The organism is Mycetocola sp. 2940 (genome assembly GCF_040548835.1).
In the GTDB taxonomy this organism is placed as follows: domain Bacteria; phylum Actinomycetota; class Actinomycetes; order Actinomycetales; family Microbacteriaceae; genus Mycetocola_A.
Map to the genome: position 1 here is coordinate 1 of NZ_JBEPSK010000015.1, position 57,257 is coordinate 57,257.

Consider the following 57,257-nt stretch of genomic DNA (forward strand, 5'->3'; position numbering starts at 1 on the left):
ATGCACCATCGTGGCCGTGTCAACGATGTCTCGATACATGCCGCACGTCCTCGATGTCCCGACACATCTGTCAACGATGTCCTGAAACCAGACACCGCCGTCTCCGCCAGTTCTCGAAATGGTTGCGGATCGCAGTCATGTTCTCGGGATTCCCTTGGTTTGGGCTGCCGCCTTTCGCGGAGCTTCGCTCCTGACCCGGCTGGTGCTCAGCCGGAAGTCGACCGGCGTACCACCAGTTCTGGCTGGAAGACGGTCCGACGCGCGATGCTCTCGGGGTCGGCGGCTTCCTCGAGGAGAATCCGAAGCGCGGTGCGGCCGATCATTCGGCTGGGCTGCCGCATCGACGACAGCGGCACCGCGGCGGCCGCGGCGAAGGGGATGTCATCAAACCCGATGATGGCGATCTCGTCGGGGACCAGCATCCGGCCTTCGACGATGAGTGACTGCAGCAAGCCAAGCGCGAGCAGATCGTTCCCCGCGAACACCGCGTCTGGCCAGTCGCGACGCGGCCTGGCCAGGATCCGGGCACCTGCGGCGGCGCCTTGTTCAACCGTCATCGCCTGGGTGGCGATCACTTCGATCTCGAGCGGCCGACTCGCGTTCTCGGCCGCAACTCGCGCCCCCGCGAGTCGGTCGTTGACCTGACGGATGTCGAACGGGCCGCCCACGAACGCGATCCGCCGTCGACCGATCTCAATGAGGTGCTCAACCGCCATGCGTCCGCCCATGACGTTGTCGACCGAGACGGAGGAGAACCGCCCGTCGCCGCTGAAACGGTCAACGAGCACTGCAGCGATTCCCCGTGCGCGCAGACGCTGCAGTCGGGTCGCGATGTCGCCGTATGGCGCAATGAGCACGCCTCGCACCTGCTGCTCTTCGAACAAGTCCAGGTAGACCCTTTCGCGGGCAGGGTCCTCGTCGGTATTGCCATACAGAATCGCTATGTTGTGGCGCGTTCCTTCGTCCTCCGCCCCACGAACCACATCGGTATAGAAGGGATTCTGGCCGTCAAGCACGACGAAACCGACCGTGGAGCTGATGCCGCCGCGCAGCTTCCGAGCGGCGTCATTGCGCACGTAACCCAGTTCTTCAATCGCGCGGTTGACCCGCTGGACCGATTCGGATGAGACTTCCTCAGGCCGGTTCAGGACATTCGAAACAGTGCCGACAGACACGCCGGCGCGCTGGGCAACGTCACGGATACTCGCCGGCACTGGCGTCCGCCCTTCCTTGGTCACGATTCGATCAAAGTCAGATTTCGGCTTGACCATCCCACTCGATATCCATAGAGTATCTGAAATCGACTGAATCGATTCAAGTTTTTCAAACCCTCAACGAGGAGGATGCTGTGGCACACGTTGACGCCGACGCCGAAACTCAGGCATCCGCGCACGCACTCGAACTGCGACGCGTGGTCAAGTCGTTCGGGCCGGTCGTCGCGCTACGTTCGGGCAGCCTCACCCTGGAGCGTGGTTCCATCCATGCATTGATCGGCGAGAACGGCGCAGGCAAGTCGACACTCGTCAAGGTTGTCGCAGGGCTTTACCGCCGCGACTCCGGCGAGTTCCTGCTCGACGGTGAGTCCGTGGACTTCTCCAGCACAGCTCAGTCGAAGGCCGCGGGCATCGCGGTGATCTACCAGGAGCCGACGCTCTTTCCGGACCTGTCGGTCACTGAGAACATCTTCATGGGGCGTCAGCCGACGAACCGAGCGGGCCGCATCGACCGTCGCGCAATGCGGGAAGAGGCGACGCAGATCTTCACGCGGCTGGGGGTCGCGCTGGATCCGGAGCGGATCACCGAGGGCCTGTCAATCGCCGATCAGCAGATCATCGAGATCGCCAAGGCGATCTCGCTGGACGCCAAAGTCCTCATCATGGACGAGCCGACCGCGGCACTGAGCGGTGTGGAGGTCGAGCGGCTGTTCGCCGTGGCGCGGAGTCTGCGTGACGAGGGTCGAGCGCTGCTTTTCATCTCCCATCGGTTCGACGAGGTCTTCGCGCTCTGCGACACGGTCACAGTCATGCGAGACGGCTCCTACGTCGATACGACCCCCATCTCCGAGACGAGTGTCGACGAGCTGGTTCGGCAGATGGTCGGCCGCGACGTGACGGATTTGTTCCCCAAGCTCCCTTCGGAAGTGGGCGAGGTCGTGCTCGAGGTCGACGGACTCACGCGCGTCGGGGTGTTCCGCGACGTCTCCTTCACCTTGCGCGCCGGCGAGATCGTCGGGCTCGCGGGACTCGTCGGCGCCGGACGGAGCGAGGTGGCCCTGGCGGTATTCGGGGTCGACCCCTACGAGAGCGGTACGGTACGGCTGCACGGTAAGGCGCTCCCGAAGGGGAGTCCACGTGCGGCGACGGCGGGTGGACTCGCGCTCGTTCCTGAGGACCGTCGCAAGCAGGGTCTCGTGCTCGATGACAGCGTGACGCGCAACGTCACGCTCGCGATCCGTCACAAGCTCGCGAAGTGGGGGCTGCTCTGGGGGGCGGCCGAGAACCGCGCGGCTCAGGAGTGGGCAAGCCGTCTGGAGGTCAAGACCGCTGCACTGGATGCTGAGACCGGCACCCTCAGCGGTGGCAACCAGCAGAAGGTCGTGCTCGGCAAATGGCTGGCGACCGAGCCGACCGTGCTCATCGTCGACGAGCCCACCCGCGGCATCGACGTGGGCACCAAGGCAGAAGTCCACCGGCTGCTCAGCGAACTGGCTCAACAGGGACTCGCGATTCTCATGATCTCGTCCGAGTTGCCGGAGGTGTTGGGTATGGCCGATCGCGTTCTCGTCATGCGAGAGGGCCGCCTCACTGGCGAGTTCTCGCGCAGGGAGGCGACTCCAGAAGCGGTGATGTTTGCGGCGACCGCCGATGCGGAGGCGACACGATGACCTCCGTCGACACCCGTCCGGTGCGTCCCGGCTCCAGCGCCGCGACCGCCCTTGTCCGCCGGCTCGCGACCGCTCGGGAGACGGGCATCCTGGTCGCCCTGCTGCTGGTGATCCTCGCGGCGACCATCAGCAACCCCTCCTTCCTGTTCTCGAATGACGGATTCCGCGACCTTCTGCTCACCCCGTCGCTGCTTCTGCTGGTGGCGATCGGCTCGGCGATCGTCATCATCACCCGCAACGTCGATCTGTCGGTCGGTTCGATCGTGGGCCTCACCGCGTATCTGACCGGGCGACTGTTCATCGACATCCCCGGCATCCCGCTCATCGGTGTCTTCGTCGGCGGCGTCCTCCTTGGAGCAATCCTTGGTCTGATCAATGGGGCACTCGTTGCGTTGGCACGTGTCCCTGCTCTGGTGATCACCCTCGGCACGCTCTACATCTACCGAGGCATCAACGTCGCCTGGGCAGGCAGCGATCGCATCAACGCGTCCGACCTCCCCAGGGACTTCCGGGCGCTCGGAACGGACCGCATTCTCGGCATCCCGACCCTCACGATCATCGCCGTCGTCGTCCTGATCGCCGCAGCCTGGTACCTGCGCAACCTGCGATCCGGTCGCGAGCTGTACGCGATCGGATCTGACCCTGCGGCCGCGCACCTCTACGGCCTGCGTGTGACCCGTCGCGTCATCGGCGCGTTCGTGGTCAGCGGGGCCCTGTCCGGGCTCGCCGGCGTACTCTATGCCGCCCGCTACGGCACCGTCAGCTCGGCCGCCGGCTTCGGCTGGGAACTCCAGGCGATCGGTGCTGCCGTCATCGGCGGCGTCGCGATCTCCGGCGGTGTCGGCACGGTCTGGGGCGCTGCGATTGGCGCATACCTCCTGCTCACGATCAACCGGGCGCTGCCCATCCTCGGCATCGACGACTTCTGGCAGCGCGCGGTGGTCGGCGTGCTCATCATCGGCTCGATCGTGCTCGATCGCGTGCTCGCCGTCCGACAGCACCGACGACTGATCGCCCAACGGGAGGTTGACCGATGATCGCCACAACAACCACCGCGTCCGCGCGCGTGTACAAGCTGCATGCCCGCCCCGCTTGGCGCCGACTCCTGCTCACCCGTGAGGCCGCGATCATCGCGCTGCTGATCCTGGTGATCGCTGTCGCCCTGGCCACGGTCCGCAACTTCGACAGCCCGCTCACGGTCACGTACCTCTTGCGGGATGTCGCGCCGATCCTGCTCATCGCGCTGCCGATGACGCTCATCATCATCTCCGAGGAGATCGACCTCTCGGTGGCGAGCATCGTCGGACTCTCGAGCGTGACGACCGGGATCCTGACCAACGCGGGGTGGCCCGTCGCCTTAGCAGCGCTTACCGCGGTGGTCGTCGGCATCGTGTGCGGGGTCGTGAACGGCTTCCTCGTCACCGTCGTCGGGCTGCCGTCACTCGCGGTGACGATTGGCACGCTCGCACTGTTCCGCGGCATCGCGGTTGGTTTGCTCGGCACGACCGCGATCACCGAATTTCCCGAGATCTGGACGGATCTCGCCAAGGCCAACATCCCTGGTACCCCGGTGCCGGCGATCATGATCCCGTTTGTGATCCTGGCGATCGTCTTCGCGGTGCTGCTGCACTTCACACCGTTCGGTCGCTCCCTCTACGCGATCGGCCTCAACAAGGAGACCGCGCAGTTCTCGGGCATCGACGTCGGCCGCACGAAGTTCATCCTCTTCGTGCTCAGCGGGGCGGTCTCCGGATTCGCGGGAGTGTACTTCACGCTCCTCTACAGCAATGCGCGCGGCGACAACGCGATGGGACTGGAGTTGCAGGTCATTGCGGCCGTCCTCCTCGGCGGCGTGTCGATCTTCGGAGGCCGGGGGGCGCTGCACGGTGTGATCGCCGGCGTGCTCCTGATCGGCACGCTCGGCAGCGCGTTGCGCCTGGCCGGGGTCACCAGCGACATCATCAACGTCATCACGGGAGTTCTGCTCATCGCATCCGTGGTCTCGGCAAGCCTTCTCGGCTGGTTGCAGAAACGAAGGACTGCAGCGATCGGCAAGAGGAAGGGTCGAGCCGGTGCGTCTTCGGACGCCGGCTGACCTCGCCAGCACCAACAACCTTCAATCCAACGGCACCACGAAAGGAACAATGATGTTTGGAATGCAGCGCAAGCGGCGCATTGCAACGACCGCCGCGGCTCTGGCCGTGGGGATGACCCTCCTCATGACCGGATGCTCCGGCGCAGGCGGAGGAACTCCTGACGAAAGCGACGGCGGGGATGACGCGAACCTGTCGATCACCATGCTGCCGAAGAACCTCGGCAACGCCTACTTCGACACGTCCACCGGCGGTGCCGAAGAGGCCACCGAGGAGTTCGGCGGAACCTTCGAGGAGGTCGGCCCGAGCGAGGGCACCCCGACGTCGCAGGTGCAGTACATCCAGACCGCCGCGCAGCAGGGCACCGGTGGGCTGATCGTGTCAGCGAACGACCCCGAGGCGATCTGCGACGCTCTCAACGAAGCACGTGATGCCGGCGTCAAGGTCGTCACGTTCGACTCGGACACGAACCCGGAGTGCCGTGACCTGTTCATCAACCAGGCGACCGCGGAGGGCATCGCGAAGGTGCAGGTGGACCTCATCTCGGAGCAGATCGGCGACGCCGGCCAGGTCGCAATTCTCTCGGCGTCGGCGAACGCGACCAACCAGAATGCCTGGATCGAGCTGATGGAGGAGGAGTTCGCCGCAAATCACCCCGACATCGAACTGGTCGAGACCGTCTACGGCGACGACGATGACCAGACCTCGTTCGACAAGACCGCGGCGCTGCTGCAGACGTACCCTGAGCTGAAGGGCATTATTTCGCCCACCACGGTCGGCATCGCTGCGGCCGCCCGTTATCTCTCGACGTCGGAGTACAAGGGCAAGGTCGCGCTGACCGGGCTCGGCACCCCGAATCAGATGCGTGAGTACGTCGAGGACGGCACCGTCGCGGCATTCGCTCTGTGGAACCCGGCCGATCTCGGCTACCTCGCCGCGTTCGCGGCACAGGCCCTGATTACCGGTGAGATCACGGGAGAAGAGGGCGACTCGTTCGAGGCTGGCAAGCTCGGGTCCTTTGAGGTGGACGAGGACGCCTCCGTTCTGCTCGGAGAGCCCTTTGTCTTCGACGCAGAGAACATCGGCGACTTCGACTTCTAAATCGATGTCGCGGCGGCGCGCCCGATCCTCCGAGGGTCGGGCGCGCCGCTGTGCGGAACGTTCTCAAGAATTGGTGAGTACCGCCCAATCGGGGGCTCACCAATCGGCGACAGGGCTACTAGGTTGAGGGTCCGCATGCCACTCAAGGAAGAGCCATGACCAAAGAATTACCGCCGCTGTCGAGCGACGCGACAGACGCCAGGTTAGCCACCACATCACCGAGAACCGGACGCAATCCGTATTTTCGGATGCTCGCACTTCTCGCCGGGTTCCTCCTCGCGCTCGGGGTGGTGATGATGCTCATCGGGGAGTTCTCGACCGGCGGCATCCTGCTCGGCGTGGGCTTCTCGGCACTCGTCGCCGTTCTCGTCACCGGGGCGATCACCTGGCAGATTCGCCAGATTGCGCGCCGACAGGCCTGAAACCGCCGCACATGCCCAGCATCTAGCGCTCTCAGGCAAGCCACGATTCGGTATGCGAGACTGACCGGGTCCGTCCTGGCATCGTCGGAGTTGTCGTTGCCGCAGTCCCGATCACTGTGGAGACAACATCCATGCCTTTGACACCGCGCGCCGGCGCCCTCTTCGCGTCCTCAGCCGACTCAGCATCCGCCGGGGTGGCTGACGGGATTGCCCAGTGGGCGATCCAGGTGATGGAGGCACTCGGCCCGGTCGGTGCCGGCCTCATCGTCTTCCTCGAGAACGTGTTCCCGCCCATCCCGAGCGAAGTGATTCTTCCGCTGGCCGGGTTCACCGCCAGCCAGGGCTCCTTCACCATCGCCGAGGCGATCCTCTGGACCACGATCGGCTCGGTCCTCGGCGCGTTCGTGCTCTACGGCCTCGGCCGCTGGCTCGGCCACGACCGCACCGTCTGGCTCGCCGCCCGCATCCCGTTCGTCGACCCCGACGACATCCTCAAGACCATCGCCTGGTTCGGTCGCCATGGCAAGAAGGCCGTCTTCTTCGGCCGGATGCTGCCCATCTTCCGCAGCCTGATCTCGATTCCCGCCGGCATCGAGAGGATGAACGTGGGCGTCTTCGCCCTGCTCACCGCGGCGGGCTCCCTGATCTGGAACAGCATCTTCGTGCTCGCGGGTTTCCTCCTCGGCGAGAACTGGGGCGCGGTGCTGCAGTACGCCGACGTGCTCAAGTACGTCGTCGTCGCCGGAGTGGCCGTGCTGTTCGGCTGGTGGGTGGTGCGCACGGTACTTCGGCACCGGGCTCGCCGCCGCGAGCTCGACCGCGTTCTCTAGGCGTCACGCCGCCCCGCCGCTCTGCCGCGTAGTCATCCGGAGCGGACGAAAGCACCCGGCCCGCCGGATGCTCTCGTCCGGAACGGATGACCTGGCGATGTCGAAACAGAACCGGCCCGTGACGCGAGAGCGCCACGGGCCGTTCTGTGATCCTGCTACTCCTGCTGTTCGCGCTGTTCCCGCTCCCGCTGCTTCTGCTCCTTGCGGGCCTTCTCTTCTGCGAGCACGCGCAGACCGGCGTCGCGTTCGTTGACGCGGGTGTTCTCGGCACGCACAGCGGCCTGCGTGGCGCGTTCGGTGACGAGCCAGGCGGGTGGAGCCTCGAGGAGGGCGGTGATCTCGGCCGTCGTGAGCGCGGCATCCGTCATCTCAGCGCGGGCGAGGCCTGACACCGAGATGCCGAGCTTGCGGGCGACTTCCTGGCGGGGGTGCGGGCCGTTCTTGCGCAATTCGACGAGCCACTCCGGCGGCGACGCGAGGAGCTCGTTCAGCTGCTCACGCGTCACGGGCTGGTTGCGGAATTCGTCGGGGGTTGCGGGCAGGTAGACGTTGAGCTTTTTCGCTGCCGTCTCCGGCTTCATCGTCTGGGGGGTCTTGTTGGAAGCCATGCCCCAAGCGTAACCGGTGGGCGCTGGGTAACACGCGGGTGGCGGCATCCGTAATACCCTGAGAAACGACCGTTCCCGACCCCGAACGGTTGTAAGGAGGCACCATGGACGCCGAATCGACGCCCGGCCGCCTCTTCCCCGTGGCCTTCGTGCCCGGGGTGACGCTCGCCAAGTGGTCGAAGGTGTGGGCCGAACGCCGCCCCGACCTGCCGATGGGCTTCGTGCCGACGCCGGAGGCCGACCAGGTTCGCGTGCTGCACGACCGCACCGCCGAGGTCAGTTTCGTGCGGCTCCCGGTCGACAACGCCGACCTGAGCGTGATCCCGCTCTACCGCGAGATCCCCGTCGTCGTACTGCCGAAGGACCACGACCTGTCCCAGGCCGAATCGGTGACCGTGGCCGACCTCGCCGCCGAACACCTGCTGCAGGACCCGGATGCCGTGCCCGAGTGGCGCGACGTCGCCGACGAGATCCGGGAGGGAACCCGCCGGCCGCTCCCCGAGATCCGCACCGGCGATGACGCCGCCGAACTCGTCGCCGCCGGAGTGGGCATCGTGATCGTGCCGCAATCGGTGGCCCGGCTGCACAGTCGCAAGGATGTTGTCGCCGTCCCGGTCACGGACGTCGCCGAGTCGCAGATCGCCCTCGCCTGGCTCGAGGAGAACACCACCGGCGACATCGAGGAGTTCATCGGGGTCGTGCGGGGCCGCACGGCCCGCAGCTCCCGCGCCCCCCAGGAGGAGCCTGAGAAGGCCCCGCCCAAGGAACGCAAACCGAAGCCCAAGGAGAAGGCGAAGCCGTTCACCCCGCGGCCGCACCGGGCGCCGAAAAAGCTGGGCAAGGGCCGCAACCGCGGTCGCGGCGGGCGTTCCTAGGGCACACAGGCCCTTCGGTGTGCGCGAATCGACCCGAAATCACGCGTTCAGGTCGATTCGCGCACCCTGAACCGCGCTACGCCACGGTCGTGCCGAAGAGCAGCCCGAGCAGATAGGTGACGGCGGCAGCGCCGTAGCCGATCCCGAGCTGGCGGAGGGCCCGCTTCAGCGGTGACGCACCCGAGAGCACGCCGACGACCGCTCCGGTCATGAGCAGCGCGATTCCGACCAGAACGGATGCCACGGCGACGGCCGCGAGACCGGAGAGCCCGAACAGGTACGGGAGCACCGGCACGATCGCGCCGGACGCGAAGAAGAGGAAGCTCGAGACGGCGGCGCCGCGGGCCGAGCCGATCTGCTCGTGTTCGTTCTGCGCGGCGAGGCTCCCGGTGTTGATGCCGACGTGGACGCAGTCCAGGCCGTTGAGCACCTCGTGGGCGTGCTCCGCGGCCTGCTTCGGCGCCATGCCGCGCACCCGGTAGACCAGCTGGAGCTCGTTGGCGTTGACGTCGAGCTGGGGGAGCACCGTGCGGGCCGACGGGTCGGGGGTGGTCGACTCGAGCAGTTCGCGCTGCGAGCGCACCGAGACGAATTCGCCGGCGCCCATTGAGAGGGCGCCGGCGAGGAGCCCCGCGACGCCGGCGGCGAGCACGACCCCGTTGCCGACGCCGGTGGCGCTCATGCCCAGCACGAGTGCGAGGTTCGAGACCAGCCCGTCGTTCGCGCCGAAGACCGCGGCGCGGAACGTACCGGACATGCTGTTGCGTCCGCGAGCGGCGAGCCCGCGCACGATCTCCTCGTGCAGCCGCTCGTCGGCTGCCATCGCGTCTGTGGCGTCGGCATCCGATTCGTACGGGGACCGGGACTCGGTGCGCTGCATCAGCGCCAGCACGAAGACGGAACCGAACCGCCGGGCGAGGAAAGCGAGCAGCCGCGTGCGGAGGGCGGTGCGGGTGGGATCGTTCGCGTGCGCGCCGAGCAGGCGGATCCAGTGGGCTTCGTGCCGCCGCTCGGCCTCGACGAGACCGAGCAGGATGGCCCGCTCCTCGCCGGTGCGGCGGCTGGCGAGTTCGCTGTAGACGGATGCTTCGGCGCGTTCATCGGCGAGGTACCGGCGCCAGCGTTTCACCTCGGCGGGACTCGGCGTTGGGATGGTGGGGGATTCGGTCACGGAGTGCTCCTGCTTCGGTGGGCCGAAGATCCTCAGGATTCTCGAGACTTCGGCCATCGTTGACATGTGGCCGAAGGTCTCGCTCGCCCGCTTCTGCGGGTGGGCTGCCGGGTCGTGGGACCAGTGTGTCGACAGACCGCGTCGCCGTTTCTGGATTGAAAGCGGCGGTGGGAACTACTCCCCTTCGCTGGCACCATTCTATCGCAGGCGCGGCCGGCTCTGCCCGGACCGTCAGGCGGGCGTGGCCGCGGCAATAACCGCGTGAAGCGTCTCGCGCATTCGTGTGAGCTCGTCGACGGACATGCCGAGTGCTGACACGATTTTCGGCGGGATGCCTTCGGCCTGGTCGCGCAGGCGCCGCCCGGCATCCGTCAGCGTGATGTCGAGGACCCGTTCATCGACCGTGCTGCGCTCACGGCGCACGTACCCGGTGACTTCGAGGCGCTTGAGGAGGGGGGAGAGGGTCGCCGGGTCGAGCTGCAGGGCTGAGCCGATCTCCTTGACCGAGCGGGGGCTGTGCTCCCAGAGCGCAAGCATCACCAGGTATTGAGGGTGCGTGAGGCCCAGCGGTTCGAGGATCGGGCGGTACAGCGCCAGCACGCTGCGGCTGGCCACGGCGAGGGCGAAGCAGACCTGGTTCTCGAGCGCGAGCAGGTTGTCGGCCTCGGTGGTGGATGAGCTCATGTCTGCCTCTCTCATGATCAACCTATACACTAACGGTTATGGCACGAACTAAAAAGTCCCGCGAGAGCGTCGCGGATGCCGGCGGCTTCACCAACTGGTTGAACAACAGGCTGCGTCCGTACATCGGGCCGCCGCCGCTCGGCCCGTACAACGAAGAGGCCCTGCCCCCTGCCTCGGAGTCCGCGTGCCCGCTCTGCGGCCAGGCCATGTCGCTGCATTCCGTCGACCGCAGCGGAGTGAAGACACAGGTGCACTGCCCGGCCAGGCCCACCACCGCGGCTTAGACAGGCTGCCCGCCGGACGCCGGCGGGCGTATGATCGCCGCCATGGAGCATCCGCAGGTGTTCGAACCGGCCGACCAGGTCGTCGACGCCGTCCGCGACATCTGCGCCGACTACCCGGAGTACGCCGAGGTCGAGGCGTGGGGGCGGCCGACCTTCCGTGCCGGTAAGAAGCTCTTCGTCGTGATGGGGTCGTCGATGGACCGCCCGCACTCGATGGTGTTCAAACCCGACCCAGACGAGCGGCCCGCCCTGCTCGATGACGACCGGTTCTTCGTGCCGCCGTACTTCGGCCCTGCCGGCTGGCTCGGAATGGACCTGACGCTCGACGGAACCGACTGGCAGTTCGTCGCCGAGCTCATCGACACCTCGTACCGGCAGGTCGCGCTCAAACGCCAGCTCGTGGCGCTGGAGGAGCGGCACCTGCGCTGACGCGACGGGCGAGAGCAGCCCGCGCGGGTGTTTTTGCGGCGGGCGGGCGCTCTTTCACCCGCGCCTGACCGGAAGACCCGCGCGCGAGAACGGATGCCGCGCCGCTTGCCGCAGGGGAGGCAGCCGTCCTGGGCCCTTCGCAGAAGTAAACCCCGGCCCTGCCGGCCCTGCTCCGCCACCCGGCGCGGGTGTTTTTGCGGGGCGCGGGCGCGAATGCACCCGCGCCGGGGCGGAAGGCCCGCGCGCGAGAACGGATGCCGTGCCGCTTGCCGCAGGGGAGGCAGCCGTCCTGGGCCCTTCGCAGATGTAAACCCCGGCCCTGCCGGCCCTGCTCCGTCGCCCGGCGCGGGTGTTTTTGCGGCGCGCGGGTGCTCTTTCACCCGCGCCTGGGCAGAAGACCCGCGCGCGAGAACGGATGCCGCGCCGCTTGCCGCAGGGGAGGCAGCCGTCCTGGGCCCTTCCCAGAAGTAAACCCCGGCCCTGCCGGCCCTGCTCCGTCGCCCGGCGCGGGTGTTTTCGCGGGGCGCGGGCGCGAATGCACCCGCGCCGGGGCAGAAGACCGGCGCGGGCGGAACGGATGCCGCCCCGCGCCGGGCGAGGCAGCATCCGTCCGGCTACAGGTCGCTGGACTGCGCCCAGAGGTTGACGCCCGCGTCACCCGCGAACTCATCGATGCGGCTGAGTTCGTCGGCGGTGAACGACGTGTTCTCGAGCGCCGCGAGGTTCTCGTCGAGCTGCTCGATGCGCGAGACGCCGATGAGCGCGCTCGTCGCGCCGCCCGGCCGCAGGACCCAGGCCAGCGCGAGCTGGGCGAGGGTCTGGCCACGGGATGCCGCGATGTCGTTGAGGCCGCGCAGGCGTGCGAGGTTGTCCTCGGACAGGAAGCTGTCGTTGAACGATCCGCGCGGTGTCGCGTGGGACGCCTCCGGGTCGTCGAGGAACTTGCCGGTGAGCAGGCCCTGCGCGAGCGGCGTGAAGGCAATCGATCCCAGTCCGCTGTCGCGAAGCGTGTCGAGCAGGCCTTCCTCGACCCAACGGTTGACGAGCGAGTACGACGGCTGGTGGATCACGAGGGGCGTGCCGAGCCCACGCGCGATCTCGACGGCGCGCGCGGTGCGCTCGGCCGAGTACGAGGAGATGCCGGCGTAGAGCGCCTTGCCCTGCCGCACGGCGGTGTCGAGCGCGCCGATGGTCTCTTCAAGCGGGGTGTTCGGGTCGACGCGGTGCGAGTAGAAGATGTCGACGTAGTCGGTGCGCAGGCGCTCGAGCGACTCGTCGAGGCTGTTGAGCAGGTACTTGCGCGACCCGAAGTCGCCGTACGGGCCCGGCCAGTGCGGCCAGCCGGCCTTCGTCGACACAATGAGCTCGCTGCGGTACGGCTTGAAGTCGCGCGACAGCATCCGGCCGAAGTTCTCTTCGGCACTGCCGTTCGGCGGCCCGTAGTTGTTGGCGAGATCGAAGTGGGTGATGCCGCGGTCGAAGGCATGGCGCAGGATCTCGCGCTGGCCGTCGAACGGCCGGTTGTCGCCGAAGTTGTACCAGAGGCCCAGCGAGATCGGCGGCAGCAGCAGCCCGCTGTCGCCGACCCGGCGGTAGCCGAGGTGGGTGTATCGGTCGGATGCCGCCTGGTAGGGCGCATGGATGTCGGGAACGGATGCGTCGAAGCGCACGTCGTCGGTCACGATGATCTCCTCAGGGATGGATTCGTTGTTTCAGCGATCCGGGGTGGCGACGCCGATCTCCCACAGGAACGGAGGCGGCGTCTCGTTGATCGCCCAGTCTCCGACAATCTTGGCCTTGTAGATCCACGGGTTGTGGGAGGCCACGGTCCTGGCGTTGCGCCAGTGGCGGTCGAGGCCCTTCGCCCGGCTGACGGCGGATGCTCCGAGCGTGTCGAACACGCGGGTCACCACCTGCGGCACGAGCGTCGAGAGTACGACCTGCCCCTGTGCCGACGCGATCTCGGCCGCGATGTTGGCGGCGTCGTCCTCGGCAGACCCACGCCGACCTGCCGTCTCGTACGCCCGCTCGATGGTGTCGGCAACGTTCCGCACGGTGGCCTGCGCGACGAAGGCCACGGACGAGATCTCACCGACGATCGCCTGGATCTGCGGGTCGTCGCGCACGAGCGACGCCGAGCCGTGGCTGTACACGCGGGTCCGATCCCGAACCTCCCGGGCCGTGTCGCGCTCGGCCGCACGGGCGACACCGGCGAGCACGGCGAGGAGGACGAGCTGGTAGATCGCGGTCTGGTAGCGGAAGCGGTCGGCGAACGCGAAAACGTTGTCGTCCTCGACCGCCGCCCGGTCGAAGACGGTGGTGCCCGTGCCGGTGAGCTGCTGGCCGAAACCGTCCCAGTCGTCGGTGATGCTCACGCCGGGCTGGGAGGTTCGCACGAGAGCGGTGCCGTCGACGTCGTCGGAGCGCCGGGCTGTGACGTCGATCCAGTCGGCGTAGATGCTTCCGGTCGTGTAGAACTTGCGGCCGTTCAGCGTCCAGCCGTCCGTGTCCCTGTCCAGCGTGGTCGACGACGTGCCGAGGGCGCCCTGTCCCACTTCGCTCCAGGCGTTGCCGACGAACTCGCCGTCGGCGAAGCGGCGCAACCAGCGGTCGCGGTCGGCGCCGGGCGGCGCGGTGAGACGGTCTTCGACGAAAGCGATGTGCCCCCGGAAGATCTGGGGAAGGTTCGAGTCCGCGGCTGCCAGCTCGACCAGAACCTCGGCCAGTTCCGGGATGGTGAGCCCGTCGCCGCCGTCCTCTACCGGCACACGCAGCCCGGCGAAGCCGGCGTCCACGAGTCGGCGGACCTCTGTGTGCGGCAGGGTGTGCTCCTGCTCGCGTCGCACGGCGCCTGCGGCGATGTCGTCGAAGACCGGCCGCAGTCGTTCGAGGACGGAATCGAGCCGGGACACGGTCTCTGGTGCTGTCGTCGTTGGCATCCGGATTCTCCTAGGTGTAGAGCGAAATCGGCTGGAACTCTCCGTTGAGAAAGTGGGCGCCGACCTCGAGCTTCTTGTAGTCGACCGGGTCGTGCAGCGAGTGGGTGCGGATGTTGCGCCAGAACAGGTCGAGTCCCACGCTCGCCTTGGCCGAACTGGAACCGGTCACTTCGAACACGCGGTTCGCGACGTCGATGCCGACCTCGGTCGACACGATCTTGAGCTTGGCGATGTCGACTTCGATCGCCCCGCGGGTCTCGAACGCGACTGCGTCCCCGAGCTCGACGACCGCGTCGAACCGGCGTCCCACCTTGTCGGCAAGCGCTTCGACGGCCTCGACACGCGCCACGAACTCACCGAACACGCGCTGGACGAACGGGTCGTTGCGGTACAGGTCGGCTGAGGAGAGGAACCACGCGTTCTTGCGTGCGCGGGTGAGATCGCGAGCCTGCTCGAGCGCTCCCTGGGCAACGCCGAGGTAGAGGTTCGAGAACGCGAGCTGGATGCCGGGAGTGATGAGGTTCGCGAAGGGTTCCTCCGTGAGCTCACCGAGGAGGTCCGCCTCGGTGACGGCGACATCGGTGTAGCGAACGGAGCCGCTGGCCGACAACCGCTGGCCGAGGGCGTCCCAGTCGCCGAGCGGCTCGACGCCGGCGGCATCCGCGGGGATGACGAAGAGCACGAGCTGACCGTCGCGGTCCCCACCCGTCACGGCGGCGGAGATGAGGATGCGGTCGCCGACCGAGGCGCCCGTCGAGAAGTGTTTCACGCCGTTGAGCCGCCAGCCGCCGGCATCCGGGGTCAGCTGCAGGTCAGGGTCGACCGGGTTGACGCTGTCACCCCAGAACCACTGGCCCTCGATCGTGGCCCGGTACCACTCGGCCTGCTGATCGCGCGGCACGAGGAAGCTGATGTTGCTCTTGTTGATGTAGTGGTAGGCGAGCACCTGGGCGACGGATGCGTCGACCCGGGAGAGGGTGCGGATCACGAGGAACGCGGTCTCCCAGTGGGCGCCGCCCCCACCGAGTTCGGCCGGGTCGAGCAGGTTGACGAGGCCGGAGTCGCGGAGCAGTTGCAGTTCGCGGCGGGGGTCCACATTGGCGCGGTCCCGCTCGAGCACGTCGACGGCGAGCTCGCGGGCGACGCCTTCGGCGATCGACTGCCAGCGGTCGAGTTCCGTCTGGTCTGCGGTGCCCGACCAGTGGGTGCGGGGCTGGGTGGTTGCTGTTGCTTCTGGCATGGGTGAAGTCCTTGGGTTCTGTGCCGGACTTCGAAAGTTACCAGCGTGGCCCCCGATGAACCGGACGAGGCGAAACCTAAGGAAACACTCCGGGCAGCGAGATCGGGAACATGACGAAACGTGTCGAATTCTTACGTCACACCCGGCGGACGAGCCGCCTCCTCCGTATCTTCAGAAAGCACCCATCCCCCTCTGGAGTTCGACATGTCTTTTTCGCCTCGCCGGATCCGCCGGCCGCGCACGATCCTCGCCGCCGGCATCGCGGCATCCGTCTCGCTCGTCCTCGCCGGCTGCTCGGCTCCCGCTGAGGACAGCGCTTCCGCCGACGGTGACTTCACCGGTGAGGAACTCACCGTGCTGCTGATCTCCTCCCACGAGGGAGCATCCGAATGGCTCTCGACCGAGTTCGAGAAGGAGACCGGGGCCAAGATCAACCCGGTCATCGTGCCCTACGACGAGATCGGCTCGAAGCTCGCCCTTGACCAGCAGTCCGGTGCGAACACGATCGACGTCGCAGCGCCCTGGTACGTCTCGCTCGGTGACCTCGCCGCTGACGGCGCGATCCAGGACCTCACCGAATGGGTCGAATCCGAAGACGCGCTCGACACCGACGACTTCATCCCCTCGATCTACGAGCCGTACAGCGAAGTCGACGGCAAGCGCTACGGCGTGCCCTTCGACGGCGACACCCACGTGCTCTTCTACAACAAGGAAATCCTCGAGCGGAACGGCTTCACCGAGCCGCCCGCGACCTGGGATGAGTACCTCGAGCAGTCGAAGACCATCACCGAGAACGAAAAGGCGAACGGCGTCTACGGCGCCGCGATCTTCGGTCAGAAGTCCCCGCTGATCCTCGGCGCCAGCTTCGCCAACCGTCTCGCCGGCTTCGGTGGCGAGTTCCTCGACGAGGACGGCAAGCCGGTCATCAACTCAGAAGAGGCCGTCGCCGCCGCGCAGGCGCTCGTCGACATCAACGACCACGCCCTGCCCACACCGGCTGAGACCGACTTCGGCGCAGGCAACAGCGCGTGGTTCGCCGGCAAGGTCGGCTTCATCGAGAACTGGACCGACCTCGGCGTCCGCTCGCAGGACCCGGAGAGCGGTTCGGAGGTCGTCGACAAGTGGGGCGTCTCGTTCCTGCCGACCGGTGGGGACAACACCGAGAGCCGGGCGTCTCTGGTGGCCGGCTTCAGTTGGGTCATCGCCGCGAACACGGAGAAGACCGAACTGGCCAAGACCTTCGTCGAGTGGGCTGCGTCGTCCGAGGTGAACGAGGCGCTGCTGACCGCGACGCCTCCCACCGGAATCGACCCGAACCGGATCTCGTCGCTCGAGAGCGAGAGCTACGGCACCGAGTACCCCGAACTGCAGGAGGCCAACCGGGCGACGCTCGAAGGCGCCCTGGCCTGGCCGACCGGTGAGCACGCGACCGAGCTCGCGCAGATTCTCACCGACGAGCTCGCCAAGCTCCTCGCCGGCGAAGGCGGAACCGCCCAGGAGGCCCTGGACGGCGTGCAGGCTGAATGGGAAGAGATCCTTGGCTCTTAGCACCCTCCAGAAACCGGACACCCGGCGACGTCTCCCGACGCCGCCGGGTTCCGGCGTTCCCGCGCCCCGTCCGCGCTGGCGCGGCCGCGACGTCACGGCGCACCGGCTTTTCGTGGCACCGAGCGTGTTGTCGCTGATCGTGCTCGGCCTCTACCCGCTGATCTTCATCGTGCTCACCGCACTGTCGGAGTCGAGCCTGGGTCGCCCGTTCCAGGAGTGGGTCGGCACGGCCAACATCGAGGCGGCGCTCGCCGACTCGGATGTCGTCGCCGCACTCGCCCGCAACACCGTGTACGCCATCTTCGTCTCGACGGCGAGCGTCGTGCTCGGGGTCGCCACGGCGCTGGCGCTGTTCCGCAGCGCACGGTCCGGCGCGCTCGTGCGCACCCTGCTCCTGCTGCCCATGATCACCCCGCCCGTCGTCGTCGGAATCCTCTGGAAACTGATCTTCAACCCCTCCGGTGGTCTGTTCAACACGATCCTGACCTTCTTCGGGTACTCCGGAGACCCGGTGTCGGTGCTGGCGTCGCCGACGCTCGCGTTCCTCGGCGTGGCGATTGCTGACGTCTGGGAGTGGTCGCCGCTCATCGCACTGCTCGTGTTCGCCGCGCTTCTGGGACAGGACCCGGAGGTGACGGAAGCCGCAGCGCTCGACGGGGCCGGCGGCATCCGCCTCTTCGCGCAGATCACCCTTCCGGCGATCGCGGGGACGATCGCCGCCGCCTTTCTGATCCGGATCGTCCTCGCTTTCAAGGTCTTCGACCTCGTCTACATCATGACCGCGGGCGGGCCGGGGCAGTCCACGACGGTTCCCGCCTACCTGATCTACCAGGCCGCGCTCCAGCAGTTCGATCTCGGCCGCGCCGGCACGATCACGCTGCTCCTCGCCGTCGTCGTCACCCTGGTGACGCTGCCGGTCGTGGCGATCACGAGGAGACTTCACCATGATTAAGCGTTCGAGCCGGCTGGCCACCGCCGCTGTCGGAGTCGCTCTGTTGTTCACGCTGCTCCCGCTTCTCTACCTGCTCTCGGTGTCGCTCATGAAGCAGGGTGAGATCTCGGCCGGGATCCTCTGGCCGTCGAACCCGGAATGGGGAAACTGGGTGGATGCCGCGTCGTCGCGGCTGCCACGTGGCATCCTCAACTCGGTGATCGCCTCGCTCGGCGGAGCGCTGCTCACGCTGGTGATCGCGCTGCCGGCCGCCTGGGCGATGGTGCGTTACCGGACGGGCGGCAAGACCCTCGCCGCGACGATCCTCAGTCCGTGGCTGCTGCCGCCGATCGTCGCCGTCGTGCCGATCTTCACGCTCCTGCGCGTGCTCGGGCTCAACAACACGCTCACCGGGCTGACTCTCGTGTACGCGCTCGCCAACACCGCCGTCGCCGTCTGGCTGCTCGAGGGATTCGTGCGCAAGCTCCCCGTGGAGCTCGACGAGGCCGCCCAGCTCGACGGTGCCGGAGCCTTCCGGGTGCTCACCAGCATCGTGGTGCCGCTGCTTACCCCCGGGCTGGTGGCCGTCGGCGTGATCGTGGCGGTGCTGAACTACAACGAGTTCGTCCTCGCGACCTTCCTCACCCAGGGGCCCGAGGCGCAAACCGTGCCCGTGGTGCTCTCGCTCATGCTGGGGGAGCGCCTGCAGGACTTCGGGAAGATCGCCGCGGCATCCATCATCGGGGTCATCCCCGTGTTCGCCGCCGCCGTGTACCTGCAGCGCTGGCTCGTGGCCGGGCTTGTCAGCGGCAGTGTGAAGTAGCCGCCAGCGCGTCAGGTTGCCGGGTTGGCGGTGGCGACGTCGGCGGCCTCGTTGAGGCGTTCGACCTGCGCCGAGAAACTCTCCAGTTCCTCGGCCGACCACGACGCGAGCAACCCGTGCAGAATCGTGCGGTTCGTCGGGTTGACCGAGCGCATTCGCAGGGTGCCTTCCTCGGTGAGGGCCAGGATGCGCGCCCGGCCGTCCACCGGGTCGGTGCGGGTCTCGACCAGGCCGAGGTTCTCAAGCTGTCGCACCTGCCTGCTGATGACGCTCCGGTCGACGACGAGCATGTCGGCTGCGACGCTGGCCTGGACGGTTCCGCAGCGTTGGATGGTCCGCAGCAGCCGATAGCTGACCGGCTGGAGCGACGGGTCAACCGCCGTTGCCGCATTGCGCACGATCAGCTGCAGCTTGCGCGACAGGGTACTGATCGAATCTTCGGCCGTCAGGATCGCCGCGGCATGGCGATCGTCGGATGCGACGGGGTCGCGGTCGGCACTCATCTGTCGCTTCTTTGCGGCTGGATCCTGGTGGGGTTCTCCCGTTCGCCCACCGTCGTCGATTCCGTCGGGTGGGCGAGCCCGACCGCGGGAAGGGCGACGCTGGCGGTGGAGACGTCGATGAGCATGTCGTTGGCGTCGTCGCGTTCACGGGACTTGTCTGCAGACGCGGAACGGTCGGCGCGTTGTGTCTTCAGCTGTATGGCGTTGAGGGTCCCCAGCGGCACGTTCGGGAGGAAGGCGACCGCGACCAGGGTCACGATCGTGAGCGGGACGGCGCAGAGGAAGACGAATCCGACGCCGGTTCCGTAGGCGCTTTCCACGATGGTCGTGAGTACGTCGGGCAGTTCGGAGATCTTCGGGATCGTTCCGCTCCCGAGGTAGGTGCCGGCCAGGGCCTGGTCGGCGGGTTTGAGGGCGGCGACGTCGTCGCGAATGCTCTGGGCGACGACGGTTCCAAGGATCGAGCCGAGCACAGAGACCCCGATGGTGCCGCCGAGGCTGCGGAAGAAGGTGATGGCGCTCGTCGCGACCCCGAGGTTGCGCACCTCGATCGAGTTCTGCACGACGAGGACCAGGTTCTGCATGAGCATGCCGACGCCTGCTCCGAGGACCGCCATGTAGACGCCGACCAGGATGAGGTTGGTGTCGTAGTGAAGGGTGCCGAGCAGGGTCGAGCCGAGCACCGTCAGGGCGGAACCCGACACCATGATCGCCTTCCACTTGCCGCGCCGGCTGATCAGTCCGCCGAAGACGGTGGAGGAGATCAGCAGGCCGGCCATCATCGGGATGGTGAGCAGGCCGGATTCCGTCGGTGAGGCGCCGCGGGCGAGCTGCATGTACTGGGCGAGGAACACCGAGGTCCCGAACAGCGAGACGCCGACGGAGATGCTCGCGATGACGGAGAGGGTGAACGTGCGGTTGCGGAACATCCCGAGGGGAATGATCGGCTCGGGCGACTTGAGTTCGACGAGAACGGCGGCAGCGAGAAGAAGGATCGAGCCGAGGACCATGACGAGGCTCTGCACCGATGCCCAGTCGTACTGAGACCCGGCCATCGAGACCCAGATGAGCAGGAGTGAGACGCCCGCAGTGATGAGGATCGCGCCGAGGTAGTCGATCCGCACGGTGCGCTTCGGGTGTTTGGGCAGGTGCAGTGTCGACTGGAGCAGGAGGATCGCGACGATCGCGATCGGTAACGCGATGAAGAAGTTCCAGCGCCAGCCGAAGGCATCCGTCACCAGGCCGCCGAGAAGCGGGCCGCCGACGGTGCCGAGTGCCATGACAGCGCCGAAGAGCCCGGCGTACTTGCCCCGGTCACGCGGGCTGATGATGTCGGCCATGATGATCTGGCTGAGCGCCGCGAGCCCGCCACCGCCCAGACCCTGGAAGATGCGGAAGAGGATGAGCGTGTTGGTGTCCTGCGAGAAGCCTGCAGCCGCCGATCCGACGACGAAGAGTCCGAGGGCGAGCTGGATCAGCAGCTTGCGATCGAAGAGGTCGGCGAACTTGCCCCAGAGCGGAGTCGATACCGTCGTCGCCAGGAGGGTGGATGTCACGACCCAGGTGTACGCCGATTGGTCGCCGCCGAGGTCGGAGATGATGACGGGGAGGGATGTCGCGACCACCGTCCCGGCGAGGATCGAGACGAACATCCCAAGCAGCAGGCCGGACAGCGCCTCGAGGACCTGTCGCTGAGACATGGTTCCGTCGGCGGAAGCGGTGCGTTTGATCTTCTTCGGCTTAGTGCTGCGGGCAGTTCGAGGCATTCGACTCCGGGATAGATGATTGACAAACATCAACTATACCCCGCGCTTAGGGTGGCTTGCGCCGTCGCGGGGTGTCAGGGCAGTCCCGTCGATTGGCGCCCGGCGGCGCGGTCATGTAGTCTCTAATACGGCCTGCGAGCGACTACGTTTTGTCGGGCCAAGCCCATGCGCCCGTAGCTCAACGGATAGAGCATCTGACTACGGATCAGAAGGTTGGGGGTTCGAATCCCTTCGGGCGCACGGTATGCCCCGGAAAGACGCCAGTTCTGGCTGTCTCTCCGGGGCTTTCTCGTTGGGGAGCGTCGCCTGCGGATATTCGGGCTCGAGCGGCATGATGCGACCACACGGCGCATCCCGTCCGAGGCGCCCCGAGTGCGTCGCGATAGAAGCGGCTCATCTCATATGCATTGATACTGCGTCGGGGAGCAGGGCGTCCACCGTTCCCTGCGGGTAGAGCGGGACGAGGCACTCCTGCTGCAGCCCGGCCGGTGCACGAATCGGTGCTTCTCACCTTCCCGTTCGAGAGTTGGTTCTTGCGCGGGCATCGACCAAGAAAGGCCGGGGGAGCACGTTCAGCCTCGGAAGTCTTGACAAAGGTGCGATCTGTATACAGAATACCGAATACAGACCCGCATCTTTCATCGTCGAGAGGCCCTCATGTCCACGTCCCCCCCATTGAAGCGAAAGGTCACTGCGGTCATCGCCGCCGGTGCAATCGCCGTATCCCTCGCCGCGTGCAGCGGTGGATCCTCCTCCGGCGACTCCGATACCGTCGTGTGGTCCACCTGGGGCACCCCCGAGGAACTCACCCGATTTGAAGAGTTCAACGATGACTTCATGAAACGTCACCCCGACATCAAAGTGGAGTTGCAGCCAGTCGCGTCCTACGGCGACTACCACTCGAAACTTCTTGCCCAACTGACCTCGCGAACAGCGCCCGACGTCTTCTACATCGGAGACGACAAAATCGGGCAGTTCGTCAACGCGAACGTGCTGCTGCCATTGACAAACCTCATGGAATCAGAGGACAGCAAAACCAAACCGGATGACTTCTTCCCCGGCCTGTTCGGTGCCGCCCAAACCGACGAAGACATCTTCGCCGCCCCGAACGACTCCAACCCAGACGTCCTCTGGTACGACAAGAAAGCATTGGAAGCAGCGGGAATCGCAGAAGACCCGGCAGAACTCGCCGAACAGGGGAAGTGGACCACCGACGTCTACCTCGCCATGAACGACAAACTGGAAGCCGCTGGACTCACCGGTTCACTGTTCTGGAACTACTGGGCAACCCACTACAGCTGGATCTCCTCACAGGGCGGGAACGCGTTCAACGAATCCGGTGACTTCACCGGTAACACCGACCAAGCCACCATTGACGCCGTCGAGACTCTCGGAAAGAACTTCCAGGACGGAAAATTCGTCGTCGCGGACTCTCTTCCTGAAGGCGCCGGCGCGGACAGTCTCTTCGTCTCCCACAAGGCCGGCTTCTTCTCACAGGGCCGGTACACGATCGGCACCGTCAAATCGGCGGGCGAGGAAGCAAGTTACGACATCGTCCGCTGGCCAACACCGGACGGATCCGCCGCACCGACCGGTGTCGCGACGTCGTACCTTGCGATCAACAGGAATACGGAGAAGAAGGACGCCGCATTCACATTCTGGACCGAGTTCCTCAGCGCTGAAGGGCAGACATTCCGGCTTCAGGGTGGCGGCAACGCTGTGCCGTCCATCAAGGGCGCAGATGACGTCGTGCTCGAAGACGGCTACCCGGCCCACGCGCAGACGTTCCTCGACATGCGGGACATCGGCTTCGAAGACCACCCGACAGTGGCAGCCGTACCCGGCCTCTCCACCGACATCAGCGACCTGATGCTCTCCCTCTACGAGGGCAAAAGCGACGCGCAGAGCACCCTCGACACAATCGCGGACCTCATCGTCAGCAAAACCAGCAAGTGAGGATGAACTGTGACCACCATGCTTGACCGGCTCTCCACGAGAGACGCCCCGAGCGTGAACACACCAGGCGGGCTCCGCAAGGAGTCCGCCTGGCGGCGCAAAGACCGACGCTGGGGCTACCTCTTCGTCGGGCCGCAGCTGATCGGCATGGTCGTGTTCGTGCTCCTTCCGTTTGTCGGCAGCCTCGTCCTCGCTTTCGCCTCCTGGGACGGTCTGTCCGAGCTCACCTGGGTCGGCTTCGACAACTTCGTCTCCCAACTTCAGGACCCGCTGCTGCTGCGCAGTATCGTGAACACCCTCCTCATCGCACTGATCACCGTTCCGATCGGGTTGGGTTTTTCCGTCATCATCGCCGTCGCGTTGGAGAAACTGAAAACCAGAACTCTCTACCTGGTCTTGTTCTTCGCGCCCGTCGTCACCAGCACCGTCGCCGTCGCGATGATCTGGCAGCAGATGCTCCGAGCGGACGGCGTACTCAGCACCGCCATCGCCACAATCTTCGGCGTCGCCCCTCCCGACTGGCTGGGTGACCCAAGTCTCGCTCTCATCGCTGTTTGCATCGTCTCGATCTGGGCATCCATGGGTTTGAACGTCATCATCTTCCTCGCCGGCCTGCAGAACATCTCAGCATCCGTGATCGAGGCAGCGAAGCTCGACGGAGCAGGAGCCTTCACGCTCTTCTGGCGTATCCGGATGCCGCTGCTCTCACCGATCATCTTCTTCTCATCCGTCATCGCCTTCATCAGCTCGCTCCAAACGTTCGACGTCGTGTTCGTCCTCACCGCGAACGCCGGCCCCGACAACGCGACCCGCACGATCGTTTACCACATCTACGACCTCGGTTTCGGGCGTTTCCAATTCGGACCGTCCAGCGCGGCCGCGGTCATCCTGCTTGTTCTCACCCTTGTCGTGACTGCCGTCCAGTTCGGCGCCCAGAAGAAGTTCGTTCACTACGAGGACGGTGCCGCATGACCCGCACGGAACGACCGGTCACCCTCCTCGCCGAAACTGACAGCCGCCGCGCGGCCGGTGCCCGCGGTCGAGTCGTCGCCCTTCACGTCGTGCTGGCTGTCGTCGGGATTGCGATGGTGTTCCCGTTCCTGTGGATGATGCTCACCGCGTTCAAAACGCTGCCGCAACTGCTGCAAGACCCGCTGAGTTTCTGGCCCGCTCCGTGGACGTTCACCAACTTCGTAGACGCGTGGAACGCCGCGCCGTTCGGACAGGCGTACCTGAACAGCATCTACATCGCCGTTCTCGCCGTCGTCGGCACTCTGGTGACCGCGTCCATGGCCGGATACGCCTTCGCACGGATCAAGTTCCGCGGCAACCGAATCCTCTTCATCATCTTCCTTGCTACACAGATGATCCCGAAGCAGGTCACCCTCATCCCGTTCTACCTGTTGATGAGCAACCTCGGATGGGTGGACTCACACCTTGCGCTGATCATCCCAGCGATCATGGTGAACCCGTTTGCGGTGTTCCTGATGCGACAGTTCGTGCTGTCCCTTCCCCGCGAGCTCGAGGAAGCAGCCCTCGTCGACGGTGCCGGCCGGTGGCGGACGTTCTGGAGCGTCGTCCTCCCGAACCTCCGACCGGGACTCGGCGCGCTGAGCATCATCGTCGCCCTCGACGTGTGGAACGCGTTCCTGTTCCCGCTGGTCCTGCTGAACAGCTCCGAACTGTTCACGGTCCCGCTCCTGCTGGCGTCCTTCCAGGGTCAGCATGGTTCCGTCAACTACGGCCTGGTGATGGCGGCATCAGCGGTAGCCACCATCCCGATGCTGGTCGCCTTCGTCATCGGGCAGCGGAAAATCATCAGCAGCATGGCCGCGTCAGGACTCGGTGGACGATGAGCGACTTCACCCGGCACGCCGCAGAACCGTCCACCGAGGAACTCCTCCAGCTGGTCGGCGAGTCCCTCGACCTTGTCGATGCGCCGTTCACGTTGCCACGCTCACGTGTTCTCCTTCTCGCCGCACCCGGTCAAGGAAACCAGGTCAGCGGATTGCAGGTCAGCAGAGCAGAATACGAGCGCAAACTCGACGACTGCGTGGTGATCGAAACGCTGACGGTCACGGTGTCGGGGCACCCGCTTTTCGTGACCCGGGTTCTCCCACATGTGATCGAATTCGGTGACGGGATGGCGTCCGTCACCTTCGCCGGCCCGGACGCGCTCAGCGTCGGAGCGCACGGAGCGGCCGTCGAGCTTCGACTCGGCATGCCGGACGGAGAAATCACCCGAATCCGGCTCGGCGCCGACGCTAAAACGTCCGTCGAGATTCACATTGACGAGAAGCGACGCACGGCCATCCGCACGGCGGCGGACCATCGGGATAATCTCAGCCAGACACTCGGTGTATGGACGGCATGGCTTGACCGGTGCCCCCGGGTTCGTCCCGACCTCCAACAGATGACCGCCCTGTGCTGGTGGGTTCTCGGTGCGAACATCATTGAACTGCCCGGCCAAGGCAAAGCGCGAGCTGTCGTTCCGTCCAAAATCGGTTATGTCGGCCTGTGGCAATGGGATGCCTACTTCATCGCCGTCGGGTTGCGACACGGCGACCCTGAGCTTGCCAGGGAGCAGCTCGACCTGGCGTTCCGATTCCCGACATCCGACGGTCAACTCCCCGACGTGGTCCACGACGAAGGGGTGCTCGCCTCAAGTGACGACCTCCCGTTGAACGACCGGGAAACGCTTCGCCGTCATGGCTCAAACGCGGCCGACCTGTCCAAGCCGGTGCCGCTGACCAAGCCGCCCCTCGCCGCTTGGGCGTTGCGGAAAGTTCTCGAGGCAACCGCACCAGGCGTCGGAGCTGCAGCAGTCGACCGCTGGGCGGACACAGCATGGAACACCATTGCGCGGTCCCAGGACTGGTGGTTCGCGCACTCCGATGCAGACGCCGACGGCATGCCCGAGTACGGTCATCCGTACTCGTCCGGGCTCGACGACAGTCCCATCTTCGATGCGGCCATACCGGTGGCGGCACCAGACCTCGGCGCATACCTGGTGATGCAGGACCGTGAACTCGCCCAGGAGTGGCGCCGCGGAGGGCGGCACAGCGAAGCCCAGCGGTTCACGGACCGAGCCGACTCCACTCTTCTCCGCCTGCTCGACCTGTGGGATGAGACATCCGGTCGTTTTCACGCTCGTGCCGGCGGCGAGACACTGCCCTCTTATACGGCGGTCAGTTTGCTGCCGCTGCTGACCGGCGAACTGCCACCGGCCGTCGCAGAGATTCTCGTCGCGGCCATCGACGACCCAACCCAATTCAACACGCGCTGGCCGGTACCGACCGTCGCCCTCGGCGACCCCGACTTCTCGGCCGAACGGATGTGGCGCGGACCAGTCTGGGTCAACATCAGCGCCCTCCTCGTTGACGGCCTGACCCGGTCCGGATACGGCGCCGAAGCCCGCCGGCTCGCCGAACGAACCGTCGAACTGGTCAAGCACGGCGGTGGGCCACACGAATACTTCAACCCGATCACCGGAGAACGTGCGGCGACCGCGACCACGTCGTTCGGCTGGTCGGCGGCGCTGTTCGTCGACCTTGCCGTATCCCTGTCGAATTAGTGCGCGGCTTTCCCCACTCGCCAAGCGCATCCGCGCGTCTACTGTATACAATATTCTGAACACCCCAACGAAGAGGTTCCCATGAAGATATCCCGAATGATCGTCCCGGCCGCCGGTCTCGCAGCGATGCTGGTCGTCACCGGCTGCGCGACCGGTGGCGCCGCACAATCCGCCTCCGTCACCCTGAAGCCCAGAGCGGAAGCGAGCGGTGAGATTACGGTGTGGTCGTGGGATACCGCCGCTGCTGGCCTGAAGCGGCTCGCCGAAAGTTACGAGGACAGCCACCCCGACACGTCGGTCAAGGTCGTCGACGTCGGTTACGACAACGCGTACGACAAGCTTTCCGTGGGTTTGCAGGCCGGAAGCGGACTCCCTGACCTTGTCACGATCGAAACCGATCGAGCTCCCGGATACATCTCCGAGTTCCCGAAAGGGTTCACCAGCCTGACGCCCATCCTCGGGGACGAAGAAGCGAACTTCGATCCGTCGAAGTGGTCCGCTGGGAGCAACGCCGCCGGGGAACTGATCGCTGCTCCCTGGGATTCCGGCACCGTCGGGCTGTTCTACCGTTCGGACTACTTCGCCGAAGCCGGAGTGGACCCGGCATCACTGGACACCTGGAATGACCTGGTCGCAGCAGGCGAACAGATCAAGGACGAAACGGGCCACACGCTCATGTCGATCGATGTGGCGAGCGGTGCGACGTTCACCATGCTGCTCCAACAGGCCGGCCAGGGCCTGTTCGACGAGGACGGCGACATCGCCATCACCTCACCCGCAGCAGTCGACGTGCTGACGCTGCTGAAGACAATGAACGATAAAGGCCTGCTGAAGAATGTCAAAGGCTGGGACGGCCGCGTGACAGCGACGAAGAACGGCGACTCCGCCGTGCATCCCGAAGCCGTGTGGTGGATCGGCACGCTCACCGCCGAAATGCCAGAACTGTCCGGCAAGTTCGGAGTGGTTGAACTCCCGTCGATCGGGAAGGATTCTGCGCGGACGTCCAACAACGGCGGCTCGAATCTCGCGATCCCCTCTCAGTCGAAGAACCCGGACCTGGCAGCGTCTTTCCTGGCGTATGCACTGGCGGACGCAGACAATCAGGTGTCCCTGATGGAGAACGAGGGACTCTTCCCGTCATACCTGCCCGCACTCGAGCACACCTACTTCCAAAAGGAAGACCCGTACTTCTCATCGCAGAAGGTCTACGAACTCTTCGCCGAGCAGACCGCTGAGATCCCGTCGGTCACCTACACCAGCGACAACGCGAAAGCTCTCGACATTGTCGCCAACGCCGTCGTGGCGTCGGTCGTCAACGGCGCAGACCCGAAGAAGACCCTCGAGGATGCCGCCGACCAGATCGCCACAGCGACCGGCCGCGGAATCGCAGACTGACGTGGCGGTACAAGCGCCCGCCCGGACGCACACCGCGTCCGGGCAGCAACCACGAACGTTGGCCCGGCGACAGCAACGTCCAGGGTTACTCTTCGTCCTTCCCGCGATCGTCCTCTTCGGGCTCTTCTTCGCGTATCCCCTGATCGCATCCCTCTGGCAGAGTTTCTTCGCAACACGTGGAGGCACGACAACGTTCGTCGGAGTCGACCAGTACGCCCGGCTGTTCTCAGACCCGCTGATCGCGAAAAGCCTCGGCACCGCCGCGATCCTTCTCGTCATCCAAGTGCCGCTGATGATGTGCCTCGCCGTCGGGCTGGCCTACCTGCTGAACCAAAGCTGGCTGAAATTCCGGACCGGGTTCCGGGTGCTCTATTTCCTGCCGGCGGTCACCACGCTGGTGGCGTACTCCGTGGTCTTCCGCGTCATGCTCGCAACCGACGGCGGTGCCGTCAACCAAATCATCGGTTTGCTTGGCGTGGCCCCCATCGACTGGCTGAACAACGAAACCTGGGCTCGAGTAGCACTGATCGCATCGATCACCTGGCGCTGGACCGGATACAACATGGTGATCATCCTCGCGGGGCTCCAAGCCATCCCGGAAGAGCTCTATGAAGCGGCCCGGATTGACGGTGCCGGCCGGTGGGCGATCTTCAGCAAGATCGTCCTTCCCCAGCTGCGGCCGGTTCTGCTGTTCACCGGCGTGACGTCCACCATCGGCGCGTTGCAACTGTTCGACGAGAACTTCATCCTCACCGGCGGCGGGCCCAACAATGCAACCCTGACGCCAGTGCTGTACCTGTACGAAGTCGGCTTCCGACAATTCGACTTCGGATACGCATCCGCGATCGCGTGGCTTCTGGTGATCCTCACAGCCGTCATCTCACTCATCCAATTCCGGCTCACCAGGGAGAAACCATGACCCGCGTCCTCGTGAGCGACCGTCACCATGTTCGTCAGACCGGGAACCCGGGCGAAAGTGGAACGGGCCGCAGACAACGTTCCGCCGTCGTGCGCCACCTGCCGGCGTACGTGATCCTCACCATCGGAAGCATCGTCAGCCTCATCCCGTTCCTCTGGATGGTGATCGCTTCCACCCATCAGACCTCCGCCCTGTTTGGAACCCCCCTGCCCGTGTTGCCGGGCGGGGAACTGATGACCAACCTCGCCAGGCTGCAAGAAGAAACCAACTTCGGCCGAGTGATGATCAACAGCCTCGGCCTGGCCATCATTTACACAGCCTTCAGTTCCACGATCAGTGTGATGGCCGGCTACGGTCTCGCGAAGTTCCGGTTCCGCGGCCGCGGTATCGTCCTCGGCTTGATCCTTATCACGATGATGATCCCCATGCAGGTACTGCTGGTGCCGTTGTTCCAGATCATGGCAAGCCTCGGCTGGATCGACACCTATCAGGCGGTCATCATCCCGTTCCTCGCCAACGCGTTCGGAATCTTCCTCATGCGTCAGTCATTCCTGGACTTCCCCGATTCGCTGATCGAATCGGCTCGGATCGACGGCGCCAACGAACTGCGGACCTTCTACCGGATCGTGCTGCCTATCGCGCGCCCGCAGATCGCCGCACTGATCATCTACACCTTCATGACCCAATGGAATGCCTTCATCTGGCCCCTCCTGATGCTGAACACGGAAGACAACTACACCGTGCCGGTCGCCCTGAACACCATGATCGGCCTGTCGAAGATCGACTACTCCGGACTCATGCTCGGGTCGCTGATCGCGACTCTCCCGCTCCTGGTGCTGTTCCTCATCTTCCAGCGACAGTTCATCGCCGGACTTCTCGGCGGCGCAGTCAAAGGATGACCGGCTCGTTCAGGGCGTCAGGTACGAGATGCTGGCTTTCGACCGGATGCGTTTGGCGCCGTTGACCCAGTTCTCGCGCAGAGCGTTCTGCGCTGCCGGGATGTCACCCTGCTGCAACGCGCGAGCGATGTCCCCATGCTCCGCCGCCACCCGCTCAACCATGACCTCATCCGGGACGAGAAGCGACTCGTACCGGTGGAACAACTCCCGGACGGTACCGATGAGGTCCACCAAACGGGAGTTCGGGCAGGCGCTGATCATCAACTCATGCCATTCGTCGTCACGTCGAGCGATCAGCGCATGTTCGGCCAGATTCTGGTTGAACTCCTCAGCCAAGCCAGCCAGCTGGGCGCCGAGCTCGCGCATCGTGTCGAGCGGAGTGAGTTCGACAGCGAGGCCCTCAAGCGCGGCAAGAACCGGCCCGAGTTCCTCGAACTCCTCCGCGGACAGTTCCACGAAGCGGAACCCCTTGCCATTGACGCTGGTGATCTGCCCTTCACTTTCCAAGCCGATCAGCGCCTCACGCAGGGGAGTGCGACTCACGCCGAGTTCGGCGGCCAGCTGTACCTCATTGATGCTCTCACCAGGCTGGGCGGCACCGGAGCGCATCCGCGCGAGCAACTCTTCCCTCACCTGTGAGCGCAGAGTCTTACGTTCGATTGCCATGTGCCCTCCGAGGCTTCCGCGCAGTATGTGGCCAGTTTATGGGTTGACCACGGTCTGCCTTCGATCTAGTCTGTGTATACAGAATACAATGTGCACGAAGTGATGTACAGGCAAACCGCAGAACTGATCAGACAGAGAAAAAGTTAATGACGACCTTCCCTCCGCGTACCCTCCGGCTCGACGCGCTGGCCTACGGCGGCGACTACAACCCCGACCAGTGGTCAGAAGAAACCTGGAAGGAAGACGTTCGGCTCATGCAGCAAGCCGGCGTCAACCTCGTTTCGCTGCCGGTCTTCTCCTGGCCATTGATCGAGAAGACTCCCGGCACCTACGAATTCGGATGGCTGGACCGAGTCATCGACCTGCTCTGGGCTCATGGAATAAAGATCGACCTCGCTACCGCGACGGCCACACCGCCAGCGTGGTTGGTCCGCCAGCATCCCGACGTCCTGCCCCACAACGCTGACGGCACCCGCTTGGAATTCGGGTCCCGCCAGGCGTACTGCCCCAGCTCCCTAACGTTCCGCGAACACGCACTCCGGCTGACCGAAGCGATGGCGAACCGGTACGGGGACCATCCCGCGCTGGCGTTGTGGCATATCTCCAACGAATATGGTGACCACGTCCCACGCTGCTGGTGCCCGATATCGGCAGAACATTTCCGGCGTTGGCTGGAACGACGGTACGGCACGATCGACGCGCTCAACACGGCATGGGGCACCAGCTGCTGGGGTCAGAATTACACCGACTACTCGCAGATCGAACCGCCCCGTACGTCCATGGGACCGATCAACCCGACGCAGCAGCTCGACTTCGAACGGTTCTCCTCCGATGCGCTTCTCGAACTGTTCCAAGCCGAAATCGATGTACTCCGCCGGGTCACCCCGGACATCGCCGTCACCACCAACTTCATGAGCTTGTTCAAGGAACTGAACTACTGGGATTTTGCCGCCGCAGAGGATCTGGTCACCGACGACGCCTACCCGGACCCCGCAGACCCATACGCGCACGTGCCGGCCGCGTTGAACTACGGCCTCATGCGTTCCTTGAAAGGCGGACAGCCGTGGCTTCTGCTTGAGCAAGCCCCGAGTGCCGTCAGTTGGAGGGACGTCAACGTCCCGAAAGCACCCGGACGGATGCGTCTCGACAGTCTCCAGGCGATCGCGCACGGGTCAGATGGGGCGATGTTCTTCCAATGGCGGCAGGCGAAATTCGGACCCGAGAAGTACCACTCGGCGATGCTCGGCCACCGCGGTGAGAACAGCCGCAGCTACCAGGAAACGTCCGCCCTCGGCGCGGAAATCAAGAAACTCGGCGCGATCCGCGGGACGCGCGTCACGGCACGAACCGCTGTGGTCGTGGACTGGGACTCCTGGTGGGGCTCTGCCGCACCGGACTCGCTTCCGTCTCAACGACTCGACTGGCTGGCCCAAACCCGCGCCTGGCACGGTGCGTTGTACGCCCTCGGCCACACCGTCGACGTCGTCAAGGCTGCTGACCTCACCGCAGCCTACGACCTCATCGTCGTTCCGAACCTGTACATCGTCGATGATGACCAGGCTCAGTCGCTGACCACGTTCGTCGAAAACGGCGGACACCTCATCGTCGGGCCGTTCAGCGCCGTCGTCGATCCAACCGAAAAGGTTCACACCGGTGGGGCACCAGGACCACTCCGAAACCTCCTCGGCGTCGAAGTGGACGAATGGTGGCCGGTTCCCGACGGGCAAGAACGAACGATCACCCCGCTTCCCGGAGCTGACAAATCCACGCCACTCACCGCCACAATCTGGACCGAATGGATTGATCCCACCGCGGACGCCGACGTCATCGCACGGTACGAAGGCGGCGTCCTCGCAGGGCGCGCAGCGATCGTAAGGAACCACCACGGGAACGGCGCCGCCTGGTACGTCAGCGCTGCTTTGACCGACGACTCGCTCGAGGAACTGCTCCGTCTGGTACTCGAAGAGGCGGGACTTCCCACTCGCCCGACCAGCAACCGCCGCGTCGAAATTGTCACCCGCACAGACGGGACCACGGATTACACGTTCGTGCTCAACCACGGAACGACCGCGGCCACAGTGTCCGTTCCCACCGGCGCTCACGACCTGCTGGCCGGCACGGACGTGACCGAACACATTGAAGTACCCAGCCTCGGAGCTGCGGTTCTCCGCCACCCCGCCCGTTACGACCAAGACCTTCTGACCGTCACCATCCCATCCAAGAACATCGAGGTTTAACCCATGACACAACCGTTCGTTCACCCCTACCTGCCGAACTCAGCGCCGGAGACCAAAGCGGCGATGCTCGAAGCGGTCGGTGCGGAATCAATCGATGAGTTCTACGCCGACATCCCGGCAGAGTTGCGTCTGCAGCGGCTCCTCGACCTGCCCGGGCCGCTTGCCGCTGAACAGGACCTCGTCCGTCACGTTGAAAGCATCCTTGACCGTAACGTCAGCACGAAACAACGCCTGAGCTTCCTCGGTGCTGGCACTTACAATCACTACGTTCCCGCTGTCGTCGACGAAGTCATCGGCCGCAGCGAATTCCTCACCGCGTACGCCGGTGAACCGTACGAAGATCACGGCCGGTTCCAAGCACTCTTCGAGTACCAGTCACTGATGGCTGAACTGCTGAACATGGACGTCGTCAACGTCCCCACCTACGACGGATTCCAGGCGACCGCAACGTCGCTGTCGATGGCCGGTCGGATGACCGGGCGCCGCCGCGTTCTCGTCGCGAGCGACGTGCTGCCCGACAAACTCTCCCGAGTTATCGACTTCGTCCGACCGAACCTCGACCTCGTCTTCGTACCCACGGTCGACGGCACGGCAGATGTCAACCAGATCGCTGCGCTCGTCAGCGACGACGTCGCTGCCGTCTGGGTGGAAACGCCCAGCTACACCGGCGCCGTGGAAGCAGCGATTCAGGGTCTTGCTGACCTGGCCCACACCGTCGGCGCGGTGCTCGTCGTCGGCACTGACCCGGTCGGATACGGCGTACTCACCCCACCCGCGGACCAGGGTGCCGACATCGTCTGCGGCGACATTCAATCCCTTGGCTTGCACCAGTGGTTCGGCGGAGCTCACGGAGGGTTCATCGCCGTCCACGACGACCCCGCGTACGTGATGGAGATGCCCTCGCGCCTGTTCGGGCTGGCAACCACCGATGTGCCGGGGGAGATCGGCTTCGGCGACGTCGCCTACGACCGCACTTCCTTCGCACAACGCGAAGAAGGAAAAGAATGGGTGGGCACCGCGGCCGCCCTCTGGGGCATCGCCGCCGGTGTGTACCTCGCCCTGATGGGGCCACAGGGGATGGCCGACCTCGGTGAGACGCTCATTCTCAGGACGAAGTACGCGCAGCAGAAACTGTCGTCAATCAACGGAGTTGCCCTCACCGACCCAGCCCTGCACCTTCGCGAGTTCGTCATCGACTTCAGCGGAGCATCCGTCACCAGCCATTCCATCGTAGAGACACTCCGCGCCGAGGGAATCGAACCCGGCGTCATCGTCGGCGAATACGAACTGCTCATCTGCGTCACCGAAATGACAACCCAACTCGACATCGACCGGTTGTCCACCGCCATTGAAACAGCGGTCACCTCACACAACACCGCCCACCACCCCGCCGCCGTCAGCCACTCTGAGGAGAAAAGCGCATGAGCCTCCCCATCGCACCGAAGCCCGCCATCCGACGCTTCCACCAGGCCCGCTGGGACGAACCGGTCATCTTCGAATCGACGACACCCGGAGAACGCGGGGTGCTCGTCTCGCAGCCGGAACCCGGAATCCGCGAAACCGTCGGCGACGTTCTCAGCACCCTGCCCGCCGGCCTCCGACGGGAGAAGAAAGCGGCCCTCCCTGAAATGGGACAGATGCGGGTCCTCCGTCACTACCTGAGGCTCAGCCAGGAGAACCTCGGCGCGGACTTCAACATCGACGTCGGCCAGGGCACCTGCACCATGAAGTACGCCCCGAAAGTCAACGAAGCACTGGTGGGCACATCGAAGCTCGCCGACCTGCACCCTCTGCAGCACACCGACGACGTCCAGGGCATCCTCGACATCATCTGGAACCTGGAACGCGCCGTCGCAGAGATCTCCGGAATGCACCGGGTGTCCCTGCACACCAGCGGAGGGTCGACCGCAATCTGGACGAACATCGCCATGATCCGCGCCTACCACGAAGCAAACGGCGAAGCAGAGACACGCGACGAGGTCATCACAACGATCTTCAGCCACCCCTCCAACGCCGCGACGGCGAAAGCCGCCGGATACAAAGTCATCACCCTGCACCCCGACGCCGACGGCTACCCGGATGCCGACGCGTTGCGTTCCGTCATCGGCCCGCGGACTGCAGCGATCATGATCACCAACCCGGAGGACACCGGCATCTTCAACCCGCGCGTCAAAGAATGGGTTGACCTTGCGCATTCCGTGGGCGCCCTCGCTTCCTACGACCAGGCCAACGCGAACGGGATCCTTGGCATTACGCGGGCCCGCGACGCAGGTTTCGACGTGTGCCATTTCAACCTGCACAAAACGTTCGGTACTCCGCATGGTTCCGGTGGGCCCGGGTCAGGAGCGAACGCTGTCTCCGAAGCCCTGGCACCGTTCCTCCCCGGCCCGGTCATCGAACGGGTCGACGGCCGCTACGTCCTGGACTCCGACCGTCCGCAGTCGATCGGGAAAGTCGCCCCGTTCTACGGAGTTGCTCCCAACCTGGTCCGTGCCTACTCGTGGATCCTCGCGCTCGGCCCTGAAGGTATCAAAGCGGTCGCTGAGATCGCCGTCCTCAACAACAACTACTTGATGAAACGAATCCTCGACATCCCCGGAGCTTCAGCACCGTACGCCGTCGGGCGCCGCCGGATCGAGCAGGTCCGGTACTCCTGGCAGGAACTGTACGAGGAGACCGGCATCACCTCGGAAGAGATCGGTGTGCGCGCCTCTGATTTCGGCATGCATTACTGGACCAGCCATCACCCGTACGTCGTCCCGCAACCATTCACCCTCGAACCGACCGAGTCGTACTCCATGGCGGAACTGGATGAGTATGCGGCTGTGCTCGCCGAAGTGGCACGGGAAGCACGGGAAACACCGGAGGTCATCCGGTCAGCCCCGCACAACCAAACAGTGCATCACACCCACCATGACGACCTGGACGACCCGGAACGGTGGGCAATCACATGGCGGGCCTACCAGCGCAAGTACTTCAGCTGACGTTGACTTCCAACGTCCACGCCGCCCGGACCGTCGGACTGGTGATCAACCCGATCGCCGGTATCGGCGGGCCGGCCGGCCTGAAAGGAAGCGACGGACCGGACATCCAGGCCGTCGCGTACAGCAAAGGTTCGCGTTCCCGCAGCATCGACCGCGCCGTCAACGCACTGTCGATGATCGCCGCCACGTTCCCCGACGCGCACATCGTGACGGCGGCCGGACAAATGGGCGCTGACGCCGTCACCGCCGCCGGCCTGACAGCCGACGTTGTGTACAGCAGCAGGCAACCGTCAACGGGGGACGACACGGCGGCCGCGGTCACCGCGATCGCCGCAGCCGGTGCGTCCCTCCTACTGTTCGTTGGCGGCGACGGGACAGCACGTGACGTCGCATCAAAGCTGCCTGTTGGGTTGCCGATGCTCGGAATCCCCGCGGGAGTGAAAATGTACTCCGCGTGTTTCGCCGTCAGCGCGTCCGCTGCTGGGACGCTCGCCACCCGATGGATCGAGGAACCCCTCCCGGTGGAAAACCGTGAAGTACTCGACGTCGACGAGCAGGCGATCCGAACCGGGAGAGTAGACCCGCACCTGTTCGCCATCGTGCGGGTGCCCTTCCTGGCAGGTCGGACGCAGGCGCGGAAAAGCGCGACACTCGCCTCCGAAGCGGCCGGCGTTCGCGTCGCCGCGTCCGGCGCCATCGCCACCATGAGCCCAGGCACCCGATACCTTCTGGGCCCCGGCGGCACCACCATGGAGATCGCCCGTCAACTGGGGCTGACCAAGACGCCTCTCGGCGTGGACGTCATCCGTGACGGGCACGTCGAACTAGCCGACGCGTCCGAACAGGAACTGCTGAACCTGCTCACCGAATCAGCCGGACCGCCGGCCCGAGCAATCGTCACCGTCATCGGCGGGCAAGGGTTCCTGCTCGGACGAGGAAATCAACAGCTATCAGCCGCGGTTCTCCGGGCACTCGGATCCGACCCGCTCTGCGTCGTAGCGACCGAACAGAAACTCACCGCACTTGGCGGACGCCCGCTGCTGGTCGACACGGGAGACCGTGAACTCGACACGACTCTCAGCGGGTACATCGCCGTAACAACCGGGGTAGGACGCACCAGTGTCTACCCCGTCCATGCACCAGAAAACGAAGGAGCGCACTCATGCGTCTAGAAAACAAGAACGCCATCGTCACCGGCGGGGCCGGCGGAATCGGCCGCGCGACCGCTCTCGCGTTCGCTGCAGAAGGCGCCCGAGTCGCCGTCGTGGACCTCCGTGCGGACGCCGCATCCGCCGTCGCAGATGAGATCACCGCAGCAGGTGGGTCGGCGATCGCGATCGCCGCCGATGTTTCCAGTGAACCTGACATCGAACGGGTTCTCGCTGAGACGGTTCAGTCGTTTGGGACGGTGGACGTGGTGTTCAACAACGCGGGCATCATCCGCCGTACGACCGCCGTCGAAACGACGGTTGAGGAATGGGACCGCGTATTCGGCGTCAACGTTCGTTCCATCTTCCTGATGTGCAAGCACGTTGTGCCGATCATGGCCGCGAACGGCGGAGGCTCCATCGTGAACACTGGCTCCGGCTGGGGGCTCAAAGGCGGCGGCCAGGCGATCTCATACTGCGCATCGAAGGGCGCGGTGGTGAACATGACCCGGGCGCTGGCTATCGACCACGGCCCACAGGGCATCCGGGTCAACTCGGTGAACCCAGGCGATGTGAACACCGGGATGCTCCGTGAAGAGGCACGCCAGCTCGCACAGGACGACGTGTCGTTCCTCGCAGAGGCGGCCGACCGGCCACTCGGACGGATGGGGGAGCCACGCGAGGTCGCCGCTGCTGTCGTCTGGCTGGCCAGCGACGAGTCGTCGTATGTGACGGGTTCAGCCCTTGTTGTCGACGGGGGAGGAATCGCCTAACCACCGTCCGCGTCGCTCGCGGCAGCGAAGCCATACCTACCGCGTCCGGCCAGCCCAGGAGGTCGGACGCGGTGCTGGGCAGGTACCGATGCAGAGCTTGCTCCCGCATGCTCTGACTGGAAACCGTCCATAGGACATCCCGGAGTGACCACGGATCAGAAGGTTGGGGGTTCGAATCCCTTCGGGCGCACGGTATGCCCCGGAAAGACGCCAGTTCTGGCTTCTCTCCGGGGCTTTTTCGTTGGCGCCGCACGTAATAGCCACACTTCGAGTCCGACGTTCTTCGAAGCCCAGGGCCGCCGCGTTCTCGCTCAACCCTTGATACCGCTCGCAAATCCTTTGATGAGCGATTTTTGGACCACCAGGAAGACGATCAGCACCGGCAGCATCCCGATCAGGAGGCAGGAGAACAGCACCGGCCAGTTGGTGAAGGCGTCGCCGACGAACGAGTAGATCGCGACCGGAACGGTGCGGCTCTCCGTGCCGCCCAGGTAGAGCAGCGGAAGCATGAAGTCATTCCAGGTGAAGAGAGAGTTCAGGATGACCGCCGTCCCGGTCACCGCGGACGACAGCGGCAGGATGATCTTGAAGAACGCCTGCCGTGGGGTTGCGCCGTCCATCGAAGCCGATTCCTCGTACTCCTGAGGTATCTGCCTCATGAACTGCACGTACAGGAACACTGTGAACGGCATGCGCAAGCCGATGTAGATCAGGATGATCGGGGCGATGGAACCCAACAGCTCGTTTGCCGCGAAGAATCTGTAGAGCGGAATCATCCCGAGTTGAACGGGCAGGAATAGCCCGATCATGAACAGGTAGAAAGTCGTATTCGACCATCCCGTCGTCATGCGAACGATGCCGTACGCGGCGAGTGACGAAAGCAGAATCAGGATCGAGACGCTGACCGCCGTGATTACCAAACTGTTCAGAAGAGCGTCGCCAAGCCCGGAACCCGTCCAGGCGGCGACGAAATTGTCGACCGTAGGCGACGACGTCGGAATCAAGGGTGACGACAAATCTGTGACCGGGCGGACCGCGATGTTCACCAGGATGTAGATCGGGAACAGGGTGCAGCAGGCGATGAGCAGCATGATGCCCTCGCGCACGCCCGTCTTCCACGTATATCGGTTCACAGCCGTTCACCTCTTCTTTTTTGCGAGAATGCCGTACTGGAAGATGGAGACGACGGCTACCAGCAGCGAGAGTGCGACGGCGATCGCGAGGCTGTAGCCGAACTCCTGGAATTGGAACGCGCTCCGGAAGACCAGTGTGGAGAGCGAATTCGTGAGGTTGGCGGGGCCGCCCTGCGTGGTCACCCAGACGATGTCGAAGATCATCAGCCCGCGGATCGTCGAGAGCACGACGTTGACCGTGATCGACGGACCGAGCAACGGCCGGACGATGTGCCAGAACTTCTTGATCGAGCCGGCACCGTCGAGTTCCGCCGCCTCGAGTTGTTCCTGAGGCACCTCCTGCAGGTTCGCCAGGTAGATCACCATCGTGTAACCCGAGAACTGCCACGCCGTCATGACCGCGATCGCCCAGAGAGCGGTGTCCGGGTTGCCGAGCCAGGACTGCGCCAGTCCTCCGAGGCCGACGGCCTCGAGGATCTGGTTGAACGGGCCGTCGCCGAGCAAGATGTACCGCCACAGAAACCCGATGACCACGGTGACGATGATTACCGGAGCGAAAAAGACCACGCGGAGCACCGCACGGCTCTTGATCTTCGTGTTGATGCCGAGCGCCAGACCCAGACCGATGACGTTTTCCAGAATGACGGTCGCAATGACGAGGAAGATCGTGTTCGTGAAGGCTCGCATCGCATCCGGGTCCTTGGTGAAGGCGATGTAGTTGTCAACTCCGACGAAAGACGAAACAGGGTCCAGGAGGTTCCAGTCCGTGAAGGACAATGCGACGCCCTGGGCCGACGGAATGATCACGAACAGGGCATACGGCACGATCGCCGGGAGGACGAAGAGCCACATGCGCGGTCGGCGACGGCGCCGACCTCGGGAGGTCCCCGGCGTCGAGGGGGCTACAGGCAGTGTGACTGTCGGTGCCGAGTCGAGTGTTTTAGCCACGCGAACCCTCCCTTCTCGTCGACGCCTCGGCCGGGCGGCGAAGCAACTCGCTCAGACCGGAAATGCTCGGCGTGCCCGCGAGTCGGTCAAGTTCTGTGTTCACGACTGTGACATTCACGATCCCAGCATCGCACGGGAGATTTCCCGACACTTGCGTCTCCCAGCCACTCGGTTGTCCGCGAAGGACGCAGGGACCTGAATCGATGTCCGTCGGTCACGGGCCGACAGACCTCAGGCTGGCGACCGGGTCTGCGCGTGGGAGGCGAGTCGGGCACCGCGGTCTACGCGGTCGCGGTCACGCATCAGCATGTCGCGGGCGGACAAGCGCGAACCCTGGCCGGGTGGTTAGTCTTCGAGAGATCGATGAAGGGGAACGTTCACGCGGGCATTCGATCGCTCTTCCACCAAGAAACGAAAGGTACGCACAGTGATTCAACGGAGAATTTTAGCCAGCGCAGCGCTCGTTGTCGCCGGCGTTGTCGTGCTCGCGGGCTGTTCTTCCGGGGCGAGTCCCGCTGCTTCGTCCGCCAAGCCCAGCGCCGCTGGTCCGGCAACCGGTGAGTTGACCCTCGCCTGGCAGTCCACGGAGGCTCCCGCGCTGAAGCCCGTGATCGAGGCGTTTGAGGCAGAGAACCCGGACGTGACCGTCACCCTCGTCGAGGCAAGCATCGAGCAGTACTTCGCGTCCCTGCCGACTCAGCTGGCGTCCGGGGCTGCTCCGGACGCGTTTCTGGTCTGGGCCGGTTGGGGCAACGCAGTTGCGCAGAAGCAATTCGCCCAGTACGACTACCTCGAGGATCTCTCCAGCCACGCGTTCGTGTCTGAAATTCCGGAGGGCATCCAGCTCGCCACCCAGACCGCCGGCAAGACCTACATGATGCCGACGACCATGCTCGCGTTCTCGCAGTGGTACAACATGGATGCGATGGAGGAGGTCGGGCTGACCCCGCCCACTACGGTGGAGGAGTTGTTCACGTTCTGCTCCGACGCACAGGCGAAGGGGAAGGTTCCGTTCGCCCAGGGATCCGCCACGCCGTCGAGCAACAACCGCGGGTTCGCTGGGTTCTACGGTGACTTCATGGGGGATAAGTCCCTGGACGACATCATGGCGCCGATCTCCGACGGATCGTCGACGTACGCGGAGAGCCCGATGTGGGTCAAGACGATGAAGCAGTACGAGAAGATGATCGACGCCGGATGCTTCCCGAAGGATGCCATCGCGATTGACCAGGCGAAAGAGGACGACATGTTCGTTTCCGGTGATGCGTTGGGCTCGATGGCACCGACCAACCAGAAGGCTGCCTGGGTCGCCAAGGGCCCGAACGTCAACTTCGAACTGCACCCGGCCACGAAGAACGTCCTGCTGTACAACAACAAGGGCATCGCTGTGAACGCGAAGGCGAAGAACAAGGATGCCGCGCTGAAGTTCGTCGACTTCTTCGCGCAGGCCGAGCAGCGCGGTGCATTCGCAAAGGGGCTGTCCGGGGTGCTCCCGGCGATTCCGACCGGCGAGGCAATCGAAGACAAGAGCCTGAAACTCCTCAGCGCGAAGCAGGCCGCCGGCGAGACCGTCAGCTTCTATGCCCAGTACTGGGAGGACCCGAAGCTCGATGCCACCATCGGCCCGAGCATCCAGGGCATGTACCTCGGTCAGAACTCGGCGAAGGATGTCATCGCCGCACTTGATGAGGAACAAAAAGCCTTCATCGCCAAGAAGTAGCGGGACCAGGCAACTGAATAGTCGAACAAAATGAGCGGAGTCGGGCGGTCAGCCCGGCTCCGCTCCATTGGAGGAACATGCGGCTCCCTGAACCACGCCTTCCCGCGCTCCGTGGAGGACCGACTCTCCGCTGGGGCGTCCTAGCGCCGGGGGCCATCGCTTCGGCGTTCGCGACATCCCTGCACGGCTTCAGTGATCAACGCATCACTGCTGTTGGATCGCGCACGCTGGATCGGGCCGAGGCGTTCGCCCGGTCGCACGGGATCCCGACCGCGTACGGGTCCTACGAAGCGCTCGTGGCGTCCTCCGACGTCGATATCGTCTACATTTCGTCCCCGCACTCGTTCCATCGTCCCCTTGCCGAACTCGCAATCGCACACGGCAAACACGTGCTCATCGAGAAACCGATCGCGCCGACGGCGGCCGACGCAGAGGCGATCGCACAGTCGGCACGGGCAGCGGGGGTATTCGCGATGGAGGCCATGTGGTCGAGGTTTCAACCGTGGGTCGACGTTGCTGACCAGCTCATCGCCGACGGCGCGCTCGGCGACGTGGCATTCGTCTCGGCCGAGGTGGGCCGGTACTTTCCGTTCGATCCCGCCGGACGCCTGTTCGAACCGTCCCTCGCCGGCGGAGCCCTCCTCGACGTCGGCATCTATGCGGCCTGGTGCGCCCTGCATTTCGCTGGTGTCCCAAGCCTGATCTCCGCCCAAGGCGAATTCACGAGAACCGGGGTGGATGCGCAATCTACGGCGGTCCTACGCGGAACCGACGGCGTCCACGCCACGATTTCCTCAACCCTGCTCGCGTTTACGCCCAGTCAGGCCTCGGTCTCGGGAACATCCGGCCGGCTGACCGTCGACGGACGCTTCCCGATGCCGAATCCCCTGTCGGTCTACGACGCCGACAACCGACTCGTCGCCCGGTACGAGGACACGACCGGCCTGGTCGGACACGACGCCCTCGTGCGCGAAGCTTCCTGGGCGGCAATCCACGTCGCCCAGGGACTGACAGAGGCGCCGCAGCATCCACTCGAAGCTTCCATCGCACAATTACGGGTGACCGACGAAATCGCCAAGCAACTGGCGGCCTCCCGAGGCTAGGCCTCTCCAGGGTACGAGCTGTGGTCCCTCGTACTGGTCGATGCTGGAGGACCACAGCTCTTGCATCGGCAGCGCTATGGCGGGTCCCGACCGTGGAATGGGAGGTGATCGGCTTCCGATTGGCGCGCAAATGATATGTCCACGTGCCAATTCGTCGATACGCTCGGTCACAGTCGTCAAGGCTTGGATGGTTCACGAGCGGATGGAGAGAAACAGACCCACCCGACCATTCGCTCCGGCCGATGATGTCGAAGCGATGATCGGGGCCCGTCGCTAGCAGCGACTCGGATCAATCTCGACGGTGCCGGAGGAGGAAACAGTGACCGAGGCCACCAATGTGCCCAGCAAACGCGTGACGACCGCCGACGTCGCCCGGGCTTCCGGCGTCTCCCGCGCTACCGTCAGCTATGTGCTGAACGATGTGCCGGGCAGCGGTATCTCTCAGGCAACGCGCGACCTGGTTCGGGAAACGGCACAAAGACTGGGTCATGTTCCTCACGGGCCAGCCCGTTCGCTGCGCCTCGGCCGAAGCATGATCGTCCTGGCTCTCGTGCACGATTACACGATCGGGTATGTTGCAGATCATCTGATCGCGGTGCTCGACAAAGCCCTTGCGGCGCGTGGACTCGTCCTCATGGTTCATCGCTTCGACGAAAAGACCCGCCCACTGTCCGAGCTCTGGGGTCTCGTTGCACCAGACTTGATCGTTTCGATGGGTGGGATGGCGGTTCCCTCCTTGCCCAGTGCCGCATCTCCGATTCGCCTGGTCGGAGTGGAAGGCTTGTTCCCGCATCGTCGCGCAGGGGCAATGCAGATCGAGTATCTGCATTCCCGGGGCCATCGCCGCATCGGTTATGCGGACCTCGACAATCCGCGGGTTGCGTTGATTGCCGCAGAACGTCGCGCCGGTGCCGAGGACGCTCGTGTGAAGCTTGGCTTGCCGCCTCTGATGCGACGCGATCTCCTTCTCGGTGACGTGGATGCCGCGTTCGCGGCGATCGATGACTGGTTGAGCGGTCCGGACCCGATTACTGCCGTCGCCGCCCACAATGACGAAACGGCCATCATGCTGGTCTCTGCCCTGCAGGCAAAGGGGCTTCGGGCTGGACGTGAGCTTGCTGTCATCGGCGTCGACAACATCCCGCTAGCGAGGGTAGGCATCACCACGGTGGAGATCAACGTCGACGAATACGCGGAGGTCATCCTCGATCAAGTCATGCGGGCCATAGACGGCCAGCCAGACCGACCGCCCACAGATCGGGACGGGTTCATGCGACTGATCGTGCGAGACAGCGCTTAGGTCACTGGAGCGTCGGGCCGGGACGGTCGTTGAACCAAGAGCACACTTGCCAGAATGACCACTGCTGCGACCGGGTCAGTCCAGCGCAACCGCTCCCCGAGGAGCGCAACACCGATCGTCAGAGCGACTACCGGGATGAGATAGGCGGTAGTGGTGAGCGCGATCGGGCCCCACGCATTCAACACCCCAATGTTCGCCACAGCGCCCAGTCCGCTCGCCACGACACCGAGGATGACGATCACAACGATTGTCCCTGGGCCGGAGATGCCGACGGGGGACAGAGCGAGTGGTATCAGCGGCAGCGCAACGAGAAGTGCAGCAGCGCTCGCCAGGAAGGCACTGGTCAGGGGCTCGATGCGTTGCGGGGTGAGGAAGACCTGGAAGTAGACGACGGATGCTGCGAATCCGACCGGCGCAGCCACGCACAGCAGATGATAGATCAGGGGCGCCGACGACCCGGCACTATCCCACGGGGACACCAGCAGCACAACCGCCGCGAACCCGAAAGCGATTCCAACAATCCGCAAGACGGTGAAACGCTCGGCCCGCAGTACGGCGAGGGTAAGCATCGCGGTCGCGATCGGCGAAGCCGAGTTGTAGATCGCGACAATGCTCGACGGGATCTCGTACTGCGCAAGACCGAAAGCGAACGGCGGGATGCCGACGCCTATTGTCCCGAAGACGAGAAAATGGAGGTAGACCCGGGGTCGACGAGGTAGCCGCTGCCGGGTAACGGCGACGAGTAACCCGATCACGGCCGTCCCGATGGCAAGCCTCACCAAGCCGAGCTGGACTGCACTCACGTCCTCGAGAGCGAGATGCGTGAGCGCGAAGCTCGAGCCGAAGACGACAACGATGATGCCGAACTGGACGGCCACGAGGGCGGGGCGGGGTTGCGCGGCGGCACCAGCGGTCACCCGTGAAGGCTAGGAGAAATTCCAGCCGGTGGACGCACCAGCCCGACATCTGGCGCTCACGGTCAATTCGTGCTGCTGTGACGACGCTGGGTTACCGGCTCGTGCGAATCTTGTCGGCTGCGGACAAGTGCCCGCTGCGCTCTGCTGCGTAGGCTTGAAATCAACCTACGAATCCGCAAGACCGGAGTGCACTGCCCATGCCTGAGACCCTTCTCGTCGTTGCCGCCACCGTACTCAGTGAGGAACACTGCGAACTGATTGAGCGCCTGGAGCCCCGCGTCACGGTCGTGCGCGACCAGTCGTTGCTGCGACCGTCCCGATACCCGGGCGATCACGGAGGCGATCCGGCCGTCGTTCGCACACCTGCGCAACAGACGCGCTTCGAGGAGATGGTTGATTCCGCCGACGCCCTGTACGGACTGCCCGATGAATCAGCGGAGGCGCTGCATCGTACCGTCATGGCGAACAGCCGCCTGCGCTGGGTCCACACCTCCCGGGCCGGTGGCGGTGCACACGTCGCAGAAGCTGGCTTGCCCGCTGACGCACTCGAACGGGTGCTCTTCACCACCTCAGCGGGTGTTCATGCTGATCCACTTGCAGAGTTCGCCGTACTCGGGATCTTCGCCGGTGCGAAGGATCTGGACAAACTGCAGGGATTCCAGAAGCAGCACCAGTGGGCGTTGAGATGGACGCTCGGGCGGGTGAGTCAGCAGACGATCATCGTCGTCGGATTGGGAAACATCGGTAAGGCTGTTGCTGCGAAACTCGCATCGCTCGGCGCCCGGGTGATCGGCGTGCACCGCCGCGAGGTCGATGCCCCCGGCGTCAGCACCATCGTCCCTATGGAGCGGCTTGGTGACGTGCTCGCGAACGCCGATGGCGTGGTCCTTGCCCTCCCGGGGACTGCGCTGACTGAGGACTTGTTCGGTGAGGAGATGTTCGCCGCAATGCGCCACGGGGCCACCTTCGTCAACGTGGGTCGCGGATCCACCGTCGACGAATCGGCACTGGTGGATGCTCTGCAGCGCGGGCAGGTCGGTTTCGCAGCGCTCGATGTGTTCGCCGTGGAACCGCTCCCGGAGTCGAGCCCGCTGTGGGATATGACCAACGTCATCATCAGCCCGCATGGAGCGGCCATCACGGACGACGAAGACCGGCTCATCGCCGAATTGTTCGCCGAGAACGCGACGCGGCTGCTCGACGGACGGCCGCTTCGCAACGTTGTGAACACGCACGAGTTCTACTAGAGACGGCCCTTCCAGACCGCCTCGCCCCCGTTCGTTTGCTGGGCGGTGCTCGAAGGAATGCATGCGAACCCGCCGTGCGGATCTGGACGTCGTTGACGTCGCTGCCGGCACACCGAGCACGGACGTCTGCATGAACGGCGATCGCGACCAAACACGTCGCTCTGGTAGCCCATAGCTTCGAGTCCGCGGGTGCCGAGGTCGCCGCGCAGCTCCCGCTGGCGACATCGCTCGCCCAGTGACGCGTGATCGACGCGGCCCGCACTCAGATCGGGCGATGATTCCCGAAGACTCGGCCCCCTGAGCCAAGTCAGCGTCCGAGAAACGCAAGATTCACGAGTGACCGGCGGGAGAAGCTTGAGCCAACGACAAGGGCCACGGGCCCGGAGGACACGGATATGACAACCACCATTGATACGACAGAGACACCACCGGCTGTTGCCGCGGTCCCGTCGACCAGGCGCTTGCGCCGACGTCCTCGAACATGGCTGTGGCTCTTTCTCCTCCCGGCCGCCGTCCCGTACCTGTTCGTGGTCCTGGTGCCGGCGGCTCAGGGGGCGACCTACTCCTTCACCGACTGGAACGGCCTGAACCCGGACTGGAGCTGGGTCGGCCTGGACAACTACGTTCGGCTGATCAACGACGACCAGGCGGTCCGGGCCGTCTCCAACACCGTCCTGCTGGCGGTCGTGGTGACGATCTTCGAGAACGTCATCGGGTTGTTGCTGGCACTTGCGCTTCACACGCGCATCAAGAGCCGAAACGTGCTGCGCGTCGTCTTCTTCGCACCTGTCGTCATTCTTTCGGTCGTCGTCGCATTCCTCTGGCAGTTCATCTTCATTCCGAGCGGGCCGATCAACGAGGTCCTGCGCGGCATGGGTCTCGGTGACCTGGCGCAAAACTGGCTCGGTGACCCGCAGATCGCGCTCTGGTCCATCGCGGCCATCATGATCTGGCAGTTTTCCGGTTACGCAATGGTTATCTACCTTGCCGGGCTGCAGGGTGTTCCCCAGGAACAGCTCGAGGCCGCGTCGCTCGACGGCGCCGGCCCGTTCAAGCGCTTCTGGTACGTCGTGCGCCCGCTTCTTGCGCCTGCGATCACCGTCAACGTCATGCTCTCGCTCATCCGCGGCCTGATGTCGTTCGACCAGATCTGGGTGACAACTCAGGGAGGACCGGCGCAGTCGACGGAGACGCTCTCGACGCTTGTCTACCGAAACGCCTTCCAGTACGGGGAACTCGGCTACAGCGCTGCCCTCGCCGTCGTGCTCGCCGTGTTCGTGGCGGTGCTCGCGATCATCCAGTACCGACTTCTGATCCGATCGGGGAAAAACTCGTGAACCGCTACACCTGGAAGACCGGCCTCGGCGAAAGCGGCATGCTCGTCGTCGCACTCATCTTTCTGTTTCCGATCTATATCCTGCTCAACGTGGCGATCCGGCCCGCAAGCGACAGTGGTTCGCCTCTCGTCCCGACCACGGAACCGACCTTCGGCAATTTCGCTGCAGCGTGGAACCAGTCAGGTCTCGGCGGAGCGATCGCAAACAGCGCGATCATCACGATCGTGAGCGTCCTGCTGATCGTGGCAATCTCGTCGCTCGCGGCCTACCCCATCGCGCGCATCACCGCAGGGTGGTCGAGCTTCGCCTTCTACGGCTTCATGATCGGGCTTCTGCTGCCGTTCCAGCTGGGGCTGATCCCCCTGTACACGACGATGCGCCAGATGGGCCTGCTCGGGACGATCGTGCCGCTGATCATCATCTACGTGGGTTTGCGCGTGCCGTTCTCCCTGTTCCTCTACGTCCAGTTCCTGCGGCAGATCCCCATCGACTATGAAGAAGCTGCGGCGCTGGATGGGGCCAGTCACCTGCAGACGTTCGGCCGCGTGGTTTTTCCCTTGCTGCGCCCGGTCACCGGCACCGTCGTGATCCTGAACGGTCTGTTCATCTGGAACGACTTCCTTCAGCCCCTGCTCTACCTGAGCGGGACGACGAACCGCACCGTCCCCGTGGCCGTATACAGCTTCGTCGGCGAATTCACCTCGCAGTGGGGTGTCATCTTCTCCGCCCTGATCATCGGGGTCATCCCGGTGCTCATCGCATTCTTCTTCCTCCAGAAGTCGCTCATTCAGGGCCTGGCCAGTGGCGTCAAGGGCTGAGCGGACAGGGCCCGGTGGATTCAGCGGGCATCGCAGCACCATCAACGAAAGGTATCGAAAGTGATGAAGCTCTCGAGAAACAAGTACATGACCGGGGTGGCGCTGACCTCAGCAGCCGCGCTCCTGCTGGTCGGCTGTTCCACGGCGCCTGCCAGCGAGCCAAAGAGCGAAGGCGAAGGCGACACCGCAGGAAGCAACCTTCTGACCATCTCCTGGAAGGGCTCGGAGAAGGCCGGGATTGATGCGGTCGTCGCCCTGTTCAAGGAGGCGAACCCGGAAGCGGAGGTCGTCGTGTCGATCGCCGACACCGAGCAATACCAGGCGACGCTGCGGACACAGCTCGCCGCCGGGAGCGCCGCCGACGTCATGTACCTCTGGCCGGCCAACGGCAACCCGGGCGCACTCCGCCAGATCGCCCCCGGAGGCTTCCTCACCGACCTGTCTGACCGAGAATGGGCCGGAAACTACCCCGAGTCGATCGAGGAACAGCTCAGCGTCGACGGCAAGGTGTACATCATGGGAACCCTCGTGAACACCTTCGGTGGGTTCTATAACCAGGCAACTCTCGATGAGACGGGTCTGAGCGCCCCAACGATCTGGCCCGAAGTGCTGCCATTCTGCGAGGCAGCGAAGTCCCAGGGTAAAGTTGCCTACTCCATCGGTGGAGCAACGCTCAACAACGTACAGAACGTTGTTTACTCCCTCGCACCCACCCTCGTTTATGGGGAGAACCCGGACTTTGACGAGCAGATCGAAGCGGGAGACACCAGCTTCTCTGAGGAACCCGGCTACCAGAAGGCGTTTGAGTACTTCCAGCAGATGATCGACGCGGGCTGCTTCAACCCGGACTCGACCGGTGTGAACAACGACGGCATGCTCCAGATGGTCGCGGACGGTTCCGCTCTCGGCACCATGCCGAGCGCGCTCCAGATGGCGGCCCTACGCGTCATCGCCGGCGACGACCCGATCAGTTATGTTCCGCTCTCGGGCGGCGACGATCCCGACACCGGCATCATCGCTGCAGCGAGCTCCGGTGGCGCTGCGGTCAACAAGAATGCCAAGAATCCTGACATGTCGCTCGACTTCGTGGACTTCCTTGCCTCGACCGAGGGTACCCAGGCATACGTCAACGCCATGCAGGGACCCGTTCCTGCCATTGCCAACCCGGACATCGAATTGTCCCCGACCGCCTTGACGACCATCTCCGACTACCTCGAGGAGGAGCGGACCGTGCACTTCCTGAACCAGTACTGGCCGAACGCTCGCGTCGAGCAGGCGATGTTCGCCGGCCTTCAGGGCATGCTGACGGGCGACACGAGCGCCGAAGAGGCACTCAAGTCAATGGATGACGAGTACGCGCAGGGATAATCGCCCGATCGGAAATGGGTGGCACGAATCGTCGTGCCACCCATTTTTGCGGCGGTCACGTGCAACGGGACGGCGTGCAGACGCATGACCGGCGGCCCACCGGCTGGGAGGGTTGAATCGGGCCAACGACGAGGAGCGACCATGACGAACACGCGATCCGGAACGATGAACCTCGTGCTGTTTTACAGCCCGTTCGGCAGACTGAATTACAGCTGGAGGCGGCCTGCCAGCAACGCCGAGAACGTGATGACGCTGGACTACATCTCACGCACCGCGCAGCTCGCCGAGTCTGCGAAGTTCGATGCGATCTTCCTCGCCGACAAGCTCTCCCGCGACGGCACCGACATGCTGCAGATCGAGCCTCTCACGACGCTCGGCGCGCTCAGCGCCGTTACCAAAGACATCGGGCTCGTGGCCACCGTCTCCACGACGTTCTCGCAACCGTACAACGCCGCGCGGATGCTCTCGCAGATCGACTTCCTGTCGAACGGCCGTGCCGCGGTCAATATCGTGACGTCGACCCAGGGCGAAGAGAACTTCTCCGGTGCGATCCCGTCCAAATCCGAGCGATACCGGATCGCCGAGGACTGGCTCCAGGCCGCCGTCGCGCTGTGGGATGGCTGGGACGACGACGCCGTCGTCGGTGACAGGTCAGGGAACGTCTGGGCAGATCCGGCACGCATCCACGCCGCCGATCATGTCGGGCCCTATTTCACGGTCAAGGGTCCCATGACCGTGCCGCGCTCGCCGCAGGGCCGACCGGTGATCGTCCAGGCTGGCCAGTCGCCGGACGGGATGGACTTCGGCGCGCGCAACGCCGAAGTGATCTTCACCGCAAAGAGCGAACTGGATCTCGCGCTGGCGTTCTACGCCGACATGAAACGCCTAGCCGTGGCGAACGGCCGCGACGAAGAGTCACTCCGCATTCTTCCCGGCGTCGTACCCATCGTCGGCAGCAGCCTTGCAGAAGCCGAGGACATCGCCGGTGAGCTCGCCGACCTTTATGCCATCGACGACGGCCTCGCGTACCTGAGCCTCCTGCTTCTCGACGTGCCCCTCGCGGATCTACCCCTCGACGAACCCATCCCCGTCCACCGCCTCGTATCACTCGAGCAGGCCGCAGCCAGCCCCAACCTGCATGCGAGCCGGTATCCGAACCTCTACCGGATCGTCGTCGACGAGCGACCGACGCTGCGCGAGATGATCCGCACCCGGGCTAAGATCACCGGTCATCAGTTCCAGCTCGGCACTCCGTCGAGCATCGCGGACGACATGCAGCACTGGTTCGAGTCGTACGCATGTGACGGGTTCACCATCATTCCTCCTTACATGCCGGAAGGGTTCGCGAGGGTGGCCACCGAGCTCGTGCCGGAGCTTCAGCGCCGTGGCCTCTTCCGCACGGAGTACGCCGGCGGCACTCTGCGCGACACACTCGGGCTCTCGGTGAGGCAGGCAACCCGGTGATCGGGGAGACAGCGTCGGTCGGGAAGCCCCTGTCCGTCGTCGCCGTCAGCGCCGAGCCCCCGGTCCTCATCTTCTCCGTTTCGGATCTGTCCTCGTCCAGCCCGGCACTCAGACTCGCAAGCACGGTCGTCGTGCACCTGATCGACGCCGACCGCATCGACATCGCGAAGCTCGGGTCGACGAGCGATATCGACCGTTTCGCGAATACGGGGATCTGGGCGCGACTGCCGACCGGGGAACCCTACTTCACCGGGGTCAAGCTGTGGATCCGAGGCGAGGTGATTGAGCAGTTCAGAGTCGGCTCCGCAACAGTCATCGCGGTGCACGCCGTTGAGGCGCAGCTGTCCCCGCGGTCACCCGCCCTCGTTCACCACAGCCGTGCCTGGTATGCGCTCGGTCCCCACTCCGAGATCGCGGGCTGAAACGACCGTAACAGGCTCAGGCCACCGGCTGCCGCGCCGGTATCCGGTCCGCGAGCAGTTCCGACAGAGTCGTGCCCTCCACGCCGGCGAGCTGGTCTGCCTGTGTGCGGCACGAGAAGCCGTCGGCGAGGAAGATGGCTCCTTCCGGTCGCGCCCGCAGGGCAGGGAGGAGCGCGTGTTCGGCAACGGCAACCGAGGTGTCATAGTGCCCCTTCTCCATGCCGAAGTTGCCCGCCAGTCCGCAGCAGCCTGCGATCGTCGTGATGTTCGCACCCGCGCGTTCCAGCAACGCACGGTCGAAGTCGAACCCCATGACGGAATACTGGTGACAGTGCGGTTGGACCACGGCCACGACGTCACTCAGATCCGGAGGTATCCATCCCTCCACCGTCGCGAGGACCTCCGCCATCGTCACTGTCGCGCCGGACACGGCCGTTGCCCGTGCGTTGCCGGGGAAGAGGTCCACGAGGTCGCTCCGCAGGACAGCCGTACAGGACGGTTCGAGGCCGACAATCGGGATGCCCGCTTCCGCATACGGGCCGAGGACGTCCAGCAGACGGGAGAGGCGGCGGCGCGCACCGTCGAGCTGACCGGTGCTGATCCAGGTGAGCCCGCAGCACGCGTCCTCATCGGGCACAACGACGTGGAAACCGGCGTCCTCGAGAACCCGGATGGCTGCACCGGCGTTCCCGGGCGTGAAGGAGTTACTGAACGAGTCGACCCACAGCACCACGTGTGGCGCCTGATGACCGCAGCCCGGATCGTGGCTGGCGACGCCCCGCCGCGACTGTCGGAAGGTGCGGTCCGCAAAAGCGGGGATTTCGCGCCGACTGTCCATGCCGCCCAGCCGAAGACCGACCTTCGCGAGGGGCCGGACTCCCGCCACGACGTTCACCAGTCGCGGGGCAATCGCGGCGAGGCGGGCCCAGCGCGGAAGCCAGCCGAGGACGTAGTGGCTGACCGGGCGAAGGCGGCCGCGGAAGCTCCGGTAAAGAACTTCGGACTTGTACTGCGCCATGTCCACACCGGCGGGGCAGTCCCGGGAACACGCCTTGCAACTCAGGCAGAGGTCGAGGGCGTCGTGGACCTCCTGTGATCGCCACCCGTCACTGACGAGTTCGCCGTTGATCATTTCCTGAAGCACACGCGCCCGGCCCCGGGTCACGTCGTTCTCGTCCATCGTCGCCTGGTAGGAGGGGCACATGAATCCGCCGGAAGCCCCCGAATCGGCCCGGCACTTTCCTACCCCGACGCAGCGGTGCGCGGCCTTGGTGAAGTCGCCGTCGTCGTGGGTGAAGGCGAAGCCGTTCACCCGTACGACGGGCAACGCCCGCGGCCGGCGCAGGTCGGCGTCAAGCGGTGCCGGGTCGACGATGATTCCCGGATTGAGGAGATTGTTCGGGTCGAAGAGCGCCTTGAATCGTCCGAGCAGGGCGATGGCTTCGGGCGAGTACATGAGGCTGAGGAGCTCGCCCCTGGCGCGGCCGTCGCCGTGCTCCCCGGAGAGGGATCCTCCGTGCGAGGTCACCAGTTTCGCCGCGTCGACCATGAAGGATCGGAGCACGGAGCCGTCGCGTTCGAGCGGGATGTCGATGCGCACGTGGATGCAGCCGTCGCCGAAGTGTCCGTATGGCAGGCCGGAGACCCCGTAGTCGTCCATGAGCGTCTCGAACTCGCGCAGGTAGGAACCGAGTCGCTCGGGGCTGACGGCCGCATCCTCCCAGCCTGGCCACGCCTGCGTTCCCGCAGCGGTGCGTCCCGCCAGACCGGCGCCGTCCTCACGGATGCGCCAGAGCGCGGCCGCTTCCGGCCCGGCGGGCAGGACGCGAACCGCCGTGGTGGCGGCATCCTGCACGAGAAGCCCGGCGGCGTACAGCGCCTCTGCAGCGGACTCTCCGCCGACCTCGACAAGGAGCCAACCGCCGCCGGCCGGAAGCTCAGGGACCCGGCTCGCCCCCTTGTGGCGACGGATGACATCGACCAGACGCGCGTCCAGCCCCTCGATCGCCAACGGACGGTGCGCCAGGAGGGCGGGCACAGCATCCGCGGCCGTCGCCATGTCGGGATATCCGAGCACGACGAGCGCCGGGGCGACGGGTACCTGGACGAGCCTCACGCGCGCCTGCAGGATGGTCGCGACCGTGCCCTCAGTGCCGACCAGGGCGCGGGCGAGGCGCGTGCCGTTCTCGGGCAGGAGATGTTCGAGTGAATACCCGCTGACCTGTCGACCGAAGCGCCCGAATTCCAGCCTGAGGATCTCGAGCTCATCATCGACCAGCGACCGCAGCCCGGGCACGACGCTGAGATCCTGGGCCGCCTCGTACCGGCGGCCGGTGCCGTCGATCACCTCAAGCGACACGACGTTGTCGGCGGTCCGACCGTAGGCGAGGGCGTGAGCTCCGCACGCGTTGTTGCCGATGAGGCCGCCGACTGTCGCGCGCGCGTGGGTCGATGGGTCGGGACCGAAACGCAGTCCGTGAGGCGCCGCAGCGGAGTTGAGCGCGCTCAGCACCACACCGGGTTCGACGAGCGCGGTCCGGGAGTCGGCGTCGATCTCCAGTATCCGGTTGAGATGCCTCGACGTGTCCACAACGATGCCGGAGCCGATCGCATTGCCGGCCACGGATGTGCCGGCTCCGCGCAGGGTGAGCGGCATACCGTGGGCGCGCGAGACATCCGTGATCGCCGCCAGTTCATCGGTCGTTCGGGGGAACGCGACGACCGACGGTGGAACGCGATAGTTCGACGCATCGGACGAGTACTGCGCGCGCCGGCTCGTACTGATCGAGACCTCGCCGTCGATCGCTGAGCGAAGCGCGTCCGCGACGGCCGTTGCGGGGTCGGTCATTCCTGGGGCTCCCCCCACAGCGACGCGCGCCCGGTTTCCGGGTCACGCCAGGGGAGCGAACCGTCATCGAGAACGATGGGGCCGGGAAACTCCGAAATGAACTCGAGAGCAACTCCGTCGAGGACCTGACGTGCGGTGAAGCAGATGTGCATGGACCCGTCGGGCATCCGCGCCCAGGTGTCGATATCGTGGCCCAGGTCCCGGACGCGTTCGGCCTCGGCTTCGGCGCTCGCGACGCGGACCGCAAGGTGGTGCGGCCCCAGGCGTGCCAGTGAGTGGCTGCCGGTGCCGGCAGCCTCGAGGAGTTCGATATGCGGCGTGCCCTCGCGGGACACGGCGAATCGCGCATTGTGGTCGTGCGGCGTCACGTCGCTGTCGTCGCTGTAGCCGGAGGTGCGGTAGCGAGCGATCGGGCTGAAGGTGTAGCCGGTGGCACGCTCCCACTTCTCGATGGCGGACTCGAGGTCGGGCACCAGAATGCCGATGTGGTCGATCAGGGGAGCGGACATGCGCGGGGGCCTGCTTTCTTTCCTCTCACGGTAGAACGGTCATGATTGCGCGTGTTGTCTGTGGGAGTCGCGCCGTTGTCTGGGGGAGTCTGCCTACGCACGGGTTTCCAGGCGGTCGTCGTCAACTCAGTTGCGTCTCTTTGTTGCGCTCAAGCGACAAGGTGTGTAACTTGACACGAGTAAGCCAGCACCTGACACGTGTAAGTTCGCTCGCTGGCTGCTCGTCCCGTTTACAAGGAGGTAAACAATGCAGTCCTCGATCCCGACCCCCGTGACATCACGCAGCGAGCAGTCCGCGCTGAGCAACCGCAGTTTCGACCAGCTCGAGATCGCCCACCTGGGCTCCGGGCATTCTCTGACGGTCCGTCCCACCTTTGAGAACACGGCCCGCTGGCCGCTCCTCGCGTTATATGCCCTGCGCGGCCCCGCCAGCGCCGTCCGCCCGAGCGGCGTGACCGAACTCAAGGATGCCGAGTTCACCGTCATCCGCAATGTTGCCCCCCTGGAAATCCACACGGGAGATTCGGCAGAACTCCTCGTGATCCGGATTCCGGCCGGGACGCTGGGCCCACATGCCTCGTCGATGGATTCCGCAGACGGACAGATCTGGTCAACGGCCGAGGGCACCGCGAGCCTCGTGGGACACCTGCTGAACGGCGTCGCCGCCCAGCGCCCGGACTACTTCCCCGCGAACCCCGCACAACTCGCGCAGCACATCGTCGGTCTGATGGCCCTGCTGTGCGTCGACGGGCGACAGGCACCGGATGCCCACGGTCGCGGCCGGATGCTGCAACTCGCCAAGGATTACATCGAATCCCACCTCGGAGACCTGGACCTCACTCCCGACCGGATCGCCAGCCACGAGAACGTGTCGACACGGACGCTGCACCGCCTCTTCGAGAGCGAAGGCCTCACCGTTCGAGGATGGACCCGGTCCCGCCGCCTCGAACACTGCCGTGTCGACCTCGCCGACACATCGTCCGCGGCCATCCCGGTCAGCGCGATCGGATCGCGCTGGGGCCTGTGGGACGCCGCCCACTTCAGCCGGCTCTTCAAGGCAGCGTACGGACTGTCACCCCGGGCCTATCGCTCAGCAGTCCACACCAGCGGCGGTGCGGCCGGATACGTCCTGCCGTTGAGCATCGACCGTCACATCGCCTGACGGAGGGGCCGCCTGCGCGTCTGCGGAGGCAGGTGCCCCATGGCCATGCGAGGTTACCCACGGGCGGGACCAACGAGGCACGCGCGGTCAATCGGCGGTCTCCGGCAGGCAAGACGGGCCGTCGTGCAGCACGAGAAGGTTGACAGGCGTCGGCGGATTGCCGTACTGCGCGAACGAGAATCGGGATACCACGTGAAGAATCTGAACGTCGCACTCATCGGAGGCGGTTTCATGGGCAGAGCCCACAGCCTCGCCTACGCGCTCGCGCCCATCGCCAGTGACATCGGGGCAACAGTCGTCCGCAAGGTCCTGGTCGATGTTGACGAGGTCGTAGCCGCAGCATCCGCCGCCCAACTCGGCTGGGAAGAATCGGCGACCGACTGGCGGCAGGTCATCGCGCGTGATGACATCGACATCGTCGACATCTGCACTCCGCCGCAGTTGCATCAGGAGATCGCCCTGGCCGCAATCGCGGCCGGTAAGCATGTCTTCTGCGAGAAGCCGATTACGAATTCTTCGGATGAGGGCGAAGTCATGGCCGAGGCGGCTCGCGCGGCCGGCGTCGTGGCGCAGGTCGGATTCAACTATCGCCACACACCGGCGATCACCTTCACCAAGAATCTGCTCGACGACGGAGCTCTCGGCGTGCCGCTGCAGTTCCGTGCCAGCTACCTCCAGGAGACGGGCTTCACCGCGGATCCGAACCGCTGGCGCGCCACGAAAGCCACGGGCGGTTCCGGCACCGCCGGCGACATCGGTTCGCATATCGTCGACATCGGCGAGTATCTGCTTGGCGACATCACGCGGGTGTGCGCGTTGCTCCGCTCCAAGGGCGACGGCACTCAGTCGGGCTGGGTTCCCGATGCCGAGCGCGTCGACGGTGACCTCATCGACGATGGGGGTGTCTGGCTGGCCCAATTCGCCTCCGGCGCGATCGGCACGTTTGCCGTCAGTTCCTTCGCCTCAGGGCGCAAGAATCGCGTGTACTTCGAACTGGACGGATCGAAGGGTGCCACGCAGTTCGACTGGAACCGTCGGGAGGAGTTCACCGTCTCCTATGTCGATGAGGCCGCCGATCACCGGGGCTTCCGCACCATCCACACGAACTCGGAGCACCCTGACGGGTTCTGGAAGCTGGCCGGACTAGGAACCGGTTACGTCGAGGTCTCAGCGATTCAGTTCCAGAAATTTGTTCGCGCCATCACGACGGGCGAAACCCCGCAGCCATCCTTCACTGACGCCGTGCACGTCCAGCGCGTCATCGACGCGGTCGCGTTGT

At 65.0% G+C, this 57,257-nt stretch carries 50 protein-coding genes and 1 tRNA gene (1 of these 51 running past the window's edge); 36 read left to right on the forward strand and 15 right to left on the reverse strand.

Going from position 1 to position 57,257, the window contains the following annotated elements:
- Positions 1–206: 206 nt before the first annotated feature.
- Positions 207–1,214 carry a LacI family DNA-binding transcriptional regulator gene (locus tag ABIE24_RS15070; RefSeq protein ID WP_354501223.1) on the reverse strand — a complete coding sequence of 336 codons (1,008 nt, stop codon included), beginning with the start codon at positions 1,212–1,214 and terminating at the stop codon, positions 207–209.
- 134 nt (positions 1,215–1,348) lie between these two features.
- Here ABIE24_RS15070 and ABIE24_RS15075 point away from each other — a divergent pair, with 134 nt between their 5' ends.
- The 6 genes from ABIE24_RS15075 to ABIE24_RS15100 all read left to right on the forward strand — a co-directional run bounded on the left by ABIE24_RS15075 (position 1,349) and on the right by ABIE24_RS15100 (position 7,330).
- The gene (locus tag ABIE24_RS15075; RefSeq protein WP_354501102.1) at positions 1,349–2,884 is read left to right on the forward strand and encodes a sugar ABC transporter ATP-binding protein; all 1,536 of its coding nucleotides are present in this window, start codon (positions 1,349–1,351) and stop codon (positions 2,882–2,884) included.
- A complete protein-coding gene (locus tag ABIE24_RS15080; protein WP_354501104.1) occupies positions 2,881–3,921 on the forward strand; it encodes an ABC transporter permease in 1,041 nt (346 codons plus the stop codon). The genes ABIE24_RS15075 and ABIE24_RS15080 overlap by 4 nt, the downstream gene beginning before the upstream one ends.
- Positions 3,918–4,979 (forward strand): ABC transporter permease, encoded by a 1,062-nt coding sequence (locus ABIE24_RS15085; protein WP_354501106.1) that lies wholly within the window; start codon positions 3,918–3,920, stop codon positions 4,977–4,979. The genes ABIE24_RS15080 and ABIE24_RS15085 overlap by 4 nt, the downstream gene beginning before the upstream one ends.
- A gap of 52 nt (positions 4,980–5,031) precedes the next feature.
- Positions 5,032–6,078 carry a rhamnose ABC transporter substrate-binding protein gene (gene rhaS, locus ABIE24_RS15090; protein WP_354501225.1) on the forward strand — a complete coding sequence of 349 codons (1,047 nt, stop codon included), beginning with the start codon at positions 5,032–5,034 and terminating at the stop codon, positions 6,076–6,078.
- Positions 6,079–6,233: 155 nt separating this feature from the next.
- On the forward strand, positions 6,234–6,500 hold the full coding sequence (locus ABIE24_RS15095; protein WP_354501108.1) for a hypothetical protein: 267 nt from the start codon (positions 6,234–6,236) through the stop codon (positions 6,498–6,500).
- Between the two features lie 131 nt (positions 6,501–6,631).
- Entirely contained in the window at positions 6,632–7,330 is a 699-nt protein-coding gene (locus ABIE24_RS15100) for a DedA family protein (protein WP_354501110.1), read from the forward strand.
- 155 nt (positions 7,331–7,485) lie between these two features.
- On the opposite strand, the gene ABIE24_RS15105 is transcribed toward ABIE24_RS15100, so the two are convergent.
- Positions 7,486–7,938 (reverse strand): DUF5997 family protein, encoded by a 453-nt coding sequence (locus ABIE24_RS15105; protein WP_354501112.1) that lies wholly within the window; start codon positions 7,936–7,938, stop codon positions 7,486–7,488.
- Positions 7,939–8,042: 104 nt separating this feature from the next.
- Here ABIE24_RS15105 and ABIE24_RS15110 point away from each other — a divergent pair, with 104 nt between their 5' ends.
- Positions 8,043–8,813: a LysR family substrate-binding domain-containing protein gene (locus tag ABIE24_RS15110; protein WP_354501114.1), complete on the forward strand. Its 771-nt coding sequence runs from the start codon at positions 8,043–8,045 to the stop codon at positions 8,811–8,813.
- A gap of 76 nt (positions 8,814–8,889) precedes the next feature.
- Here ABIE24_RS15110 and ABIE24_RS15115 read toward each other — a convergent pair whose 3' ends face one another.
- Positions 8,890–9,984 carry a VIT1/CCC1 transporter family protein gene (locus ABIE24_RS15115; RefSeq protein WP_354501116.1) on the reverse strand — a complete coding sequence of 365 codons (1,095 nt, stop codon included), beginning with the start codon at positions 9,982–9,984 and terminating at the stop codon, positions 8,890–8,892.
- A 231-nt stretch (positions 9,985–10,215) separates the two neighbouring features.
- Entirely contained in the window at positions 10,216–10,668 is a 453-nt protein-coding gene (locus tag ABIE24_RS15120) for a MarR family winged helix-turn-helix transcriptional regulator (RefSeq protein WP_354501118.1), read from the reverse strand.
- Positions 10,669–10,706: 38 nt separating this feature from the next.
- Here ABIE24_RS15120 and ABIE24_RS15125 point away from each other — a divergent pair, with 38 nt between their 5' ends.
- Both ABIE24_RS15125 and ABIE24_RS15130 read left to right on the forward strand, forming a co-directional pair.
- The gene (locus ABIE24_RS15125) at positions 10,707–10,952 is read left to right on the forward strand and encodes a hypothetical protein (protein WP_354501120.1); all 246 of its coding nucleotides are present in this window, start codon (positions 10,707–10,709) and stop codon (positions 10,950–10,952) included.
- Between the two features lie 42 nt (positions 10,953–10,994).
- Positions 10,995–11,381 (forward strand): MmcQ/YjbR family DNA-binding protein, encoded by a 387-nt coding sequence (locus ABIE24_RS15130; RefSeq protein ID WP_354501121.1) that lies wholly within the window; start codon positions 10,995–10,997, stop codon positions 11,379–11,381.
- Positions 11,382–11,995: 614 nt separating this feature from the next.
- Here the strand turns inward: ABIE24_RS15130 and mgrA are convergent.
- The 3 genes from mgrA to ABIE24_RS15145 are packed head-to-tail and all read right to left on the reverse strand — an operon-like array spanning position 11,996 to position 15,560.
- A complete protein-coding gene (mgrA, locus tag ABIE24_RS15135) occupies positions 11,996–13,063 on the reverse strand; it encodes an L-glyceraldehyde 3-phosphate reductase (RefSeq protein WP_354501123.1) in 1,068 nt (355 codons plus the stop codon).
- Between the two features lie 30 nt (positions 13,064–13,093).
- Positions 13,094–14,320, reverse strand: coding sequence for an acyl-CoA dehydrogenase family protein (locus tag ABIE24_RS15140; protein WP_354501125.1), 1,227 nt, complete (start codon positions 14,318–14,320; stop codon positions 13,094–13,096).
- Between the two features lie 10 nt (positions 14,321–14,330).
- On the reverse strand, positions 14,331–15,560 hold the full coding sequence (locus ABIE24_RS15145; protein ID WP_354501127.1) for an acyl-CoA dehydrogenase family protein: 1,230 nt from the start codon (positions 15,558–15,560) through the stop codon (positions 14,331–14,333).
- A 204-nt stretch (positions 15,561–15,764) separates the two neighbouring features.
- Between ABIE24_RS15145 and ABIE24_RS15150 the strand changes: the two genes are divergently transcribed.
- From ABIE24_RS15150 to ABIE24_RS15160, 3 genes are read left to right on the forward strand one after another with little or no spacing between them, the layout of a single operon-like run.
- A complete protein-coding gene (locus ABIE24_RS15150; protein WP_354501129.1) occupies positions 15,765–17,108 on the forward strand; it encodes an ABC transporter substrate-binding protein in 1,344 nt (447 codons plus the stop codon).
- On the forward strand, positions 17,098–18,060 hold the full coding sequence (locus ABIE24_RS15155; protein WP_354501131.1) for a carbohydrate ABC transporter permease: 963 nt from the start codon (positions 17,098–17,100) through the stop codon (positions 18,058–18,060). The genes ABIE24_RS15150 and ABIE24_RS15155 overlap by 11 nt, the downstream gene beginning before the upstream one ends.
- The gene (locus tag ABIE24_RS15160; RefSeq protein WP_354501132.1) at positions 18,053–18,862 is read left to right on the forward strand and encodes a carbohydrate ABC transporter permease; all 810 of its coding nucleotides are present in this window, start codon (positions 18,053–18,055) and stop codon (positions 18,860–18,862) included. The genes ABIE24_RS15155 and ABIE24_RS15160 overlap by 8 nt, the downstream gene beginning before the upstream one ends.
- Before the next feature lie 11 nt (positions 18,863–18,873).
- Here ABIE24_RS15160 and ABIE24_RS15165 read toward each other — a convergent pair whose 3' ends face one another.
- Together ABIE24_RS15165 and ABIE24_RS15170 are read right to left on the reverse strand one after the other, a co-directional pair.
- Entirely contained in the window at positions 18,874–19,365 is a 492-nt protein-coding gene (locus ABIE24_RS15165; RefSeq protein WP_354501134.1) for a MarR family winged helix-turn-helix transcriptional regulator, read from the reverse strand.
- Entirely contained in the window at positions 19,362–21,065 is a 1,704-nt protein-coding gene (locus ABIE24_RS15170) for an MDR family MFS transporter (protein ID WP_354501136.1), read from the reverse strand. The genes ABIE24_RS15165 and ABIE24_RS15170 overlap by 4 nt, the downstream gene beginning before the upstream one ends.
- Before the next feature lie 233 nt (positions 21,066–21,298).
- On the opposite strand from ABIE24_RS15170, the gene ABIE24_RS15175 reads away from it, so the two are divergent.
- From ABIE24_RS15175 to ABIE24_RS15210, 8 genes are all read left to right on the forward strand, one after another.
- Positions 21,299–21,371 (forward strand) — tRNA-Arg (locus ABIE24_RS15175).
- Between the two features lie 417 nt (positions 21,372–21,788).
- The gene (locus tag ABIE24_RS15180) at positions 21,789–23,087 is read left to right on the forward strand and encodes an ABC transporter substrate-binding protein (RefSeq protein WP_354501138.1); all 1,299 of its coding nucleotides are present in this window, start codon (positions 21,789–21,791) and stop codon (positions 23,085–23,087) included.
- 18 nt (positions 23,088–23,105) lie between these two features.
- Entirely contained in the window at positions 23,106–24,059 is a 954-nt protein-coding gene (locus tag ABIE24_RS15185) for a carbohydrate ABC transporter permease (protein ID WP_354501227.1), read from the forward strand.
- Positions 24,056–24,943 (forward strand): carbohydrate ABC transporter permease, encoded by an 888-nt coding sequence (locus ABIE24_RS15190; RefSeq protein ID WP_354501140.1) that lies wholly within the window; start codon positions 24,056–24,058, stop codon positions 24,941–24,943. The genes ABIE24_RS15185 and ABIE24_RS15190 overlap by 4 nt, the downstream gene beginning before the upstream one ends.
- A complete protein-coding gene (locus tag ABIE24_RS15195) occupies positions 24,940–26,661 on the forward strand; it encodes an amylo-alpha-1,6-glucosidase (protein WP_354501142.1) in 1,722 nt (573 codons plus the stop codon). Before ABIE24_RS15190 ends, ABIE24_RS15195 begins: the two co-directional genes overlap by 4 nt.
- A gap of 81 nt (positions 26,662–26,742) precedes the next feature.
- Positions 26,743–28,056, forward strand: coding sequence for an ABC transporter substrate-binding protein (locus ABIE24_RS15200; RefSeq protein WP_354501144.1), 1,314 nt, complete (start codon positions 26,743–26,745; stop codon positions 28,054–28,056).
- A gap of 58 nt (positions 28,057–28,114) precedes the next feature.
- Positions 28,115–28,975 carry a carbohydrate ABC transporter permease gene (locus ABIE24_RS15205; RefSeq protein WP_354501146.1) on the forward strand — a complete coding sequence of 287 codons (861 nt, stop codon included), beginning with the start codon at positions 28,115–28,117 and terminating at the stop codon, positions 28,973–28,975.
- Positions 28,972–29,874 carry a carbohydrate ABC transporter permease gene (locus tag ABIE24_RS15210; protein WP_354501148.1) on the forward strand — a complete coding sequence of 301 codons (903 nt, stop codon included), beginning with the start codon at positions 28,972–28,974 and terminating at the stop codon, positions 29,872–29,874. The genes ABIE24_RS15205 and ABIE24_RS15210 overlap by 4 nt, the downstream gene beginning before the upstream one ends.
- Positions 29,875–29,883: 9 nt before the next feature.
- Here ABIE24_RS15210 and ABIE24_RS15215 read toward each other — a convergent pair whose 3' ends face one another.
- Positions 29,884–30,540, reverse strand: coding sequence for a GntR family transcriptional regulator (locus ABIE24_RS15215; protein ID WP_354501150.1), 657 nt, complete (start codon positions 30,538–30,540; stop codon positions 29,884–29,886).
- A gap of 146 nt (positions 30,541–30,686) precedes the next feature.
- On the opposite strand from ABIE24_RS15215, the gene ABIE24_RS15220 reads away from it, so the two are divergent.
- From ABIE24_RS15220 to ABIE24_RS15240, 5 genes are read left to right on the forward strand one after another with little or no spacing between them, the layout of a single operon-like run.
- Positions 30,687–32,777, forward strand: coding sequence for a beta-galactosidase (locus ABIE24_RS15220; RefSeq protein WP_354501152.1), 2,091 nt, complete (start codon positions 30,687–30,689; stop codon positions 32,775–32,777).
- Positions 32,778–32,780: 3 nt separating this feature from the next.
- On the forward strand, positions 32,781–34,202 hold the full coding sequence (gcvPA, locus tag ABIE24_RS15225; protein ID WP_354501154.1) for an aminomethyl-transferring glycine dehydrogenase subunit GcvPA: 1,422 nt from the start codon (positions 32,781–32,783) through the stop codon (positions 34,200–34,202).
- Positions 34,199–35,761, forward strand: a complete 1,563-nt coding sequence (gcvPB, locus tag ABIE24_RS15230; RefSeq protein ID WP_354501156.1) for an aminomethyl-transferring glycine dehydrogenase subunit GcvPB — start codon at positions 34,199–34,201, stop codon at positions 35,759–35,761. Before gcvPA ends, gcvPB begins: the two co-directional genes overlap by 4 nt.
- On the forward strand, positions 35,728–36,933 hold the full coding sequence (locus tag ABIE24_RS15235) for an ATP-NAD kinase family protein (RefSeq protein ID WP_354501158.1): 1,206 nt from the start codon (positions 35,728–35,730) through the stop codon (positions 36,931–36,933). Before gcvPB ends, ABIE24_RS15235 begins: the two co-directional genes overlap by 34 nt.
- Positions 36,924–37,682, forward strand: a complete 759-nt coding sequence (locus ABIE24_RS15240; RefSeq protein ID WP_354501160.1) for an SDR family NAD(P)-dependent oxidoreductase — start codon at positions 36,924–36,926, stop codon at positions 37,680–37,682. Before ABIE24_RS15235 ends, ABIE24_RS15240 begins: the two co-directional genes overlap by 10 nt.
- A 311-nt stretch (positions 37,683–37,993) precedes the next feature.
- On the opposite strand, the gene ABIE24_RS15245 is transcribed toward ABIE24_RS15240, so the two are convergent.
- Together ABIE24_RS15245 and ABIE24_RS15250 are read right to left on the reverse strand one after the other, a co-directional pair.
- Positions 37,994–38,815, reverse strand: a complete 822-nt coding sequence (locus ABIE24_RS15245; protein ID WP_354501162.1) for a carbohydrate ABC transporter permease — start codon at positions 38,813–38,815, stop codon at positions 37,994–37,996.
- A 6-nt stretch (positions 38,816–38,821) separates the two neighbouring features.
- On the reverse strand, positions 38,822–39,763 hold the full coding sequence (locus tag ABIE24_RS15250; RefSeq protein ID WP_354501163.1) for a carbohydrate ABC transporter permease: 942 nt from the start codon (positions 39,761–39,763) through the stop codon (positions 38,822–38,824).
- Positions 39,764–40,190: 427 nt separating this feature from the next.
- Between ABIE24_RS15250 and ABIE24_RS15255 the strand changes: the two genes are divergently transcribed.
- The 3 genes from ABIE24_RS15255 to ABIE24_RS15265 all read left to right on the forward strand — a co-directional run bounded on the left by ABIE24_RS15255 (position 40,191) and on the right by ABIE24_RS15265 (position 43,886).
- Positions 40,191–41,483 carry an ABC transporter substrate-binding protein gene (locus ABIE24_RS15255; RefSeq protein WP_354501165.1) on the forward strand — a complete coding sequence of 431 codons (1,293 nt, stop codon included), beginning with the start codon at positions 40,191–40,193 and terminating at the stop codon, positions 41,481–41,483.
- Between the two features lie 77 nt (positions 41,484–41,560).
- Positions 41,561–42,586 (forward strand): Gfo/Idh/MocA family protein, encoded by a 1,026-nt coding sequence (locus tag ABIE24_RS15260; protein ID WP_354501167.1) that lies wholly within the window; start codon positions 41,561–41,563, stop codon positions 42,584–42,586.
- A 319-nt stretch (positions 42,587–42,905) separates the two neighbouring features.
- The gene (locus ABIE24_RS15265) at positions 42,906–43,886 is read left to right on the forward strand and encodes a LacI family DNA-binding transcriptional regulator (RefSeq protein WP_354501169.1); all 981 of its coding nucleotides are present in this window, start codon (positions 42,906–42,908) and stop codon (positions 43,884–43,886) included.
- Here ABIE24_RS15265 and ABIE24_RS15270 read toward each other — a convergent pair.
- On the reverse strand, positions 43,883–44,803 hold the full coding sequence (locus ABIE24_RS15270) for a DMT family transporter (protein ID WP_354501171.1): 921 nt from the start codon (positions 44,801–44,803) through the stop codon (positions 43,883–43,885). The two genes, ABIE24_RS15265 and ABIE24_RS15270, sit on opposite strands and share 4 nt — an antisense overlap.
- A 197-nt stretch (positions 44,804–45,000) precedes the next feature.
- Here ABIE24_RS15270 and ABIE24_RS15275 point away from each other — a divergent pair, with 197 nt between their 5' ends.
- The 6 genes from ABIE24_RS15275 (at position 45,001) to ABIE24_RS15300 (ending at position 51,459) form a co-directional block, all read left to right on the forward strand.
- Positions 45,001–46,050 (forward strand): D-2-hydroxyacid dehydrogenase, encoded by a 1,050-nt coding sequence (locus ABIE24_RS15275; protein WP_354501173.1) that lies wholly within the window; start codon positions 45,001–45,003, stop codon positions 46,048–46,050.
- A gap of 395 nt (positions 46,051–46,445) precedes the next feature.
- Positions 46,446–47,387 carry a carbohydrate ABC transporter permease gene (locus tag ABIE24_RS15280; protein ID WP_354501175.1) on the forward strand — a complete coding sequence of 314 codons (942 nt, stop codon included), beginning with the start codon at positions 46,446–46,448 and terminating at the stop codon, positions 47,385–47,387.
- A complete protein-coding gene (locus ABIE24_RS15285) occupies positions 47,384–48,205 on the forward strand; it encodes a carbohydrate ABC transporter permease (RefSeq protein ID WP_354501177.1) in 822 nt (273 codons plus the stop codon). Before ABIE24_RS15280 ends, ABIE24_RS15285 begins: the two co-directional genes overlap by 4 nt.
- Before the next feature lie 63 nt (positions 48,206–48,268).
- Positions 48,269–49,573 (forward strand): ABC transporter substrate-binding protein, encoded by a 1,305-nt coding sequence (locus tag ABIE24_RS15290; RefSeq protein WP_354501179.1) that lies wholly within the window; start codon positions 48,269–48,271, stop codon positions 49,571–49,573.
- 141 nt (positions 49,574–49,714) lie between these two features.
- A complete protein-coding gene (locus tag ABIE24_RS15295; protein ID WP_354501181.1) occupies positions 49,715–51,037 on the forward strand; it encodes an NtaA/DmoA family FMN-dependent monooxygenase in 1,323 nt (440 codons plus the stop codon).
- Positions 51,034–51,459, forward strand: a complete 426-nt coding sequence (locus tag ABIE24_RS15300) for a flavin reductase family protein (RefSeq protein WP_354501183.1) — start codon at positions 51,034–51,036, stop codon at positions 51,457–51,459. The genes ABIE24_RS15295 and ABIE24_RS15300 overlap by 4 nt, the downstream gene beginning before the upstream one ends.
- Before the next feature lie 16 nt (positions 51,460–51,475).
- Here the strand turns inward: ABIE24_RS15300 and ABIE24_RS15305 are convergent, their stop codons facing one another.
- Both ABIE24_RS15305 and ABIE24_RS15310 read right to left on the reverse strand, forming a co-directional pair.
- A complete protein-coding gene (locus ABIE24_RS15305; RefSeq protein WP_354501185.1) occupies positions 51,476–54,307 on the reverse strand; it encodes an FAD-binding and (Fe-S)-binding domain-containing protein in 2,832 nt (943 codons plus the stop codon).
- Complete coding sequence (locus tag ABIE24_RS15310; RefSeq protein WP_354501187.1) at positions 54,304–54,816, reverse strand: VOC family protein; 513 nt, start codon at positions 54,814–54,816, stop codon at positions 54,304–54,306. Before ABIE24_RS15310 ends, ABIE24_RS15305 begins: the two co-directional genes overlap by 4 nt.
- A gap of 247 nt (positions 54,817–55,063) precedes the next feature.
- Between ABIE24_RS15310 and ABIE24_RS15315 the strand changes: the two genes are divergently transcribed.
- Both ABIE24_RS15315 and ABIE24_RS15320 read left to right on the forward strand, forming a co-directional pair.
- Positions 55,064–55,978, forward strand: a complete 915-nt coding sequence (locus tag ABIE24_RS15315; protein WP_354501189.1) for a helix-turn-helix domain-containing protein — start codon at positions 55,064–55,066, stop codon at positions 55,976–55,978.
- 192 nt (positions 55,979–56,170) lie between these two features.
- Positions 56,171–57,257, forward strand: the 5' portion of a protein-coding gene (locus ABIE24_RS15320; RefSeq protein WP_354501191.1) for a Gfo/Idh/MocA family protein. The gene runs 47 nt beyond the window's last position; 1,087 of the gene's 1,134 nt are visible here — the first part of the coding sequence; it begins with the start codon at positions 56,171–56,173; its stop codon lies beyond the right edge, outside the window.

What these genes read in the sequence shown, in the direction of transcription:
- ABIE24_RS15310 (WP_354501187.1), bottom strand. Translation starts at nt 54,816, where the DNA reads ATGTCCGCTCCCCTGATCGACCACATCGGCATTCTGGTGCCCGACCTC.
- ABIE24_RS15305 (WP_354501185.1), bottom strand. Translation starts at nt 54,307, where the DNA reads ATGACCGACCCCGCAACGGCCGTCGCGGACGCGCTTCGCTCAGCGATC.
- ABIE24_RS15210 (WP_354501148.1), top strand. Translation starts at nt 28,972, where the DNA reads ATGACCCGCGTCCTCGTGAGCGACCGTCACCATGTTCGTCAGACCGGG.
- ABIE24_RS15140 (WP_354501125.1), bottom strand. Translation starts at nt 14,320, where the DNA reads ATGCCAACGACGACAGCACCAGAGACCGTGTCCCGGCTCGATTCCGTC.
- ABIE24_RS15200 (WP_354501144.1), top strand. Translation starts at nt 26,743, where the DNA reads ATGAAGATATCCCGAATGATCGTCCCGGCCGCCGGTCTCGCAGCGATG.
- ABIE24_RS15290 (WP_354501179.1), top strand. Translation starts at nt 48,269, where the DNA reads ATGAAGCTCTCGAGAAACAAGTACATGACCGGGGTGGCGCTGACCTCA.
- ABIE24_RS15195 (WP_354501142.1), top strand. Translation starts at nt 24,940, where the DNA reads ATGAGCGACTTCACCCGGCACGCCGCAGAACCGTCCACCGAGGAACTC.
- ABIE24_RS15215 (WP_354501150.1), bottom strand. Translation starts at nt 30,540, where the DNA reads ATGGCAATCGAACGTAAGACTCTGCGCTCACAGGTGAGGGAAGAGTTG.
- ABIE24_RS15100 (WP_354501110.1), top strand. Translation starts at nt 6,632, where the DNA reads ATGCCTTTGACACCGCGCGCCGGCGCCCTCTTCGCGTCCTCAGCCGAC.
- ABIE24_RS15220 (WP_354501152.1), top strand. Translation starts at nt 30,687, where the DNA reads ATGACGACCTTCCCTCCGCGTACCCTCCGGCTCGACGCGCTGGCCTAC.
- ABIE24_RS15170 (WP_354501136.1), bottom strand. Translation starts at nt 21,065, where the DNA reads ATGTCTCAGCGACAGGTCCTCGAGGCGCTGTCCGGCCTGCTGCTTGGG.
- ABIE24_RS15150 (WP_354501129.1), top strand. Translation starts at nt 15,765, where the DNA reads ATGTCTTTTTCGCCTCGCCGGATCCGCCGGCCGCGCACGATCCTCGCC.
- ABIE24_RS15280 (WP_354501175.1), top strand. Translation starts at nt 46,446, where the DNA reads ATGACAACCACCATTGATACGACAGAGACACCACCGGCTGTTGCCGCG.
- ABIE24_RS15165 (WP_354501134.1), bottom strand. Translation starts at nt 19,365, where the DNA reads ATGAGTGCCGACCGCGACCCCGTCGCATCCGACGATCGCCATGCCGCG.
- ABIE24_RS15235 (WP_354501158.1), top strand. Translation starts at nt 35,728, where the DNA reads ATGGCGGGCCTACCAGCGCAAGTACTTCAGCTGACGTTGACTTCCAAC.
- ABIE24_RS15125 (WP_354501120.1), top strand. Translation starts at nt 10,707, where the DNA reads ATGGCACGAACTAAAAAGTCCCGCGAGAGCGTCGCGGATGCCGGCGGC.
- ABIE24_RS15315 (WP_354501189.1), top strand. Translation starts at nt 55,064, where the DNA reads ATGCAGTCCTCGATCCCGACCCCCGTGACATCACGCAGCGAGCAGTCC.
- gcvPB (WP_354501156.1), top strand. Translation starts at nt 34,199, where the DNA reads ATGAGCCTCCCCATCGCACCGAAGCCCGCCATCCGACGCTTCCACCAG.
- ABIE24_RS15095 (WP_354501108.1), top strand. Translation starts at nt 6,234, where the DNA reads ATGACCAAAGAATTACCGCCGCTGTCGAGCGACGCGACAGACGCCAGG.
- ABIE24_RS15105 (WP_354501112.1), bottom strand. Translation starts at nt 7,938, where the DNA reads ATGGCTTCCAACAAGACCCCCCAGACGATGAAGCCGGAGACGGCAGCG.
- ABIE24_RS15085 (WP_354501106.1), top strand. Translation starts at nt 3,918, where the DNA reads ATGATCGCCACAACAACCACCGCGTCCGCGCGCGTGTACAAGCTGCAT.
- ABIE24_RS15185 (WP_354501227.1), top strand. Translation starts at nt 23,106, where the DNA reads ATGCTTGACCGGCTCTCCACGAGAGACGCCCCGAGCGTGAACACACCA.
- ABIE24_RS15145 (WP_354501127.1), bottom strand. Translation starts at nt 15,560, where the DNA reads ATGCCAGAAGCAACAGCAACCACCCAGCCCCGCACCCACTGGTCGGGC.
- ABIE24_RS15295 (WP_354501181.1), top strand. Translation starts at nt 49,715, where the DNA reads ATGACGAACACGCGATCCGGAACGATGAACCTCGTGCTGTTTTACAGC.
- ABIE24_RS15130 (WP_354501121.1), top strand. Translation starts at nt 10,995, where the DNA reads ATGGAGCATCCGCAGGTGTTCGAACCGGCCGACCAGGTCGTCGACGCC.
- gcvPA (WP_354501154.1), top strand. Translation starts at nt 32,781, where the DNA reads ATGACACAACCGTTCGTTCACCCCTACCTGCCGAACTCAGCGCCGGAG.
- ABIE24_RS15110 (WP_354501114.1), top strand. Translation starts at nt 8,043, where the DNA reads ATGGACGCCGAATCGACGCCCGGCCGCCTCTTCCCCGTGGCCTTCGTG.
- ABIE24_RS15275 (WP_354501173.1), top strand. Translation starts at nt 45,001, where the DNA reads ATGCCTGAGACCCTTCTCGTCGTTGCCGCCACCGTACTCAGTGAGGAA.
- ABIE24_RS15120 (WP_354501118.1), bottom strand. Translation starts at nt 10,668, where the DNA reads ATGAGCTCATCCACCACCGAGGCCGACAACCTGCTCGCGCTCGAGAAC.
- ABIE24_RS15080 (WP_354501104.1), top strand. Translation starts at nt 2,881, where the DNA reads ATGACCTCCGTCGACACCCGTCCGGTGCGTCCCGGCTCCAGCGCCGCG.
- ABIE24_RS15260 (WP_354501167.1), top strand. Translation starts at nt 41,561, where the DNA reads ATGCGGCTCCCTGAACCACGCCTTCCCGCGCTCCGTGGAGGACCGACT.
- rhaS (WP_354501225.1), top strand. Translation starts at nt 5,032, where the DNA reads ATGTTTGGAATGCAGCGCAAGCGGCGCATTGCAACGACCGCCGCGGCT.
- ABIE24_RS15190 (WP_354501140.1), top strand. Translation starts at nt 24,056, where the DNA reads ATGACCCGCACGGAACGACCGGTCACCCTCCTCGCCGAAACTGACAGC.
- ABIE24_RS15160 (WP_354501132.1), top strand. Translation starts at nt 18,053, where the DNA reads ATGATTAAGCGTTCGAGCCGGCTGGCCACCGCCGCTGTCGGAGTCGCT.
- ABIE24_RS15180 (WP_354501138.1), top strand. Translation starts at nt 21,789, where the DNA reads ATGTCCACGTCCCCCCCATTGAAGCGAAAGGTCACTGCGGTCATCGCC.
- ABIE24_RS15240 (WP_354501160.1), top strand. Translation starts at nt 36,924, where the DNA reads ATGCGTCTAGAAAACAAGAACGCCATCGTCACCGGCGGGGCCGGCGGA.